The following is a 57,671-nucleotide window of genomic DNA, read 5'->3' as shown; positions in this document are numbered from 1 at the left end:
CGCCGCCCTGCTTTTTTCTCCCGCATGAGAAATTCTCAGAGGCTGTCTATAGCCTTTGGAAAAATAGTAACAAAAAAAGGGGTTGCATTTAAGGCGTGAATAGGAGAAAGCGCAGAAGTTTTCTTGATGGACGCTTAGGAATGCACGGGGATAAAATGGCCGAATAGAATAAGCGGACGGCGCCGATTCAAGGCGCCATCCGCGTCGATAGGATTTCGCAATTCTCTTATGCGTTATAGGGATAACGGGCTTCTTCGATCGATAATCCGCGCACGTCGATTTTCGAGAGGTCCGCCGTTCCCAAGCCCACACGTTCGGCGAGCAGGAGATGATTGTCGCATTTCTCGAACGGCGCCGTTCCACGTTCGGCTCTGGGATTCGCATAACCCATCACGGCCGTTCCTACAGCGTCGGTAGAGACGGGATTCAGACCCGCCATAACGATGCCGGGGGCGGTGGGTTTAATCTTGGCGTTCCAAAATCCCTCGCCGCCTTTCATGGATGTGATGCCGTCAATGACGGCTAGGTGAATCGGCCGGGCGGCGCAGATATCCACGACGATACGGGGAACGACGACGCCCGCAACGGCGTCTAATACTTTTTTTGCGCCGGGCAAGACGATATTCTTTTTGCCCCAGCCGCTGGTTCCGTGCATAGCGCCGCGCGCTTGGGTAGCGTCCTCGGAACCGGCGTCGTCGCCGTAAAGCGAGCAGGGAGTGATTCCGAACATATTTTTCATCGAGAGAGTAACGCCAGCGGTTTCATGATTTTTTAGTTTGTTTAGCGAGACGAAGATATCCGCGTCTTCATACGAGTGATTCAGTTGGAAGGAATTGAAGAGATAACCTTCACCGGGGACTTTTAATTCGCAATATTTTTTGCCCTGACCAAGATTGCGGGTGTTTTCCGCCTCCACGCCATTGATTTGCATAAGCGATTTTACGTCCCAACCGACCATTTCCATGGCTTCTTCCAAAGTTTTTTTATAATAGGCGCATTCGATAAAGCGAACCCTTTTCGCTCCTTCCGCCATTAATATGGAAGCGAGGGCGCAAGCCGTGGCGCCGTGAGTCAAGTAAGTCTCTCCCGGAGGTTTGCTGAACAGGGTCTGATAGGGGCTGCCAGTAAAGTTCACCTTCACTGCTACGGTTTTGCCTTTGACGAGAGAACCGACGCCGCCAAGAAGGTCGAAGCATTTCTTGATCGATTCTTCCACTTCTTTGCCGTATGTTCGGCAGCGGGCGATAGCGACTTTGGCATTGGCTAGATGAGCGGGGGAAATGGCGGCGGAGGGCGCCGTCTCTTGGGTTTGCGCATAAGCCAGCGCCGCCGGACCGGCGGCGGCCAATCCCAATCCTAACCGTAAAAAAGAACGGCGGCTGCAAAGATGAGACTCTTGTATTCTATCCTTCATCGTTATTCTCCTAATCGATCGAGGAATGGAGTTCGTATTGATTATTATTTTGGAATCTCATAATAATGCGTAATATCGGAAAAAGAAACAATCCTGTTCTACAAGGGGGTGGATTTGGGAAAATCGCTTTATGATAGGCGGTTGAATATTTCCCCCTTGGATTAAGCAAAAGATATAGGATAATAGGCTGCGCTTTGTTAAGCGACTACTAACAATAGGGAGGGCAATCGAATGATGCAAGGGAGAATCGAGAAGTTTTTTTCCCTTAGTAAAATCGTGCGGGCCATCGTTCTGGCAGCGACGGGATTCATGTGTTTCATCTTCACTGCAAATGGAGAAGAATTGGCGGGAAATCGCCTGGTCATACACGCCGATAAGGGCGGAGCCGAGATCGACCGGAATATCTATGGGCACTTTTCCGAGCACCTGGGAAACTGCATTTACGACGGCTTCTGGGTGGGCGAGGATAGTCCGATCCCCAACACCCGCGGCATTCGCAACGATCTTGTGGAGGCGATGAAGAAGATTCATACGCCGGTGCTGCGCTGGCCGGGGGGATGCTTCGCCGACGAGTATCACTGGAAAGATGGAATCGGGCCTCGCGATCAGCGGCGTCCGATGGTCAATACTCATTGGGGCATGGTGACGGAAGGAAACCAATTCGGAACGCACGAATTCATGGACCTGTGCGAGCAGATCGATTGCGAGCCGTACATCTGCGGCAACGTGGGCAGCGGTTCCGTGCAGGAAATGCAGGAATGGGTCGAATACATGACGTTCGACGGCAAAAGCCCAATGGCGGATTTACGGCGCCAGAACGGGCGGCAAGAGCCGTGGAAAGTGAAATACTGGGGCGTCGGCAACGAAAGCTGGGGCTGCGGCGGCAATATGACGCCGGATTATTACGCCGATCTCTACAAGCGTTTTCAGACTTATTTGCGCAATTTTTCCGGCAATCGGCTATATAAAATCGCCTGTGGCGCCAACGGTGGATGGGCGGACTGGACGGAAGTTCTTATGAAGCAAGCGGGTAGAAACATGAACGGCCTCAGCTTGCATTATTACTGCGGTTCGGGCAAGAGAAGCCGCTCGGCGACGAAATTCGACGAAGAGGATTGGTTCGATCAAATCGATCGCGCTTTGAAAATGGATGAGATTTTGGTGTTGCATGGATCGATCATGGATAAATACGATCCGCGAAAGAGAGTGGGGCTGATCGTGGACGAGTGGGGCGCATGGCATGAGGTCGAACCGGGAACCAATCCCGGCTTCTTGCGCCAGCAAAATTCGCTGCGCGACGCGCTGGTGGCGGGCCTCACGTTGAACATCTTCCATCAGCATTGCGACCGCGTGAAGATGACGAACATCGCACAGACCATTAACGTGCTGCAATCGATGGCGTTGACCGATGGGGAAAAAATGCTGCTGACGCCGACGTATCACGTCTTCGATCTCTACCAGGTTCATCAAGACGCCATTTCTCTACCCACGGATTTGCAATGCGGAGATTACGAATTCGGCGGTAAGAAGATTCCCTCATTGAACGTCTCCGCCTCGCGGGATCAAGCCGGTAAAATTCACATTTCTTTGTGCAATTTCGATCCCAAAAATGCGGCGGAATTGAACTGTGAGTTGAAAGGCATTCAAGCGAAAAGCGTCTCCGGACGGCTGCTGACCGCCGACGAGATTACAGCGCATAACACCTTCGACAAACCGGAAAACGTTAAACCGGTTACCTTCAATGGAGCCAAGATCGACGGCGGGAATTTAACGGCGAACTTGCCGCCAAAATCTGTCGTGGTTTTGGAAATCGAATAAGCGGCGAACATTTATATCTCATGTGACGCACGTAGGCTTTTTTCATGGAATTTGCCATCTTTACAATTCCTCTCCCAAGATTGGGAGAGGTTAGGTGAGGGTTGATTTGATAGAACTTACCACCCTCACCCTACCCCTCTCCCAAAGGGCGAGGGAATGAAAATGCGTATCATGAGCTAAATAATAAGACTCGATTTTCCTTTCGGCAAATCGAAACATAGTATCGTATTATTGCCATCAACCATCCAGCGTCCGCTATCCAGTTGCAACGGGCGCTGGATTTCTTTTAATGGGTTGGCTTCTTGCTCCATTCGAGGAGGCGCCGTAAGAATGCCGGGAATTCGGATTGTGTAATGAGGACATGCGAAAGGCGCGAGAAAATCGATGCGGCCGTTCGTTTTTTGGATGCGGGTTAATTCCTTGGCCGCCCAATAGCGGGCGATTTCGCTTAGTTTCATCCAAATAATATTGTCATGAGCCGAATGCAGGCGAAGAACGGCTTTTTGCAAAATTCGGAAGCCGATCTCGTCGCCGTTGAAATAAATCCCCGGCCAATGGCATACCATAATCGCCGGTTCGCCCCGCGCAATCACTTGGGGCAACCGTCCGCCCTGTCCATCTTCCGTTATCAATAGATCGGCGGAACCGGGAACCAGGCCATCCCATCCGCCAAACCAATCGCCGGTGCAGCCGATGATGGAGACGACGCATTCGGGATGGGGGCCGTCGATTCCAGCGGCGTATTGTACTAAAGGCGCAACGCTTTGTTCGTCGGTGAACAAGTCGCGGAAATAATGGGGAATCTCGGCGTTGAAAACATCGCGGCAGGATTGCAGCGTCGCCTGCGCCAACGCGGGACGGGAACGGCTCCCGAATCCGCCGGGCGTAGTGATCCCTTCGCATGAAAATCCGGCGTTTTTGAGAATGCGCAGCGCATAACTTAGGTATTCCGTCAATTCGTCCGCCGATTTGCCCACCGACCAGCCCCAATTTTCCATATAGTTTTCGCTGCGTTCAGGAAAAGGACGTCCCGTTTTCACGTCGATTACCCAAGTATGCGTAATCATTTCCGGATGGATGTCCCAGTTCGGCGCCATGAGGGTGCGAACCAGATTCAAACTCTCTTCCAATTCCCGTTTGGACCAGCCGGGAAGATCGCGGTCCAGCCAGCCGACGCAAGCGGGGCAGGGAACCTGGCTGTATTTGCCTTTGACGCCATGCTCGGCGCACCATTCCCCGAATTTTCGCACGAAAGAGTCGGGAATCTCGCGCGGCAGTTCGCGCCAAGGTTGCCGGTAGCGATCGGGGAATACTTCGTTGAATTGGGGAATGCCGAAGTGAGCCAAGTTAACCAGGCAAGTCGAATCGTCAATGATTAGGCTGACGGGGACGCGGTTTTGAGGATTGAGAACAACAATGTCCTGCGAAGATGGAGGGCGTTCTCCAAGATTTTGCGCTAGAACAGATCGAGTTTCCCACGCCAAAGCGGCTCCTGCGGCGTTCAGAGCGGAATTTCGTAAAAAACGGCGGCGCGTTTGCTGGTTCATTATTTTTCTCTTTTCCCGCGATTGAAATGGATCGAGACATGCCGTTTGCTTCTGTAATTTGATAAAATATCAAAAAATTCCAAGAAAGCGAGGTTTCGCACTATGAAACGCTACGGCATGGTTATTAAAGTGCGTCCGGAAAAATTGGAAGAATATAAAAGATTGCACGCCGCCGTCTGGCCGGACGTTTTGGATATGATTAAGCAATGCCATATCCGCAATTATTCCATATATTTCAAAGACGGCTTTCTCTTCAGCTATTTCGAGTATGTTGGAGCCGATTTCGCCGCCGACATGGCCAAGATGGCGGCCGATCCAACGACGCAGGATTGGTGGAGCCATTGCAAGCCTTGCCAGGAACCATTGGAAACGCGGGCGGAAGGTGAATGGTGGGCCAATATGGAAGAGGTTTTTCATGTGGATTGAGTAACTCATGTTACGCAGTCTGGGAGCGCGGGCATCCTGCCCGCAGGTTGGAGCAGCCGATCCAACGCAGCGTATGGATTTTATTTTTCGTTGCGCTATTGGAACACGAAACCACGAAAAGGCGCGAATTCCTCGAAATGTATTGAATCACGGATATCACGGATGCTTTAGGATTACACGGAAAAATCCTTTTTATGGCGCAATCCCTAATGTTAATTGAATTTAAGTTTTTTTCGTGTTTTCTTCATTCTTTCGAGTTTTCGTGATTCAATCGAAGATCCCAATATCACCTTAGTTTTTTCGCCGCGCGTAACATGATTGAGTAAGATTTTCGCCAGACCTCTGCAATAAAAAGGAAAAATTGATGCGCCGAAAAAATTCTTCGAAAAAGATGCGGATACTGATAGGTTCCAATCCCTACGCCAAGGAAGTGCAGGGGAAAGCCAACGAACCGATTTGCGTCGCCCGGCTGCTGGAACGGGCGGGGGATTATCTGAAAAATCCCGATGGCGCGACGTTGGAGGAAATATATGACCGGCTGGAAGAAAACGCGCCTCGCGTAGCCGTGATTACGGGTTCGCCCGATCAACCCGCGCATATTATGGATGAAGCGGCGATGTTGAAAGCGGTTGCCAGCCTTTGGAATCGCGGCGCCGTTCCCTTCGCCTTCGGCGTTCCCGTCATGTGCGATGGAACGGCGCAGAGCACGCAGGGGATGTGCTACTCCCTCGCCTCGCGCAACCTGGTCAGCGCCATAGTCGTCAACCAGATGGAAAGCCACTCCTACCACGGCGCTTTCGTCCTTCAAGGCTGCGACAAAACCCCCTTCGCCATTGTCAACGCCCTCGCTTCGCTGGACGTTACACGGCGGGCGAGGGGAGAAGCGCCCGTCTTCGGCGTCTTCGCTCCCGCTCATGTCTTGCGCGGCGGCGTTTTTCCTGACGATTTGCGAAGCGATCTGTTGCAAATCGCCGCTCGCGCCGATGAGAACGGCGCGCCGGATATCGGCGGCGATATACGCGAAACGCTGCGTTATCTATTGCAATGCACCACGAACCAGGCTTTTCAAGGCATTCTGAAGCGGGCGGAGCAAAAAGGGATCATTTCGATCAAACGGCATAAAGAATTGGAAAAACGCTTAGCCGTCCATACTTGCCACCGGCTGGGCGGCATTTGCGCTTTCAACGGAACCGGCAACAGCAGCCGCCATCTGGTTTGCGCTTTGGGATTGGCCCATCCAGCGTTGGATTTTTTAACCGAGCCGCCAACGTTCGGGCAAGTGGATGAAGCCGTGGTGGATATGCTTTCCGTATGCAACGATTCCGCTTTCGGCGTCTCAAATATCGTCATTCAAAATATCGAAAACGCTGTGCGCGTCCATAGCGCGATGGGGGGATCGACCAATTTGACGATGCATTTGGTTGCTTCCATGATTTACGCTGGACGCCGCTTCACATTGGCGGATTACGACCGCATCCGCCGCCAATTTCCTATTCCCGATCTCTTCGATTTTAGCTTGACGCTGGGGCGCGATATCTTCGCGCTGGCGCGGCAAAGCGAAGAGGGACGCATTCGCGGGGTGGATACGATGCTGTACGAACTGCGCCGCAACGGCGTTCCCATCGCCGAGAACGCGCCGACAATGACTGGTACGACCTGGAAGCAGCGGTTGAAAAACAAACAGCGTCTCGCCGCTGCGAACGTGAAGGACAATCCCATCATCCTTTCCCACCCTCGGCGGGCCGTCAGTGGAATCGATATCCTGCAAGGCAATTTTTTCGATTCCGCCATTGTGAAAATCAGCGGGATGCCCGATGTGCAGTTAGACGAATTCGACAATAAAATCGCCGTGGTTCTCTATTGCGAAAACGAGGAGGAGGCGACGTCGCGCTTGCTCGATGTTGATCTGCTGAATCGTTTTCAAGCGATGGCAAAACTAAATCGCCAGACGCTTCTTTGCATCCACCGGCATAATACCAGCGAGAACGATCCCTCCTTAGAGAAGATCAAGGGGACGCAGCGCCTTTTCCGGCGCTTGATCGAAGATTCGGCGCTGCGCATTGCGCTTATTATCGCTGGCGTTGGGCCGGAAGGGTATGGAATGCCGGAAATGTTTACGCCCATGCACCATATCAATTGCAATCAGTCGTTGAAGAAAATGGTTACGATCATCAGCGATGGGCGTTATTCCGGCGTAAGTTACGGCGCCGCCGTCGGTCACGTTACGCCGGAAGCCTACCGGCGCGGGGGCATTCTTTACCTTGCGACCGGCGATTTGCTGTTGCTGAGTCTACGGAAATGGCGCATCGATCTACTTGACCTAGAAGCGCTTCGTAACGGCGAGATTCGCCCTTATCGTGAAAAGTTGGAAGTCGAACGGAAAGCCTTGGGGGAAAAGCGATGGAAGCGCATGAATCGCCGCCTGGAAACTATCGATCCCAGCAACCAGATGAGAGATATCGCGGACGCATCGCAAGGCGTGGTTCCATTGCATGTATGGAAAAGAGCGGTCAACTCTTCATTTTAACTCATGAAGCGTCTTGAGATTTCGATACAAGCTGGTTGAGGAATCTTACTAGTAAAAGAATTGATTTTCTATACAACTTCTATATAATTGGATTTATCATAATTGGAGGCTCATGCAAAAAGGATTAAGTCTACGCTTTAATTCTCCCCCCAAGTTTGGGGGGAGTTAGAGGGGGGTTGATTTTATTAGGCTTAAGGCAACCCTCTCCTAACCTCCCCCACGCTTGGGGGAGGAATAATGGAGTTTTGCAAGAGGCTCATTGGATAATAATTTGATCTAGTCGTAATTTTTATATATACAATCCATATTTTGAAGAAAAGGAGATTCACGATGAAGAAATGGGCCTCTGTTTTATTCGTTGCGTTCTTGTTGGCGGGCTGCGGATCGGTTCCATACAAAAAGCCACTCGTGCTCAGTCCCGTCGGACCGGAGAAATGCGAGAAAGTGGCGATTAACCAAGCAGTGATTATCGTCGATTCTTCGCGTTCGATGAAAAGCGAGGAAAAAATCGCCCTCGCTAGATCGTTGGTGGAATCGTTCGTTTCGGCGATCCCGGACGGCGATTTTTCCACGAGTTTGATCGTATTCGGCGGCGATAAGTTGGAGGTAGGAACCCTGAAACCTTTCAATCGCTCCGAACTAGCCGCAGCGGCGAAAGATATCCCTTATTTGAGTGGGATTACGCCTATGGAAGGCGCTATTAAAGGCGCTGCTTCCGTTCTGCAAGGGAGGCAGGGGAAGACGGTGGTCATCCTCTTCAGCGATGGACTTCCCACGTTTGCTCCCGGTGCATTGAAAGCGATGAAGGAGTTAGTAAAGGCGGGACAGGGCGAAGTTTGCATTCACGCCATCCAAACCGAAGCTAGCCGGAAAGGGAAAGAATTTCTGAATAAACTCGTCGAATTAAGCCCATGCGGAGAATATCGCATGGGGACGGATCTCTATAACGAGTATACTATGGTGGATTTCGTTCGTAAGATATTCATCGTATCGATTCCCGACAGCGACGGAGACGACATATGCGACGACGCGGATCAATGTCCCGATACGCCCAAGGGGGCAAAAGTGGACGACCGGGGCTGCTGGACCGTTCCCGGCGTTACCTTCGAATACGATAAGTCGGTAATCCGGCCTCAATTCTTCCCCGAACTGGATGATATGGCGAACGTATTGAAGGAGAATCCGGGAATAAAGATTTATGTAGACGGTCACACCTGCGATATCGCCACCGAAGAATACAATCAGAAACTATCCGAACGCCGAGCCGATGCCGTACGCAGCTACTTTATCGAAAAGGGCGTTGAAGCTTCCCGCATGACGGCGCGCGGATTCGGCGAGACTAAGCCGATCAAGCCGAATACGTCGGACGAGAACCGGGCGTTAAACCGCCGCGTGGAATTGACGATTATGAAATAGATCGCCGTTCAAGATATTTCAATCAATGAACGAAGGACGGGCAGGCATTGCGCTTGCCCGTTTTTTATTGCCGTCTTTTCTTATCATTCCGCGATAAGGAAAGACGGCAAATATTTTTTTTAGAAATTTTTTTATGAATAACCTTGACGATGATTCTATTTATAATAGAATTGCAAACAGGTTTGCAAAGCAAACTCATTTGCGAATAACAAGCGTTTACGGAGGTCAATTACTATGATTTCTCAATTGGATTTTCAAGAAATTGAACGAAGGGCCAAGAGATCGCTCATGCAAGACGGTCTCCTAGAGATTTTTCTAGGATTGTATTTGACGATTTTGGGCGTTGTGATGATCGTTTGGATAAAGTGGATTTCCATTCCTACTTTCTTGTTGCCGTTTCTCTGTTATTTTTTTATAAAGTACGTCAAAAAGCGTTTAATTTATCCCCGCATGGGTTATGCCTCGTTAAATTCGGAGGAAGAATCCCATCCCTGGATAACCTTGTCGAAAAAACTTCCGGGAATAGTGGGAGTAACTTCCTTGTTTTTGTTGCTTGCTGCAGCGACTATCCCACTTTTCCAATGGTTTCTAGGGAAAAATTTAGGGTGGAATTTTTGGTCGCTGCGGTTTTTCCCCGCTATTTACGGAATTGTGTTGGCTATAGGACCAGTAACTTTGGCGTCCCAATATCAATCTCCACGTTGGCTGTCGTTGGGGATAATCTGCATAATCAGTGGAATCGTTATTCCCTTTTTTTATAGCCTATCTTTTTATGAAATTCTTGGAAGGCAGATTTTTCTAATTGGAATAATCTCAACCATCATGGGAGCGATCGTTTTCATCCGTTTTTTGCGAATGAATCCGTTTCCGCCGGAGGATATCGCTCATGAAATCTAAGGAATCCCATTCCGGCGATTTTCAATCTCTTCCCGAAATCGATCGTTTGGTGCATGAACCGGCGCGGCTTGCGATCATGGCGGTTTTATACGCCGTGGATTGCGCGGATTTCTTGTTCGTTATGCGTCAAACCAGCCTAACACGGGGAAATTTGTCTTCGCACATGAGCAAGCTGGAAGAAGCGGGATATCTCGAAATCAAGAAAGAATTCGTAGACAAAATTCCCCGAACGCTCCTTAGGATAACCCCCAAAGGACGCCAGGCGCTTAAAGCGTACCGGGAAAATATGAATGAAGTATTGCGCCAGTTGCCGGAATAGGCGATATCGATGAACGCGGCGGCGAAATCGTGGATTCAGGGAGGCCAAATAAACCATGAATATAAGGTTCGAATCTTATTCGAAAAGAAATTTTTCACCAAAGGTTTTTCACATCGGTTGACTTAAACCGGCGTCGAGATGTTGATATAATCGTAAAATTTCCTGGATTGGAAATATGTTTTGGAAAAGGGGCGATGCGGAACCATGTTTTCGCTTGCGTATAATATTCGATGAGTTTCTTCGATAAGATAAAAAAAATAAGCGAGTTGGCGGAGATTATCGAGAATCTGCATAAGGATCGGAAAAAGGCGATCCTGTGCCATGGTGTTTTCGATCTGCTTCATATCGGGCATATCCGGTACTTGCACAAGGCGAAAAAGTTGGGCGATGTTCTCATCACGACCGTTACGCCTGACCGCTTTGTGAACAAAGGGCCGCATCGTCCGGTATTTCCAGAAGGTTTGCGCGCGGAATCGCTGGCGGCGCTTGATTTTACGGATTATGTAGCGATCAACGAATGGCCGACGGCGGAAGAGACTATCGCGGCGTTGAAGCCGGACGTCTACGCCAAAGGCGCCGAATACCGCGACAAACGCACGCCGGAGATCATGCGGGAAGAGATCGCCATCGCCGCCGTCAACGGCGAAATCGCTTATATCGAGGATATTACATCCAGTTCGTCTTTCCTCATCAACAAACATTTCTCGCCGTTTCCGGAGTCCGTGGAACAATATCTGCATTCTTTGAGCGAGACCTATTCCGTGCAGGATATTTTGAAATACCTCCATTCGGCCAAGGAATTGAAGCCGTTGGTGATCGGCGAAACCATCATCGACCAATATTTTTATTGCAATGCGCTCAATATCTCCGCCCACGCTCCCATTTTGCCGATGAAGTACATATCCGACGAGGAGTTCGTCGGCGGCGCGGCGGCCATAGCCAACCATCTGGCGGGCTTTTGCGGCGAGGTGGGATTGTTGTCGATGCTGGGAAGCGAAGAGCCGCGCGAGGATTGGATTCGCCAACGGTTGAACAAAAACATCCATCCAACATTTTTACGAAAATCCAATTCGCCGACGATCGTCAAGCGCAGATATCGCGAACCATATTTCGAACTTCCTGTTTTCGAAGTGTATACGATGAACGACGAACCGCTCAACGAGCGGGACAGCCAAACGTTATGCTCTCGCCTGGAGGAAATGCTCAGCCGCTACAATTTGATTATCGTCGCCGATTATGGACATGGGATGATCGACCGGCCGGCGGCGCAAGCGCTGAGCAGCCGTTCGAATTTTCTCGCTTTGCTAACCCAGGCCAATGCGGGAAATATGGGCTACCATACGATTTCGAAATACGCGAAGGCCGATTTCGTTTGTTTGTCGGAAGAGGAGATGCGCTTGGAATGCCGCGACCGTTATAGCGGCTGTTATCCCCTTGTTCAACAAATCGCCAAGAAAATGCAAGCGGATCAAATCGCGATCACGCAAGGCAAGCGGGGATGCACCTGCTACCGCAAAGAAGAGGGGTATTTGGAGTCGCCCGCCTTGGCCATCCGCGTCGTGGACCGTGTTGGCGGCGGCGATGCTTTCTTCGCTCTTGCTTCGGTTTGCGCTTACCAGTCGGCGCCGTTGGATATATTGTCGTTTATGGGCAATGTGGCTGGCGCCGAAGCCGTAGCCGTGGTGGGCAACCGCGAACCCATTGATTCCCTATGCTTCACGCGCCATATTGAATCGTTGATGAAATAATAAGTCATGTAATGCGCCATGGGAAATTATAGGAATCTCTTACCATCGTCGTTTGAATCACGAAAACACGAAATGAAAAAGAAAAACACGAAAAAAGGAAAAGCGGTTGGCGCAAGGAATAGCGTTGCGAAAGAGATTTTCCGTGATATCCAATAGAATCCGAGATATCAGTGATTCAAATATTTCGTGAAATTCGAGCCTTTTCGTGATTTCGCGATTCAATAACGCTACATAAAGAAACCTTTACGCTTTTCTTGAATGATGGTTCCAATTGGTTGTGAAATACTTATCCCCTAGGCGAGAGAACAGCGACTTCGTAACATGAAATAATAATTCTGGATGGAAATGGAATATTTGCTAGGACAATATAGACGGGTTTTTCCTCAGCGCATCGTTCTTGGCGAATAGGAATATTTGGATATGACCCCTGCGCCCATTAAAGAGATGGAGAAGATCGCCCGGCGTATTCGCGGGCGGGTGGTGGAACTTTCCCACCTGACCAAAACGCAGCATCTCGGCTCTTCGCTCTCCTGCGTGGATATCTTGACAGCCTGTTATTGGAGCGTTCTGCGCATCGATCACCAGGCGCCCGGCGATCCTTGCCGGGATCGTTTTATATTAAGCAAGGGACACGCCGCCCCGGCGTTGTACGTTGCGCTGGCATACAAATCTTTCTTTCCCGAAGAGTTACTAACCACCTTCGCCCAGGACGGCAGCCATTTCGCCGAGCATCCATGTCCCAAGGGCATCCCCGGCGTCGAAGCGGCGACGGGATCGCTGGGACATGGCTTATCGTTGGGCATCGGCATGGCGCTGGCGGGCCGTATTTTGAGGCATACGTACCGCGTGTTTGCGCTGCTTAGCGACGGCGAATGCAACGAAGGCTCCGTCTGGGAAGCGGCGATGATGGCCCCTGCGCACGGCTTGGACAACATCGCCGTCATCGTGGATTACAACCGATGGCAGGCGACGGGACGCAGCGAAGAAGTGCTGGCGCTGAAGCCGTTGCGGGAAAAATGGGCGGCTTTCGGATGGGACGCTCATGAAATCGACGGCCACGATCTATCGGCTTTATGCGCGCTGCTCCATACCGTTCCCGACGGTTCCGGCAAGCCAAGAGCGATTATTGCCAAGACGGTCAAAGGCAAAGGCGTCTCTTTCATGGAGGACGACAATAACTGGCATTACCGCGTTCCTACGGAAGAAGAGGTGTTCGCGGCGAAGCGGGAGTTGGGATTGGTGGAATCATGAGAAACGCTTTCGCCGCTGTTGTAACGGAACTTACGCAGGAAGACCCCAGGCTGGTGTTATTAGCGGGGGATATCGGCAACCGTTTGTTCAATCAGTTTAAAGATTTCAGCCCCAACCGCTTTTACAATTGCGGCGTCGCCGAAGCCAATATGATCGGCGTCGCGGCGGGGATGGCCATGAGCGGATTGCGTCCCATCTGCTACACCATTACCCCTTTCATCACAGCGCGGTGTCTGGAGCAAATCCGGGTCGATCTCTGCTATCATAATGTCCCCGTAACCATCGTTGGCACCGGCTCCGGCCTTTCCTACGCCAGCCTGGGCGCTACGCATCATTCTTGCGAAGACATCGCCATGCTGCGCGTTCTTCCGGGGATGACGGTGATCTGTCCGGCGGATGCTGTGGAAGTGAAAGCGGCGGTGCGCGCCGCCTTGAAGCATGACGGACCGATTTATATCCGCATCGGCAAGAAAAACGAACCCGTCGTTCACGCCGCCCCGCCGGATTTCGTTATCGGCAAATCGATTTGCCTGCGTCCAGGAAACGACGTTTGCCTTCTGAGTACGGGAAATATGATCTCCGTTGTTTTGCAAGCGGCAGAAAAGCTGGAACAAGCGGGATATTCGGCGAGAGTGGAAAGTTTTCACACCGTGAAGCCATTGGATGAAGAATGCTTGAAAAAAGTGTTCAGCCATTGCCGCGTCGTGGCGACGATCGAGGAACATAGCCTGATCGGCGGCTTCGGCGCCGCCGTAGCGGAATGGCTTGCCGATCGTCCGCCCTTCCCGGCGAAATTAGCGCGGTTTGGTTCCGCCGACCGCTTTCTCTATGAGACCGGCTCTCAGAATTTCGCTCGAAGACAGTACGGTTTGGATGCGGATAGCATCGCAGAGAAAATTAAAAATCTTCTTTAATTCCATTCATTAATAGTAGAATACTCTATGCCTGGGATTCTCATCGGAATCGATTTCGACAATACAATTGTGTGTTACGACGGCCTCTTCCATCGCGCCGCTATGGAATTGGGATTGATCCCTCAAGACGTTCCTGATTCAAAAAACGAAGTACGGGATTACCTGCGCCGCCAGGGAAGGGAAGACGACTGGACGGAATTGCAAGGGCGCGTCTACGGTTTGCGCATGTTGGAAGCGCAGCCCTATCCTGGAGTCGCCGATTTTTTCCGCGATTGTTGCGCTTGGGGCGTTAAGCCTTGCATCGTCAGTTTTAAAACCCGCTATCCCGTCATCGGGCCGCGTTGCGATCTTCATCAAAGCGCGCAAGCTTGGCTGGAAGAGAATGGCTTTTACGAAAAAGACGGGATCGGATTATCGCGGGAGCAAGTATTTTTCGAATTAACGTTGGAAAAAAAACTGGAGCGCATCGCCGAGTTGGGATGTTCTTGGTTTATCGACGATCTTCCCGAATGTCTGCGCCATGCGCAGTTTCCATCTCAAGTGAAGAAGGTTTTATTCGATCCTCATTATCTATATTCTTCCGACGGCGATTATTCGATCTTTCATTCGTGGGAAGAGATAATTTCCTCATTGAGAAGCAGCTGGTTTCGAATCGATTAGGGATTACGAGCGTAGGATGAGTCATGCCGTTTGACCCATCCATTATTGAAAACCGATGGGTCAAAAAACGCGACTCATCCTACTTTTTAATTAATTAAAAGGCGTTGGCGTGATTACGGAATCCGAAATTCAAGCCGCTATTCCCTCCTTGTTGAAGTCCGCCGGTCTGAACGGCGATTTTTCGCTGCATCCCGTTCCTGGCGGCGGCAACAATCGCGGCTACCGCATCGAATTGGATCGATCCCGTTATTTTCTCAAAGCCTATTTTCGCCATGAAAACGATCCTCGCGACCGGCTCGATTCCGAATTTCGCTTTACGCAATTCGCCTGGAATCAAGGGCTGCGCGCTTTGCCTCAACCCTTGGCGCGGGATTCCGAGCATGGTATGGGACTGTATGAATTCGTCGAAGGGCGGCGGTTGCAGGCGAGTGAAATTACGGAAGAAAAAATTCGCATCGCCGTCGATTTTTTCCGGGAGGTAAATCGCCATAAAGAAGCGCCGGAAGCGCAAATGCTGCCCATCGGCTCGGAAGCGTGCTTCAGCCTGGCGAGCCATCTGCGTTGCGTCGACCGCCGTCTGCAAATGTTGGAAGCCGTGAAAGATGCATCACCCATAGACGGCGCGGCGAGAGATTTCATCCAGAATGAAATGAAAACAATATGGGCGCGAATCAAAGAAGCCGTCAACCGATCTGCTGGCGGTCCTGCCGCCATGGAAAGGGAGTTGACTCATGACGAACGCTGCCTTTCGCCATCGGATTTTGGTTTTCATAACGCCTTGTTGACGCCGGAAGGACGCATTCGCTTTCTCGATTTCGAATACGCCGGTTGGGACGACGCCGCTAAGATGGTCTGCGATTTCTTATGCCATGTGGGAACGCCCATCCCGCGATCATTGCATCCTTTTTTTATTGATATTATAGTTAATGATATTTCCAAGCCGGAAATCCTGTTGCGGCGCATTGCGCTTTTGCGGCCCGTCTATCAGGTCAAATGGTGCTGCATCCTTTTAAACGAATTTATCAAGGTCGGCGCCGACCGCCGCCGCTTCGCTTCTTCACCGGAAGTTTTCGACGCCGTCAAGGAGGCGCAACTCGCCAAGGCGCGCGCCATGTTCGGCCAAATCGATTTGAATGCCGCGCCGTTTGTGGAAATGAGGGTGACTAAATAACGCATGTTGCGCACGAAGACCATTTTATTATGATTTTGCTGTTTTCCCTATCCCTCTCCCAAGATTGGGAGAGGTTAGGTGAGGGCTGATAAGATTAAACTTAGCCCCCTCACCCTAACCCTCTCCCAAAGGGCGAGGGAATGGAAATGCGTAAAATGAGCGAATAATATTCAGAACTAGAAGGAGAAGGCTTATGGGCCGTTTGTTGAACATCGTTACTCCTCTGCACAAAAGAGCGAAACGGGCGTATATCGACCGCATGGTTGACGATAAAGTCCATTGCATGTTGAAAGCGAAGGAATACGAATACGACTATTGGGACGGCGACCGCCGTTATGGCTACGGCGGTTATAAATACGACGGGCGTTGGTCCGTCGTCGCTAAGCAGTTAATCGACATTTATAACTTGAAATCCAACGCCAAGATTTTGGACGTGGGCTGCGGCAAGGCGCATTTGCTTTACGAACTGAAGCAATTACTGCCCGAATCCGAAGTCGTCGGCTTCGACATCTCCCGCCACGGCCTCGCCGACGCGCCGGAAGGCATCCGCGATCATCTGATCCGCTATCGCGCGCAGGACGCCTATCCTTGGGGCGATAATTATTTCGACCTGGCGATTTCGCTGGGCTGCCTGCATAACCTGCGCATTTTCGAGCTAGAGACGGCGCTGCGGGAAATCGAGCGCGTGGGCGTTAACCGCTATGTGATGCTGGAAAGCTACCGCAACGAGCTGGAGCAATTCAACCTGCAATGCTGGGCGCTGACCTGCGAATCCTTCTTCGATACGGCGGAATGGATTTGGCTATACCGCCATTTCGGATATACAGGCGACTACGAATTTATCTATTTCGAGTAATTTCTATTTCTAAAATAATGGGCGCCAAGGGCAAGGTTTTTTCTGCCCTTGAGCAGGAACATAACAACCGGGAGAGACATCGAATGACATCCGTGAAAACCATGAAGGCGGCGATACTGGTGGAATCCAACCAGCCGTTGGCCATCGCTGAAATCGCTCTGCCTTCGCAACTCGATATCGGCCAGGTTTTGGTGCAGATTCATTACAGCGGCATCTGCGGCGCGCAGATTAACGAAATCCAGGCAGCCAAGGGACCGGATAAGTTCCTGCCCCATCTGCTGGGTCATGAAGGCGTGGGAACGGTGATCGAAACCGGCCCCGGCGTTACGGCGGCCAAACCCGGCGATCTTGTAGTGCTGCATTGGCGGAAAGGGAAGGGAATCCAAGCCAATCCCCCCGCTTACGATTGGAACGGCCAGCGCGTCAATTCCGGCTGGGTGACCACTTTTAGCGAATATTCCATCGTTTCGGAAAACCGCATTACGCCCATTCCCAAGGATTTCGACCAGCAGACCGCGCCCCTCTTCGGCTGCGCCGTTACGACGGCTATAGGCGTCATCAACAACAACGCTCAAGTAAAGATCGGCCAATCTGTCGTTATCTTCGGAGCGGGAGGCGTCGGCCTCAACATGGTCCAGGCGGCGGCGATGGTCTCCGCCTATCCCATTATCGCCATCGACCTTTTCGACGACAAGTTAAAGCTGGCTTCCAAATTGGGCGCAACCCACATTATCAATTCCAACAAAACGGATGCGAAAACAGAAATCCAGAAGATCGTGGAAAACGCAGGCGTGGATGTCGCCATCGATAACACTGGCCAACCGCGCATCATCGAACTGGCTTATGAATTGACCAAACCGCAAGGGAAAGTCGTATTGGTAGGCGTTCCCAAAAAAGGGAATAATATTACTATCTATTCTCTGCCGATTCACTTCAAGAAAATCATCACCGGCTCCGAAGGCGGCGAAACGTATCCCACGGAGGACATTCCCCGCTACATCAAATTATGCCAGGCGGGGAAATTGAACTTGAAAGAAGTGATTACGGACCATTTCCACCTAGACGACATTAACATCGCCATCGAGAAAATGACGAAGGGCGAGATTACGGGGCGGTGCTTAGTGAAATGCAAGCCGTAGTTTCTATTTGACTGGTTTAAAATACCCTTTTTATTAGATTAGAACTGAGAAAAAAATGAATCTTGGCGGGGAATACCTAACCGAAAACGAACTAAAAAATTACGGTTTTCGCCGACTGGGCAAGAATATAAAAATCCATAACCGCGCCAGCGTTTACGGCGTGGAGAATATATCGCTAGGCGATCATGTTCGCATTGACGACTTTACCATTATCATCGCTACGGGGCCGTTAGAGATTGGCCATTATGTAAGCATCCCCAATTTCTGTTTTATTGGTGCGAAGTACGGCCTTGTTATGGAAGATTTCGTCACCTTGGCGCCGGGGGTGAAAATATTTACTTCTAGCGATGACTATTCGGGAGAATTTCTTTCAGGGCCGATAGTTCCGCCGGAAATGACTGGGGGGAAGAAAGGGAAAGTCACTCTCGGAAAGCACGTCCTGATTGGAGCGGGAAGCGTCGTGCTTCCCGCTTGCGCGTTGGGTGAAGGCTGCTCGGTCGGCGCGCTTTCTCTCGTCAACAAAGACCTGGAACCGTGGGGCGTCTATGCGGGCGTTCCCGCCATTAGGCTCAAAGATCGCCGTCAAGATATGTTGGAATGGGAAAAGAAACTGAAAGAACAAGGCAATGGATATTGATATCGGGACCTACAACGCCGATCCGGAACAATATAAGAAATTGGTGCAGGAATTATACGCCCAGCATCCGCCGATCACCCTGCCGCCGGAATACGCCAGTTTTATTGAAAAGGATATGCTGCGGTTTCTGATCCGGTTAGCGCGATATAAATTCGTCGCCCGGTTAATCAAGAAAAGCGACTGTCTATTGGAGATCGGTTCGGGGTCTGGACTCGGCTGCATTTTTCTCAGTCAGCATTGCACCGAAGCCACGGGCGTCGAATTGAAATGCACGGAAATAGAAGAGGCGCGATCTATCAATCGGCGTTCGAATTGCAAGTTTATTCAAGGCGACTTGTTCGAATTGAATCTTCCAGAAAAATTCGACGTAGTTATTGCCCTGGACGTCATCGAACACTTGACCGTAGAGCAAGGGAATCGATTGATCGCCGCTATGGCTTCCCGATGCAAGCCACATGGAATGATCGTCATCGGCTCGCCAAGCATTTATTCCTATCCTTATCAAAGTCCGTTAAGCCAAGCATCCCATGTTCATTGTTATGAGCAAGAAGAGTTGATGACTTTGATCGATCAATATTACCATCGCACGATTGCGTTCACCATGAATGACGAACTGGTTCACACGGGATATTCCAAAATGGCGTGGTATTATTTCGCCATTGGTTTTTCTCCCAAATTAACGGAATAAAGACGAAGATCGATCTCAAACCGAGCATCTTCGATTTGGTGATGAATGATAATGGAAAGACGAGTACCTTTTTTAGATTTGCGCATCCTCGACGATCAATCTCGAAACGATTTGTTAGAAGCGATCAATAAGGTATTTCTTCATGGACGCTTCATTCTAGGTCCGGAAGTTCAGGAATTCGAAGAAGCCATCGCGTCTTATTGTGGAAGGAAATACGCCGTCGGCGTCAATTCCGGGACGGACGCTTTATACTTAGGTTTAAAAAGTCTTGATCTTGGACGTGGAGACGAAGTCATTACTACTTCTTTATCCTGGATCGCTTCTGCTAACGCTATAGCCATGACAGGCGCGACGCCGGTTTTCGCCGATATCCGCGACGATTTGAATATCGATCCGCTAAGCATCGAAAAACTCATTTCCCCCAAAACGAAAGCCATCGTTCCTGTGCACTATACTGGCAAGGTATGCCGCATGCCGGAAATCATGGAACTGGCGCAAAAGCATAATCTCATAGTGATCGAAGATGCCGCCCAAGCTTTTGGCGCGCGATTGAATGACCAAGTTGCAGGTTCTTATGGCCGCATCGCTTGTTTCAGCATGAATCCTATGAAAGTCTTCGCCGCTTGCGGGGAAGCGGGCGTTGTAGTGACGGATGAAAAGGAACTTTACGACCGGCTGATTTACCTGCGGTATAATGGCGTTGTCAACCGCGAGACGTGCTACGAAACCAGTCTCAATGGAAGGATGGATACGATCCAAGCCGCCGTTCTCCTGCAACGTTTGCGCGGATTGTCAGAGATTATCGAAACGCGAAGACGCTTCGCGGCGATTTATCAAATAGAATTGGCGGGAATCGTCGATTTGCCGTGCGAATCGGCGGGTGAATGGAATGTTTATTATACCTTCACCATACGCGCATCCCGACGAGACGAATTGAAAACTTTTCTCGAAGCCCAAGGTGTTGAGACCAAAATCCAACATCCTATATTGATGCCCGAACAACCGGCTTATCGGAACGGCGTAAAGGGAGAATATCCCAACGCGCAACGGCTGTTGAAGCGGATTCTGTGCGTTCCCTGCCATGAAAAGTTAACGGAAGACGACATCCATTACGTCATAAAGCAAATTAAAGAATTCTATCGGAGCGGCGTTTAATGGCGGAAGCGTTTTTTTGCGAACAGGACATTATCGAAGTCGATGAAGCCTGGTTGTCGAAACTCAAGCAGGAAGCGGAGGCTTCGCCGCGAAGGCGTTCGCGCCTTTGCCTTCATCGCAACCATAAAGACTTGGTGCAGGAAATGGTCATCGCATTTTGCCGGGATTCTTTGGTTCGTCCCCACCGGCATGTAGGCAAAAGCGAATCGTTTCATGTCATCGAGGGCGATTTGGCCGTCCTTCTTTTCGACGAGGAAGGAAAAGCGATTAACAAAATCGAAATGGGGCCGAGAGGAAGCGGAAAAACCTTCATATACCGCATCTCTTCTTCATTATGGCATTCCGTTGTTTTATTGTCCGATTTCGCCGTGATTCACGAAGCGGCGGCGGGTCCGTTCTATCCTGAAGAAAATAATTTTCCCGCTTGGGAGCCTAAAAGCGATGCAGATTTGCGATTATTCTTGCAGCAATCCCTAGAATCGCTTCGTTCGAAAGATTAGAAGTTTTTCATCGAGGAAAAGAGTTGCTCTGCGATGATTTCCATTTACATTCCCGCGTTGAACGAAGAAAAACATTTGAAAAATACGGCGCTGAAAATCATCGAAGCGGCGAATAGCCTCGGCGGCATTCCCCTCGATTTAATCATCGTCAACGACGGCAGCACGGATGGAACCGGCGAGGTTATCAAGGAACTCGAATCGAAATACAGCTTTATCCGCTCCATCCATCACCCGCGCAATCAAGGTCTCGGCCAAGGCTTGAAGGAAGCGATAGCGACCGCGAAATATCCTCGATTCAGCATTATTTCCGGCGACGATCCCGTATCCCTCGACAGCATCAAATTGCTTTTCCACCATCGCGATAAGGCGGACGTCATCTTTCTTTATATGATGAACAACGAAATTCGCGGGAGAAAGAGGTTGATTCTTTCCCGCATGTTCAGTCTGATTTATATCATTGTTTTCAATATTTACGTTCAATACATCAACGGTGGGTGCATGTATCCGACGGAAAGGCTTAGGACTTTCCATATTCAATCCAAGCGTTTCAGCTATATGGCGGAAATGGCCGTGAAATGCTTGCGGTCGGGTTGCTCTTACTATGAAATACCCTACTATGAAACGAGAGGCTTGGAAGGCAGCACCTCCTTTTCCTTCAAGAATTTCCGCGAAGTCGTAACGACGTTTTTTAAACTGTATTACGAAATCTATTTTTCCCATAAATCCTTATTCGATAAAACTCCCATTCGCGTCAAAGACGAATAGAAATTGGCGATCCGAACGATGGTCATGAAAGTATGTTATATGAATCCGCCATTGTCCCGTAAAATCCTGCAAATCGAATATCGCAATCCCCATTACTCCATCGAACGGACGAAGGTGGACTTCGGCGAATACGCTAAGGAGTATTTCGTCATCAAGCACGGGCCGCGTTCGGGATTGCTGATTCATCGGGACGATTCGATTCTTCTGGTTCAACAATACCGGCAGTTGATTAACGGCTTGTCGTGGGAAATTTCCGGCGGGAAGATCGACGAGGGGGAAAAGCCGGAAGAGGCCGCCATCCGAGAGGGACTCGAAGAGACGGGATTGCGCTGCCGGGAACTCTCACCGCTGATTTATTATCAGCCGGGAATGGACACGTTCGACAATCCCACGCATGTTTTTTCCAGTTCCCATTTTGAAGCGGTTCCTAATGCGGAGATTGACGAAAGAGAAGTGATTCAAATCGCCTGGTTTTCTTTATCCCAATGCTTGGAAATGATCCGGCGGGGGGAGATTCAGGACGTGATGTCGGTGATGGCGATTGCGGCGCATCAGTTGTCTCTTTTGGGAATCCGGCTGCATGAAAAACAGTGACATGCGACATGTGGTTAGAAAAGTAGGATGGGTCGCGTTTTTTGACCCATCAAGAATTTGGGATGGAGTAATTGATGGGTCGAAAAACATGACCCATCCTACGATTTCTATCATTTGATGGATAAAATAATAGGATCGTTTGTGAAAATTCAAAATGGAAAAACTCGCATAATCATCGGCTTCGCCCTAAGCCTTCTTCTATTGGGGATAATTCTTTACCGTTTAGAATGGAAGGAATTTTTCGGCGCCCTTGAGAAAATTCAATGGCGGTGGATTTTCCCCGCCGTCGCCGTCTGTATTACGGCGGGTTTCTTGCGCGCCTTGCGCTGGGCGTTATTGTCGGAATGGTCGTCGCAGCCCTGGCTCCACTATTGGCGGGCGCTGCAAATTGGCTATTTGTTCAACAACATCTTTCCCGCCCGCGCCGGAGAGATGGCGCGAATCGTCGTTATCAGCCGCCAGCGCGCCATTCCGTTTTTGAAAACGGCGGCAGCTTCCGTCATCGACCGGTTAATGGATATGTCGGCGCTGGCGTTAATCGCGCTATGGCTACTGACGTATTCGCTGCCGCAAAATCCCCTTTACGCATCCTTTCGTAAAGGCATTTTCATTGGCATCGCGGCTTTGATTTTAATGGCAGTTTTTCTTCTCAGCGGTTCGAAGATTAAAACAATGATCGGATGGTTGGAAAATCGGCTGGGCGATAAAAGCAAGCGATTTACGGATTGGGGAGAACAGATCATCGATGGATTGGAAAACGTTCGCAATCCCTTTCGGTTTTTGCTCGTCTTCGCCATCGCCGCCACATGTTTCGCTTTCGATCTGTCGGGCATCTATCTCATGCTATGGACGATGGGATGGAATTTGCCCTTTATCGCGGCGGTTACAACGGGCGTCTTCATGGCTCTGGGCGCATCCTTGCCCTCTTCTCCAGGGTATATCGGCGTTTACCAGGCGGCGTGCATTCTGGCTCTCGGTCTATTTGACATCGCCGAATCGGAAGCCGTGGCTTTTTCTCTCATCTGGCAATCGCTCAGTTTGTTATTGGCTATTTCTTTAGGGGGAGGATCGGCCATGTATTACGGATTGAATATTTCCCGAACGGCGGAAGAAGCGGCCCAGACGCCGTCATGGTGAAGGCGTTGACGATGAATTCAACTTGGTTATGCGATATACCCAATAACGGCCGCCGGAATCGCGAAAAATTTCTTCCACTTGCAGCCAATCTGGTTTTTGCGATGGATCGACGCTGGTTTTGAATTTAAATGTGTTCCGAGACCATAATTTGTCGATAATAAAATATTTTGCCCCGGTTTTATATAATTCATCCCATAACTTCTTTGAATCGTCCGACTCGGTAACGATACGGTTCCACTCATTGCCCGATACGATATCTTTAAGCAGATAACCATTGAATAAATAGGGAAATGAAAATGAAAGAGCAATGCGGTCGCCGGGCTGGGCGGCTTGATTGACGGCGTTGGCGGCTTGCCAGGCGGGATGAGAATAATGTTCGCTTCCGGCTAGGACGTAATGGACTGTCGATTTCAGATGCCAACTTTCCATGCCCAGCGTCTTCAATAAAACGCCGAATAAGGCAATGAGAATAACGATGTTGACGAATCGTTTTGGAATCAAGGCGAGCGACGCTTTTTCTGCGCCTTTGGCGGGCAGGAGCGTCAAGGTAAGCAATGGAGGGAGAAAGTGACGGGGAGCGGGAAATATATGAAATACCGCCCAAAACGCCACTCCCGCCAATGACGCCAAGGAAAGCATGAAAAGAAGGGATTGGCTTAACTTTTTTGGCTTTGGCAATAGAAAAGCCAATGGTAAAAACGCCAACGCCAGCGGCGAAAGGTGGCCGTATTGCGTGTCGCAACGTCCGAAGGTCAAGAAAAAAGGATAGAAGAGAACCGTGCGCCATTTTTCGGAGGGTGAAAAAATATCCACGGAGAGAACTTGTTGACTTGAATGATCCCCAAAAGTGATGAAGGGAGCTAGAGGTTCTTGGAAAAGTACGGTGGTTTTTGCCATTTGCAGAATCGCTGGCGGAGAAGCCCAAAGCGCAACGCTAAACAGCGTTACTGTCAGCATGCGCAGCCGAGAAGCGTTGGTGGGATTGGCGCAGAAGAGCGAACGCCATATAACTATCAGAAAAAGTGGCAGGCCGAGCGTAGCGATATAGGACAATTTCGCGACGGAGGCGAATCCACCAGCCAAGCCAACAATTCGAATCGCCAGCCGCGAGCCAGATCCCCTGATTTCCAAAGCCCAATAGAGGGAGGCGAGTCCCAAAGCCGCCGTGAACATATCCACTTTCCCGTCTCCTATAAAAAGCGTAAAGCCGCTGGACGAGAAAAGCATGCTCATGACCATCCATTGCCCCCGGCGTCTCAAACCGGCGCGAGAAGCCATCGCCCACAAGAGCGCCGCCGCCGCTAACGCGGTGGGCCAGGTCAACATCTTTGCGGCGTATTCCCCTCCAATGGACAATAGAGCTGCGTAGTGCATTTCTCCTTGATAGCCAAGCAATTCGTATATAGGGCCATCCCACGAACAAAGGCGATGCGTTGAGGCGATAAGTTTCGGTACAGCCATATATAAACTCATCGCGTCATGGGAAGGTGGATCAAGCGTCTTGGGCAGAAAAATCAATACGCATGCGGCGGCGAGCAGAATAACGATTTTCCAGGTTCTTTTTTCCTGTTGAAAATCGAAAAAAACAGTTCGAAGGCGTTGCGCCCCTTTCGCGAGAAAATAGAACGCTTCTCGATATCCGAGAATGCAACAGAGAACAAGAAGGGTGTAAATAAAGAAAGGCGTGAAGCCGTAAAGCATCGATAAAATCAGCCATACGGAGGCTAAGAGACCTTCTCCGAGGATAAACGCCGTTCCTATTCTCCCCGCCCAAGACAGCTCTTGCTGGTCCTGATCGCTAAAACCCAGCCGCCGCAACGCTGTCGAACCTAAAGAAAACGCCGCCGCCGAATAGAATACGACGAGGAATGCGGCGAATAGGACGCGAATGGATGCCTCGATCATTTATCGTTGGCTTCTTTCGGTTTTACGTATCGATTCCCGATCGAGAAAAAATCTTTAATGGAAGAACAAATAGCGTATTTTTTTACTAAAACGTCGCCTACGCGGTTGGGAATTACGATCCATGGCGCAGATAGGATTATGAAAACCCAGAGACCAAAGGCGATTTCTAAAAGGAAGACGATAACCGGATTTTTCTTTCTTTGAGAGACGGATGGCATGGCTTTTCCTCTTCGATAACAAGAAAAATTCAGTTTATTGCAATCCACCAAACTGGGAAGAGAAACGAATCGTCAGGCAAAGAATTAATGCGTAGGGTAGTATTTTTTTTACGCTCTATGCTTCACATTATAATTTCGAATATGATATGGATTAATTATCTTCGCCCATTTTTTGGGACAAGGGAAATCGAAATCTGGTTTTCCAACTCTTGAATGAGAAGGTTTGTTCACATGAAACGGAATTCCGCCTTCACGTTGATCGAGCTGCTGATCGTCGTCGCCATCATAGGAATCCTCGCCGCCATCGCCGTGCCCAATTTTCTCAACGCCCAAGTGCGGGCGAAAGTGGCGCGCAGCTACGCCGATATGAAGAACATCGGCACGGCCATCGAAATGCTGCGCATGGACAAGAGCGTCATGCTCGTCGATTTGTGGGACGACGACTACGAATGGGCGACGAAGCGGATTAAGGAGGTCTTCAATGGCGTGGGCTTCGTATCCAACCAATTGCAACGAACCAGCTCCGATGTGCTCGCTCCGTTGACGACGCCCATTTCCTATATGTCGTCCGTTCCCAACGATCCCTTTATCGAAAAGTACGGCGTCAATGTGCATGGCGGCAATAACGTCAATTTCAAGGCCTACATCTACGGCGATCTCGAAGTGCTCGACGCCGATATCGGCGGCTTCTATATTCCCGTCTACAATCCCAAACAGAACACGACGAATATGTTCGGCGTCCGGCCATTGCGCCCCTTCGAGTGGGTGTTGCTGGGTTTCGGCCCGGATGGCGACATGCCTAACACTACCTGGGGCGTTCCCTACAACGCCAGCAACGGCCTAACCTCGAATGGCGAACTCGTCGTCCGCTCCGGCGGCGGGATTGAGTGATCTTTGCTCATTGCGGTTCTTGATAGGGAACAACCTCGATGTCCCAGATGATGTCGAAGCCGGAGAAATAGAAATTCGGCGGCAAGCCGTTGAGTAAATCCATAGCGGGGTGATAAGGATTCGTGTATCGTCCCCCATAGCCATCGGTGACAACCGTCGTTTCATCGGGAAAACGGACGAAAGCCCGGATTTTAGGGTCCCAGAACCAAGGGATTAACAACGGCAGATCGTATCCTCCTCTTTGGCTTGAATAAATATATCCAAAACTATCCAACATCAGCCATCCGTTTCCGTTCGGGTCCGGTTCCAGGTCGCGAGCACTATCGATGCTCAGCCAAGGCAATCCACCGTAATCGAAATGCTTGTCCGTGGTATGGACGACGCCGTAGCCGTCCAGCAAGTAGAATTGCAATCCCTCCTCCATAAGCGCAATTTCCAGGTTGCGGGCGATGTCGAAACCGAAATAGGGCAATTCCGCCGGTTTGGGTAGATCGGGAGAAGATGTATGAATGCCTCCGAAACCATCCAGCATATACCAGCCCCGGCCCAGCGGATCCGGTTCAATATCTCGGACAATGTTAAAAGGGGCGAAATAAGGCAGGAGAGGAGGCTTCACGTTGGGATTCGTCGAGTGGATGCCGCCGTATCCGTCCAGAACGAACCAAGCGCGAATCGGAGTCGGCGTGGGAGTTGGTATGTAAAGTGTTGGAGTCGGCGTCATAGAAGGCGTAGACGTAAAAGTAGGCGTCGCGGTAGGGGTGCGAGTGAAGGTAGGCGTAAGTGTGGGGCCTTGGGGCAATGCCGTGGGGAAAGGATGCGCCTGCATCGCGTCGGGATCGATCGTCAATGCGGGGAAAGGGGATGTTAACGAGAGTTCTTTGATAAATTTTTTATTCCCGCCCTTCTGATCTTTATCGAAGATGTAAAGATATTCGCCGTCTATAGAAGATAGGGAAGTGTTGTAATGCCACGATGGTTCGTTATACCATTCCGACTCAAAGATTGTAATGGGGATGCCTTCCAATGGATGCACCCTGCGCAAACGCAATCTAACGTATGGATGATTAGCCAAGAAGAAATAAAAAGCGCCGTCCTTCGGCCAGAATGTCAAGCAGGCAGGAGACCCGAATTGAGGCGGCTCTTCATACACTTGCGTAAACGAAGCGTCCGCTTCTAAACGAAAGATAATAGGATATCTTTCAACTCCTTCAAAAAACAACGAGCTATCCGCATTCCCCCTTATGATAATATAAAGCCGCCGATCCGAGCCGATACAAAAGGATTCTGGATACCCGTCGTATATCTCATAAGAAGCAAGAACATTTGCGCGCATTTCTTCTCCTGCGATTTCAAGATCGATAATGTAGAACGTGTAAAGATTTTTTGTTACGTCGGATTCATTCGTTTCTCGAAAAAAAACTAAACCGATCAATCTTCCTGGTCGGGTTCCGGGGATAACGTCGCCTTCTTTCACAATATAAAGATCCTGAAACACGAAGAATTCCCGCCCATCCGGCAACTGAGGAGAAATAGATAGACTCGTAATGGAATTATTTTTAGAAATTAGGAAATTCGCCTCTAAACGATTGGTATATAGAAAAAGATCTCCCGTTGGCATCATGATCATGCCGCGAACGCTATAGGAGTTGGATGGAGATACCCGTGGCAATTCGGCGTAGATTGGAGCGCTTTGCGTATCGATAGGCGGATGACTAGGATCGATGGGTCCATAGATAAGATGTTTAATAGTGCTAACTTCTTCGTGAATAAACAATTCTCCCGTACAAGGATCGATGGCCATCCTCAGGCTAGATTCATTATTGCAAAACGTAATGAATTTTCCTTGGATATTGGGGACGAGGAATGAGGACGCGGGTACTGAAATGGGCGTAGAGAATGGCGTCGGCGTCTCCGTTGGCGTTTCTTTCGGCATTGGCGTTGATGTAGGCGTTTCCGACATAGGACGCAAAAGCGTTGAATTTGTTTGGGAATAGATATCTTGAACGGTTGCGCCGAAAATCGTTGCCCATAAAGCGAAGGATAGGACTCTACCCAAAAATCTATTGAAGCGTAATATGCTCATATCATTGCAGCCTTTCCGAATCGATGATTGTAATTAATACATAGTAAATCTTAAATTCAGATTTTCGTCAATAAATTAAATCTAATTAAAGTAAAAATGATAAAAATACAGTCATTTAATTGATTCAATAAAGAAAAAAAAGTACGGATAACAGATTTACGGATTGAACTAAGAAGGTCTTGAGGATTTGCTTGGAACTTGGTAGTATGGCGTTCGAGAAAGTTGCGAAACGTCCAGCATAAGGGAAAGGGGACTTTTTCTTTTTCTAGGAAGTTGGATTTGGGGGATGCAACGAAACCGGGTGAGCCAGAATGACGATTCGATTGAATCGAACTATGGAATGAATTGGGAATGGGGATATAATCGATTTTTGCGGCGAGGCATCTTATGTTTTATGTATCCGACAAAATTGGGGACTTGCAATTTCTGACGATTACGCCCAAACCTGGCGAGGCGTTTGACCGCTCCGTCGAACAGGCTTACGGCGAATTGGCCGATTATCTTCAAAGCCATCGATCCGTTCTTTTGCAGGAACGCGTATATGCTTCCCTAGCTGACGCCGAACGCATCCGTTCACTTCGCGCTTCCGTCATGGAGCCACTCGGCGAATCCGTTTTGTCCCCTGCAACCTTTGTGGAAGGGAAGCCCATTCCGCCGATGTTCTGGGCGGGGCTGCACGCCATCGCCGTTTCCCCAGCGGATGGCAATTCAACGCGCTTATTGCGGCGCGGCGATAAAATCTGCGGACGTTATTATCAAGGAAGCGAAGCGCAGCATATTTTTCTTTCCGATGTAGGACGTTTGATCGATGCGCTTCCCGCCGACCGTTCGGTAGAAACTTGCGAAACCATCCGTCTGACCAATGAAATTCTTAGGGAGTCGAATTGGTCGTTTACCGATGTGAAGCGCACTTGGTTTTATTTGGACGACATCTTGGGATGGTATAACGATTTCAATAAAGCCCGCAATACGATTTATCACAATATTGGATTGTTCAACGGCCAAGTTACCGGCATCATTCCCGCCAGCACCGGCATCGAAGGCAAAAATCCGCGCGGCGCGCGCTGTACGCTCGATTTATTGGCGATGAAGCCGTTGGAAAGACGTCCATTCCAAGTAAAACGGATGATTAATCCCAAGCAAAACGAAGCGCCTGATTATGGATCGGCTTTCTCGCGGGGATTGTCGGTTTCCTTAGCGGAATCGAAATGCCTCTTTGTATCCGGCACCGCTTCTATCGATGAAAGAGGGGTAAGCCTTTACGCCGGAGACGCCGAGCGCCAGGTCGTTCGCACAATGGAGAATGTGGAAGCGTTGCTCGCTTCCGCCGGGGCGGGTCTCGGCGATATTTGCCAAGCAACCGTTTTCGTGAAGCGGACGGAAGATATCGATGCGTTTTACCGCGTAGCCGAACGTATGGGCTATAAGGTGGAACAAGCCGTCTGCATGGCGGCTGACGTTTGCCGCGAGGAATTGTTGTTTGAAATCGATGCCAGCGCCGTACTCCCGGCGCGCTAGGGACATTTATGGGCGTTTGTAGAATGGTTGGTTATTTGTTGGGGTGGATGGTTTTCTTAATCATTGGGGAATGTACTGAAGGCGCGTTAGCAGCGCCGGGAATCGTTTTCGTTCAAATCCCCGCTTCCGCCGAACCGGCGGGGCGTCCTTATTTCGTTCCTTCCGACCGGTATGTCGATGGATGCCGCATCGCCGCGCTGCTTCCCGATCGATCCGATCTCGCGATTCTAACGCCGGAATTTGTTTCCGCCAAAGACCCTGCCGTTTCCTTCGACGGCGAGACGATTCTATTCGCCGGGAAAAAGAGTAAGGATGATTCTTGGAGCCTATGGCGCATGGATCGCGACGGCTCCAATAAACGCCTATTGCCCACAGGACTGCGCGATTGCGTCTCTCCCCTTTATGTAGGCGCTCTCTTCCACCTGAACGATCCGGCGCCCGCCGACCGCATCGTATTCGTCAGCGCCGATCACGGCTGGCGCAATGAAAACGGTTTGGGTTCCGCCTATTCGCTTTATGTTTGCGATATGGACGGCGGAAACGCTCAGCGCATTACTTTCAATTTAAATTCCGATTTCGACCCCGAAGTGCTGCCCAATGGCCGGGTGGCGTATACCAGCTGGAAAAATGACGGATCGCCCAATACGCCGTTGGGACGTTTGTCCTTATTGGAAATCAGCAACGACGGGACGGATCAACTTTTGTTTTATGGCGGCGGCGAACCGCCTTTATTCAAAGAAATGGCGCGCTTTTCCCCCAGCGGGCGCGTCTATTTCATCGAATCGAACCGCAACTCCTGGCTGGGCGGGGGCGATTTGGCTTGCGTCTCCCTGCGCCGTCCTTTGCATACTCATGAAGTTCTCGCCGCAGCGGGTGATGGATTCTATCATTCCCCTTGCCCTCTATCTGGCGATCATGGCGAACAATTATTGTATGTATCGCACCGAGCCAATTCGCTGGATTCCAGTTACGCTATCTATCGCTTTGGCGATCTGCTCCAACCCATAGCATCCGAGCCGGGTTGGCATTGCATCGATGCGCAATTCCTCGCGCCTCATGCGCGGGTAAAAGGGCGCGCTACCGTCGTCGACGAGAAGCGAACCGTGGGCGTTTTTTATTGTTTGAACGCCTACGCCAGCGACCGGCCCGAATTGCGGGATATCAAGCCAGGCGCAATCAAGCGTTTGCGGGTGATTGAAGGATTGCCGTTTGTTGAGGGACTGCCGGGATATCCCCTTTGCGATTTTTCGGAGAAAGACGCTGATGATTTTTCCATTCCTAGTTTAAGTCTGCAAAGAATTTTAGGGGATATTCCTATTGAAGCGGACGGTTCGTTTCATATTCAAGTTCCCGCCCGGACGCCTATCGCTTTCCAGGCGTTGGATGAGAACGGCATGGCGTTCATCTCTCAGCGCTCCTGGACGTGGGTAATGCCGCGAGAATCGCGGGGGTGCACGGGCTGTCACGAGGATCTCGAACTTTCCCCACCCAATCGCTTAGCGGATGCTGTAATTAAGCCAGCAGTGGAGTTGCTTCTTCCTCCTGCGCGGCGGCGGACGGTGGATTTTAAACATGACATCGCTCCAATCGTAGAAGCTAAATGCTCCACGGCGTCATGTCACTCGTCCGGCGGAGCGCCGCCGAATCTCGATGTTCGTCAACTTGTCGAACGCGGCGGCGATTCGTACAGCCAAGCTTATATTGCTCTTCTTTCCGCTATCGATGATCGTAAGGATGAATATTACGTGAAACCGGGTTCTGCCCGCGAAAGTCCCTTAATTTGGCATCTTTTCGGTAAACGCATGGAAACGAATTCGTCCGAAGCGATAAAATATTCCCCTCTTCCCAAACTGATGCCGACGGAGAAACCGCTTGAGGAGCTCGAACGCAGATTGTTTGTCGAATGGACTGATATGGGCGCTGCCTGGGACAGCCGGACGTATTCTCAGGAGTACGCCAAAACTCAGAACGAAAAACTTGAAGGGGGTGAAATGTGGTGAGAATCATCCTTCCTTGCCTGTTATTATTGATGGCGTTAGCCAATAGAAACGGCTTCAGCGAAGAAGCCGTTCCCCAACTTGCGGATGCGACCGAAAAGGCGGGAATTCATTTCGTTCACAGTATCGGCGACGATGAGATGAGCAATATCATCGAAGGCACCGGCGCCGGATGCGCTTTTTTCGATTACGATGGCGACGGCGATCTGGATATCTATCTGATGAATGGGGCTTATCTCAAAGGCGTCAGCCATGTGAAAGGGCGCATAATGGAGGGAAAACTATCCAACGCCCTTTACCGCAACAACGGCGATGGAACCTTTACCGACGCGACGGAAGAAGCGGGCATCGGCGATAAGAACTACGGCATGGCCTGCCTGACGGCCGATTACGACAACGACGGCGACGCCGATCTTATGGTTACCAATTATGGGCGCAACGTTTTTTACCGGAATAACGGCGATGGAACTTTCGTTGATTATACAAAGGAGGCGGGGCTTGAAAGCGATCAAAGCGACCTATGGGGAATCGGCTGCGTTTTTTTGGATTACGACAAGGACGGCTTTCTCGATCTTTATGTAGGCCATTACGTCGCCTACGATCCCGAATACAAATATTATTACCCCGCCGATGCGTTTCCCGGCCCTTTGGCTTATAAAGGCCAACCCGATACTCTTTACCACAACCGGGGAGACGGGACCTTTGAAGACGTAACGAAAAAAGCGGGCGTTTACAATCCGGAAGGGCGGGCGATGGGCGTCTCCGCCTGCGATATCGACAATGACGGAGACCAGGATATCTTCGTCGCCAACGACGCCATGGAGAATTATCTTTACCAGAATAACGGCGATGGAACCTTTACCGACATTGCGTTGATGACGGCGACGGGTTTCGGCCAAAACGGCGAGGCCACTTCCGCGATGGGGCCGGAATTTGGGGATATTAACCTAGATGGACTCATCGACCTTTTCGTTCCCGATATGAGTTTTTGTTGTCTATATATAAATACTGGCCAAGGTTTATTCGAGGATAAAAGCGCTCAATTGGGCATCGCGGCTGTTGTGGGACAATACACGAGCTGGTCGGGAAATTTTTTCGATTACGATAATGACGGTTATATCGACATCTTCATAAGCAACGGCGATAGCCACCATTTGGAACCGGAAGAGGATTTGTTGTTTAAAAATATCGAAGGGAAGCGGTTTCGAGATATATCCGCCCAATGCGGCAAGGATTTTCAGGACAAATTCGTCAGCCGGGGATCGGCGGTGGGCGATTACGACGACGACGGCGATCTGGATATATTGATCCTGAACTTGAATGCCCGGCCTCGCTTATTACACAACGACGGCGGCAACCGCGGCCATTGGTTGAAGATTCATACTGTAGGAACTCAGAGCAACCGCGACGGCATTGGGACGCGCATCCGTCTCACCGCGGGGGGCAAAACGCAGACGCGGGATATCGCCAGCAGTTCTGGCTATCTTTCGCAAAGCGATTACCGCGCCCATTTCGGCTTGGGAACGGTGGATCGCGCCGAGCGCATTGAATTGCGTTGGCCCAGCGGCGCCGTCCAAGTCTTGGAAAACATAGCCGCCGATCAAGTGTTGACTGTGAAGGAACCATCCGAATCCGGTTCGTAGAGGGGAGTTGCGCACGATGGGACGACTATTCGCCCTTATTCTACTCGCCGCGATCGTCTCCGCCGGGACGGCGAGCGTCGAGTCCGCCGAACCGCTGGAAAGGTACTATGTGGGAGAAACGGCTTGCCGCCAATGCCATAATAACATCATGGGCAAGCGCAACCAGTTCAATCCCTGGCGTCTCTCCGCTCATTCCCGCGCCTACGCCGCGCTGGCGATGCCCGAAGCCAAAGAAATCGCCAAGCTTTCCGGAATCGCCGTCGATCCATTCGATAGCCCCATCTGTCTCGGCTGTCACGCTACGGCTTCCCAGACGGAGGCATGGCAGCGCGACGAAAAATTTTATATTGAAGACGGCGTACAATGCGAGATGTGCCACGGCCCCGGCAGCGCCTATTCGGAAGAAAACGTCATGGCGAATAAAGAGCAAGCTATGAAAGCCGGATTGCGAATGCCGGACGATAACGCCAGTAATGAAACCACCTGTTTAGTATGCCATAAGGAAAAAGGCTCCCACACCGCCGTCATTAAGGTTAAGAAATTCGATTTCAAGCAAGCGCTTTGCGAAATCGATCATTCCGGCAGAGGCGGCGAGATCAAAATAAAGACTCCTTCCATCGAACCTTTGCCCGGACCAACATACGTCGGCGTCATGGTTTGCGCCAAATGCCATCGTGGAGAAGAGAAAGGGTATCCCTTCAGCAAATGGCGCCTCTCTTCCCATGCCAACGCCTACGCGATTCTGGGAACTACGAAGGCGGAAGAGATTGCCAGAAACAAGGGAATCGAAAGCAATCCCCAGGAAGCGGCGGAATGTCTGAAATGCCATTCCACCGGCGGCGGCGAACCGGCGGGAAGATTTATGGAGTCTTTCGATATAGGCCAGGGAGTCCAGTGCGAAAGCTGCCACGGCCCCGGCAGCGAGTATATTCCCGAAGCGGTGATGAACGATCCCATCGCCGCTCGTCAGGCCGGATTGCAGAAAGCCGATCGCGAGACCTGCTTGAAATGCCATCCCAAAGAAATCGATGGAAAGCCGTTCGACTTCGACGCTATGTGGAAGAAGATCGAACACGGCAAACCGCCGGAAAGAAAGGCGGCGTTTATTGGAAAATATAAAACTCCTTTCAACTTGGAATTCAGCCGCGACGGCAAACGGTTATACGTCGCTTGCGAAGCCTCCGACAGCGTCATCGTCTTGGATCCGGAAACGAGCGAGATCGTCTCCGAATTTGAAGTCCAGGATCAGCCGCACGATATCGCTCTTTCTCGGGACGAAAAATTTCTTTACGTCAGCAATCGCGGTTCGGATACGGTTTCCGTCATTGACGCCGCCACTTTGGGGGTGTTATTCCACATTTCCGTCGGCGACGAACCCCATGAGCTGATGACCGATGGGGATGGCCATTATCTCTACGTCGCTAACGCCGGGTCCTATGACGTTTCCGTTGTGGATTTGCGCCGGGGCGCGGAAGCGAAGCGCCTCTCCGCCGGGCGGGGCGCTTGGGGAATCGCCCGCTCGCCGGATGGAAAGCGGTTTTACTTAACCAACAATCTGTCCCATTTCATTCCTTTCCGCACACCCTGTCGCTCTGAGGTTACTGTCATCAATTCCGGTACGGGCTTCGTTGAAAACCGGATTGTGATTCCCGAAGCCAACATGGTTCAGGGCGTCGACGTATCGCCGGATGGGGAATTTGCGCTCGTTACCTTGATACGCACCAAGAATCTCGTTCCGATGACCCGCGTTATTCAAGGATGGGTGATGAATAACGGCTTCGGCGTTCTCTGGAAGGACGGGCGGGTCGATCAGTTGTTATTGGACGAAATCGACGGTTATTTCGCCGATCCCACCGACGTCGTATTCGCGCCGGATGGGAAATACGCTTATGTAACCGGGGGCGGCATCAACGCCGTGGCTGTAATCGACATCGAAAAGATGAAAGCGCTTCTCGACGGCGCCGATCCCGAATACCGGCGAACCAAACTTCCCAACAATCTTGGCGTAAGCGTCGAATACGTCTTGAAAAGAATTTCCGTAGGCCGCAGTCCTCGAGGCATGGCGGTTTCTCCCGATGGAAAATTCGTCTATGTAGCGGATGGATTGGACGACGCTGTGTCCGTTATTGATATTGCGAAACAGGAACGCGTCAAAACGATATCTCTTGGCGGACCGCAGGAAATCACTATCGAACGCGAAGGAGAACGAATATTCCATAGCGCAGAAATTACGCTCAATCGGCAGTTTTCCTGCCATTCCTGCCATCCCGACGGCGGCATCGACGGCATCACTTACGACATCGAACCGGACGGCGTCGGCTTCAATCCCGTCGATAACCGCACTTTGCGCGGCATTCTGGATACCGCGCCTTTCAAGTGGGAAGGAACCAATCCCAGCTTGCGGCGCCAATGCGGCCCCCGGTTGGCCGTATTTTTTACGCGCAGCGATCCCTTTACGTTGGAACAAGCCAATGCGCTCGATCGTTATATCTGCACGATTCCTCTTCCCCCAAACCGTTACCGCGCCGGTTCGGAATTAACCCCGGCGCAATGGAACGGAAAACTTCTTTTCGAACGCGATCGCACAAACGGCGGCGAGGAAATTCCCGTCAAGAAACGTTGCGTAACCTGCCATCCCGCTCCCTTTTTTACGAATCGCAACGTGGAAGTCGTTGGATCGAAATCATGGTTGGATACGAACGATAAGTTCGATGTGCCCCAGTTGAATAATATCTACGAATCGGCGCCTTTCCTGCACGATGGACGGGCGGAAACGTTGGAAGAAATTTGGACTCGATTCAATCCCTACGACGAGCATGGCGTGACCAACGATATGACCAAGGATCAGTTGAAGGATTTAATCGAATATTTAAAAACATTGTAATATGGAGAATAACGATGAAGCGTATGGCATGGATCTTTATCGCATTGTCCATCGGTTTCTCGCTGGGATGGAGCGAAGAGAAGAAAGCCGAACTTCCCCAATTGGCGGGCGAACCATTTATCTATAAAGAGTGGGAAACTTTCTACGCGGAAGAAAATGGCTTGCCCAACGACCATATCTTTTCGCTCAAAGCCGATGGCGATCGCCTTTGGGTGGGTACGGAAAACGGACTTGCCCTATATGAAAAAGGAATTTGGAAGCGCTGGACGGAAAAAGACGGCCTGCCTTGGAGAGTCATCACCGGCATTACCGTAAGCAAAAAGACGGGCGACGTATGGCTGGCCTTGTTCGGCGGCGGCGTAGCTCGCTTCAGCGGCGGACGCTTCGATCATTTCCACCAGCTGAACAGCGGCCTCGTCAACGATGTCGTTTACGGCGTATCGATGGAAAACGACAACCTCTGGGCGGCGACGACGGCGGGGATGAGCTGCTACAACACCGTCACCGGCGAATGGGAAATCTTCACGGAAAAAAATGCGCCGATGGATGAAATCTGGTGTTACAACGTCGACGCCCATGAGGATAAAGTCTACTGCGCCGTCTGGGGCGGAGGCATTCTGGAATGGGACGTCAAGACGAAAAAATGGGACGCCCATCACGATCCCGACCGGGAGATGGAGATCGATCTCTACCGCGACGACGGCTTGATCCACATTATTACCACCGCCGCCTCTTACATCGACAACGTCCTTTGGGTTTCTACCTATTTTGGAATGAGCCGCTACGATGGACGCCATTGGCGGGGGTATACTGAAATCGACAGCGGACTAGCCAGCAGTTTCATCAATTTCATAAAGGGACGCAGCGGAACGTCGGCTTACAGCTGCACCGATTTGGGATTGGCGACGATTGCGGATTTCGATTCCGATACGTGGGTAACCTATCGGCGCGACCGTGAAGACGCGGAAACCTGGACGGCGCATGTTCTCGTTGGCAACCAGGAAATCCGCGCCGAAACTACGAATCTATCTTTACCCAATCATTTTATGATTTGCGTCGAGTTTCAGGGAGACGACGTATGGATTGGTACGGGTCATGGCCTAGCGCGGGGAATTGGAAAAGGTTATTGGCCTGGTTTGAAGAATAATCAATCCTCGCCGAACGAATCGTCGAAATCCAAATAAAGGAGGAATGGCGATGAAACGGTTTTTTGCGATTTTTGCTATTGCGGCGTTCCTTATGTTTTTTTCTCTGGCGAAAGGCGAAGAGAACCTTCAACGGGTGATGGATACAACGGCATTGCCGCCCCAAGTCGACGAATCGAAGGACGATTACGGCAAGACGCCGCAAGAATTCGTTCCTTATGGCAAATTTACTAAACCTTACCGGCGGTTTTTTCTTCAACCTCTGCAATATCGCGGCTATGGTCGCCATCTTCCCGAACCGGAGCATGTGAAATCCGTGAAGATTGGCTTTATCGGTCCTATCATGAAAACTGTTTCCGTCGCCACAGGCGGCGCGTCTCATGAAGAACCGATGGGAATCAAAATGCTCGAAGGCGCGCGGCTGGCCATCGAACAAGCCAACGCCAAAGGCGGCTATCGCGGCAAGACGCCATACGAATTGGTAGTCAAAAACGATAACGGACTTTGGGGCGCTTCCGGCAATGAGATCATCAATCTGGCCTATCAAGATAACGTTTGGGCCATCCTCGGCACCATCGACGGCGCCAACAGCCATATCGCCATTCGCGTCGCGCTGAAGATCGAAATTCCCATGATGAATACTGGCGATACCGATCCCACTTTTATCGAAACGAATATTCCCTGGGTTTTTCGCTGCCTCACGGACGACCGGCAAATGTGCTACCTGCTCGCCGATTACGCTTTCAAGAAACTGGGCGTAACCCGCATCGCTGCCTTGCGCGCCAACAACCGTTATGGACGCATCAGCATCGACGAGTTCCGAGACGGCGCTACGCGTTTGGGATTTCCCTTCTTGGCCGAACTGAATTATAAAGTAGGAGATAAGGATTTCGCGCCGCAACTCGAACGAATCAAAGCGCTCAAACCAGAAGCTGTGATTACCTATGGCGACGCCGTTGAATCGGCGATGATCCTCAAGCAGATGCGGTCGATGGGGATGGATCAATGGTTCCTGGGCAGCGACCGCCTGGTGACGAAAGAGTTTATCGATATCGTCGGCAAAGAGGAGAATAAAGTTGTCGCGGGTTATCCCTACAATCCCGCAAGCGAAGATTCTCTTCATATACAATTCCAAAAGGATTTCAAGGAGCGGTATGGAGACAATCCCGAAACCTACGCCGCTCACGGTTATGACGGCATGAACATGACGATCCAGGCTATCGAAAAAGGCGGTCTTAACCGGGCGTTGATACGCGACGAGTTGGCTGAGATGACGACGTTCGACGGCGTGACAGGGAAAAAAGAGATCGATCCGATCTTTTCCAACCGCTCTCCCGCCTACTTGGCGATTTTGAAAAACGGAGTATTTACGTTTCATTCGCGGCAAGAACTGTTTGGCGAAGGATGATGGAGGCGTTGCTCATAATAGTACGTTGGTTGGCCGTCGCTCCAAATCGGGGTTTATTTTATGAGAAAGAAATCCCGAAACCGGTTTATATAGTTTTCTTCCAATATTTATGGTTAATGGCCCTGCGATGCGGGGCTGTTTTTCTCTTTATGGGCGGCGTTGTTTTATGGGCGGCGGAAAACGATCCGATTCCCCATAAAAGAATGCTGGACGATCCATTGCAATTCACTGGCGTCGACAGCCAGAAAGACAATCCAGCCAAGCTGGATGAAATCCGTTTTGGTTTTTTCGCGCCGACGCAAGACGGTTCCATTGGCGAATCGTTGTGGAAGGGCGCGGCGCTGGCGTTGGAACAGGCCAATCGGCGGGGAGGTTATGGGGGCGTTCCCTTTCGCTTGATCCCGCGCTGGTCGGACAATCCCTGGAGCGCCGGTTCCAAAGAGATGATCCGCTTCTTGATCGAAGATAACGTCTGGGCCGTCATCGGCTCCATAGACGGAGATTCAACTCACATAGCGGAACAGATTGTAACCAAATTAAAAGCGCCGTTGATCGCGCCTATCTCTTCCGATCCCACTTTGACCTATATCCGCATCCCTTGGATTTTCCGTTTGCCGCCGAATGATTCCCGTCAGGCGGAAATATTGGTTAAAGATGGAATCAAGAGAGATAAAATCGAAAGGATCGGCATGATTACATCCACTCGCCATGACGGACGCATCGCCGCCGAGGCGCTATCGGCAGCTTTGCAAAGAGAAGCTGCGCCTCCAATCTTCCATTTACAATTGACTCCCAACGGCGATAGTTTGGAAATCGCCATGCGTGCGAAGGAGTTCTCGCCGGGCGGGATTGTCATGCGTCTGACGCCGGATCGCCTCGCGCCGATGCTATGCGCTTTGAAAAATGAAAACGTCGTATGTCCTGTTTATTTAATGTGGATGCCTGGTCTTAACGAGGAAAATCTGCTTGAGGCGTATTCTGGGCAGATTAAGCTTGTTCATCCTTTCGACGATCAAAATCCAACGGAGGAATATCTCCGCTTTTACGATTCTTATCGGGAAAAATACGGCGCATCGCCCGACGCTTGCGCCGACTATGGCTTCGATGCCGCGAATCTCTTAATGGTATGTTTTCAAAAATCGGGACCAAGCCGGGCGGGACTGCGCGACGCCGTCGCCGCTATGAACGGATACCGGGGCGCCGCTGGCGTTATCGCATGGGACAACGGAGGGGGCGCCGCCGGACGGCCGGTATTGAAGTCGCTCTTGGAAGTTTCTATGTTGAGAAACTAATCGCTCGCCATTCTTCACTCCTGAGAAAACCAAGCGTAGAAGAGGCTTCCAGCCTCTTGAATAGAGTAAAAAAAAAAGAGCCAGGATGGCTCTTCTACTTTTCTCCCAGCTATCGCCGAAAACTTCGGTTAGGCGGCTCATCGCTGTTTTTATGACCATTCATGGTTTGACCGTGAATTTTTCGGCTATTTTCTTGAACGTTTCGATCTGACGTTGTTGCCGGGATTCGTCAAATCCTAACTCCGCCGCCAGCAGGCGGGCTACGACGGGAGCCATCGCTAAGGCGGCTTGGACATTGAGAAAAAGGGCGCGGGTGCGCCGGGCGAGAACGTCGTCGACCGTACGCGCCATTTCAAAGCGCGCCGCCCATACTACATGAACGCCGCAAATGAACAGGGACTCGCATAACGGTTGGGCCAATTCCGGCTGTTCCTCCAATATCTGTTCAATTTGTACGGCGTCCGAGCCGTAGCAGGCGAACGCGCCGATTTTATCCGCTTGCTGGCAATAGCCATGTATGCGCAATTCACGGGTAATGCAGGGACGCTCTTCGAGACGCGCCAAAACGATCGCATGATCCACAACATCTTCGGCCATTTTGCGGTAGGTCGTCCACTTGCCGCCTGCGATAGTCAAGAGACCGGATTGCGAGATATGGATGCTATGATCGCGGGATAACGACGCCGTAGATGAAGCGTCGCCGCTTTTGACTAAGGGACGGATGCCGGTAAATACGCTGAGAATATCGGCGCGCGTTGGCCGTTTGGCGAGATAATTGCCCGCCGTTTCGAGAATGAAATCCACTTCATGGGGAAGGGGCGCCGGTTCCAGACAAACTTCGGATATCGGCGTATCGGTGGTTCCCACGACGGTATAGCCATGCCACGGTATAGCGAACATTACGCGGCCGTCTCGCGTGTGCGGAACCATGATGGCCGCATCTCCGGGAAGAAAGGATCGGTCGAGAACAATGTGCACGCCTTGGCTTGGAACCATTAGGTTGACGGCGCAAGGATCGTCAAGCCGCCGCACTTCGTCGCCAAAAGGACCGGCGGCGTTAACGATGCAACGGGCGTTCAGCGTATGACTCAATCCCGTCTCTTCATCCTGAAATTCGAGACCGTCGGCGTAACCGTCGGAGTCTTTTACGATTCGTAAAACCCGCGCGTAATTCATCAGGCAGGCGCCTTGTTCGGCGGCGGTTTGGATAAGGTTGACAAGCAGGCGGCTGTCGTCGAACTGGCCGTCGTGATACAGCACTCCGCCGCGCAAGCCAACCTGTTCCAACGTCGGAATGCGAGTCAGAACCTCCTCCCGCGTTAATAAAGAAGAATGGCCGAAGCCATACTTTCCGGCGAGCGCGTCATAAACCTTGAGGCCGATCCCGTAGAATGGCGCTTCCCACCAATGATAGTTGGGCACGACGAATTGCATGTCGCGCACCAGGTGGGGCGCGTTCTGCAGTAAGATGCCGCGCTCTTTTAGGGCTTCCATGACGAGGGACATATTGCCTTGCTGAAGATAGCGCACTCCGCCGTGCACGAGTTTCGTAGATCGGCTCGACGTTCCCTTGCCGAAATCGCTCTGTTCCAACAAAACAACGTCATAGCCGCGCGAGGCGGCGTCCACGGCAATGCCTGCGCCTGTCGCCCCGCCGCCTATAATGGCGATGTCCCAAGGTTCCGAATGTTCGAGAATCCGTTTCAAAAAATGGCTGCGTTTCATGTCGTCCCTATACAGTGGTCAGCGGTTAGAAATGCATTTCACTAATCTTTTAATGGCTAAGAGTATCATATATTTTTTTTATTGCGATTTTTCCACGAAGATAACATCTTCTCTTCGGAGGAACCATTCGACTATCTTATATCGCTTTTCCTTTTCTCTCTTCGAGGTAAAAATAGATAGAATATTCCAAATCGAAAAGAATAACGCTAATCCTGGTTGGAAAGGGAAATGGCGCGATGGCGACGATTCTGGTGGCGGACGATGAAGCCAAGATGAGAAAAATCCTCTCCCTGGCATTGATGGAAGATGGGCATGAGATTCTGGAAGCGAAAGACGCCGTCGAAGCGGCCGAGATCATTGGGAAGACATCTCTCAGTTTAGTGATAACCGATTTGCGAATGCCGGGCGGTGGGGGCATGGCCGTATTGCAGGCGGTGAAAAACGTCAGCCATTATATTCCCGTCATTATTTTGACCGCTTACGGAACCATCGAAAACGCCGTGGAAACTCTGAAGAACGGCGCTCACGATTACCTCCTCAAACCCTGCGATCTGGAAGAGATCAAACTGACGGTGCGCAAAGCTATCCAGGTGCAGCATCTGGAATTGGAAAATCTTTACCTGCGCCGGGAATTGTACGGGCGTTTCGGCGAAGGCGATCTTGTGGGGCGCGATCCGAACATGCTGCGCGTTTTCGATCTGGTGCAGCGCCTGTCGCTTACCGATAGCGTCGTTCTCGTCAAAGGCGAGAGCGGAACCGGCAAGGAAACCATCGCCCGGGCGATTCATCGCAAAAGTTCCCGCCGGGAACATTCCTTTATCGCCATCCAATGCGGCGGAACGCCCGCCGATCTTCTCGAAATCGACTTGTTCGGACGCATCCGGGGCATGAAGACGAACGCCTCCCTGCCCGCCACGGGAAAATTCGAACTGGCGGAAGGAGGAACACTCTTTTTCGATGAGATCGGGGATATTCCGCCCCGCTTGCAAGGCAAAATCCTGCGGGTCATCGAAGAGCGCCTCATCGAGCCGGTGGGGAGCGCCCAATGCAAAAAAGTGGATGTCCGCATCATCGCCGCCACCAATTACGATCTTGAGGAGATGGTCCATAAGGAGCAATTCCGTTCCGATCTTTTCTTCCGCTTGAGCGTCGTGCCCATCGTTCTGCCTCCCCTGCGGGATCGCAAGGAAGACATGCCGCTTCTCGTGGAGCATTTTCTGCGCGTTAAAGGGCGGGGCCGGGCGCCCATCGCTTTTTCGGGCGAGGATATCGAAGCCATGATGCGCTACCATTGGCCCGGCAACCTGCGGGAATTGGAAAACGTCGTCGAGAGAGCGATCGTGCTTGGCGATACGGATATTAAGGCGCTGCTTCCTTCGCTGCATACATCCCTCGTTCCTTCGTCTCAATTGGGCGTCTATCATAAAGAACTTCTCAATCGCGACTACAAAGACGCTAAGCGCTTCATCCTCGACGAATTCGAAATCCAATATTTCACGAATCTCCTCAAACGGGCTAATGGCAATATCTCCAGAGCGGCGCAAATGGCCAACGTCCATCGCAAGAATCTGCACGTCAAATTGGGGGAACTCGGCATCGATCCCCGGCAGTTCGCCAAACCGGAAGCGGCGGGCGAAGAACCATCCGAATCCATCCCATAAAGCCGCCGCTGTTTTCTTAATGATAACCAACGCCATGAATGCGGCGCGAACCGTCTTCTTCAACATATAATTTACGCCTCGGATATCTGTTATTGGGCATAGCGCCCGACCTTCTTGTAAAGCAGAGTATGACTCGATATAGTATCGATAAGACTGTTCAAATTAATCCCAAAGGAGAAATAGGAATTTATGAGAGTGAAAAGTATTTGTTTGTTTTCCGTCATGATTGCGTCATTCGTTGGAATTACGGCATGGGCGGATCCCATCGACATCGTCTGGACGGATGACGCCGCGCATAATCCCGTCATCGTCAATCCCGGCGTTACCGACGCCAATCGCGCTTATTACGCCTGCGTGATTTTCGATTCTTACGCCAATAAGTGGCGGACATGGTTCGACGCCAGCAGCGGCGCGGATGTTACGTATGGCGAATCTTCCGACGCCGACGGCATTCAATGGGGTGGTTACGCTCTCTGCAAAGGCTTTGGCACTTCAAAGCAAAGCAAGCCGTTCGTGATTCAGCTGGCGAAAGATTCCTTCCGTATGTGGTATTGCGCCGATTCTCGCGGAGGCGGCTACATAATTAATACCTGCGTTTCCAAAGACGGCGTCAATTGGACGAACGACGAATGGATCAATGGAATCGCCGAACCCAATCCCGTGGATTTCGGCCCAGTAGAACGATTTGCGGGCGTTCGTTTGCAAGATGGATCTTTCGTCGCCTATGTTTGCTGCCAGGAGCCGGAAATCGCCGACGCGCCGCAAGACGGCAAATTCCTTAACCGTTATACTTCGCCGGATGGCATTAACTGGATGTGGACGAATTATACGGGAGTGAACGATGGCGAAGGCATGGGCGGAATGGAGTTTTCCTCCGTCGTAAAGCATCCTGACAAAGCGGGCGTTTGGTACGCTTGGGGAAATCCCTCCAATTCGTCTGGGCCGTTTGCGTCCTTTGTTTCGACGGACGATGGTCTTACCTTTTTACTCGATGAGAACATCGTGCTTGACATCGGCGAGGTAGGAACGCAAACCTATAATAATGACCGTAATTTTCACCCCAGCGCTACATACTTGGGGAATGGCAAATGGGTAATGTTCCGCTCCGTCGCCGAACCTAAAGCCACGGCGAGAGCGACGGGAGTGGAAGATATTGGCTCTCCCGTTGGATCGTGGGAACTTTATTAATAGCCTTGAAACGCCCCGTTCTAAGAGCGGGGCGTTTTTCTTATATCGCGCGAATTGCGTCAATTGGAATATCGGGGGAGAAAAATGAAAACGAAAAAAACGTCGACATTCTTAATGATTCTATTATCATGCGCCCTGGCGGGAGGCGTGGAGCCTTCGACGGAAAAAATCCAACGCACGAACTGGTTTCAAAAAGCGGGTTGGGGCGTTTTCGTTCATTACCTTTCAGATGTCGTCGCCCAAGGCGAGAAGACATCGCCGGAGGAGTGGAACCGAATCGTCGGCGCGATGGACGTTAAGGGACTCGCCAATCAATTGGCTTCCGTGGGCGCGGGCTATTGCGTTATTACGTTAGGTCAGAATTCCGGGCATTACTGCTCGCCCAACGCCGCTTATGACAAGATCGTAGGCATTGCGCCCAGCAAGTGCTCCACGCGCGATTTGGTCGGCGATCTATCGGACGCTATCAAGCCCAAAGGCATTCGGCTCATGGCCTATCTTCCCGCCGGGGCGCCCGACCGAGATCCCGCCGCCATGAAAGCGTTGGAATGGCGCAATGGCCGCTATCCGCTTTGGCAATATCCCAACGGCGGCCCCGACGGCGGCGATCTGCGGCTGGAGAATTTTCAACGCAAATGGGAATCCATCATTAGCGAATGGTCGCTGCGCTGGAAGGATAAAGTCTCCGGCTGGTGGTTCGACGGCTGCTATTTTCCCGTGGCCATGTACCAGCATCCCGATCCTCCCAATTTCGCCAGTTTCGCCGCCGCGGCCCGCGCGGGCAATCCCAACAGCATCGTCGCCTTCAATCCCGGCGTGCGTTATCCCATCGTCTCCTTAACGCCGGAAGAGGATTATACGGCGGGCGAAGCCAACGAACCGGATAAAGTAAAATGCCAAGGCCGATGGGCGGAAGGAGCGCAATTCCAAATGCTATGCTATCTGGGAGAAAATTGGGGACATGGAAGCCCGCGCTTTACGAACGAGCAGATCATCAATTGGACGCGGGATATCCTCTCCCATCAAGGCGTCGTAACTTGGGAAGTTCCCATCCAAGCAAGCGGCTTGATTCCCCAGCCCTTCATCGATCAATTAAGCGCGATACATGCCGCTTTGAAGAAAAATGAAAATAATCGCTAAACAAAAACTTTGTTATTCGACATCCTTGGGTAAAGCAGGCGTCCCGCCTGCCCTTTTAATGCAGGCATCCCGCCTGCCCTTTTAATGCAGGCATCCCGCCTGCTTTACCCGATCTATTACTCGTTGGAATCCCAAACCATGTCAGATGGGATTTGTTATTATTAATATTTTTGTAATAGGAAAAAAGGAAATAATGATGAAAATCCCTAAAGCCTTTACCCTCATCGAACTCTTGATCGTTGTGGCTATTATCGGAGTCCTAGCTGCCATCGCCGTTCCCAATTTTCTCAACGCGCAGATTCGCGCCAAGATCGGCCGCGTGCAATCGGAGTTCAAGACGATCAGCACCGCTTTCGAGATGTACCGTTTGGATGGCGGCGGACGCTTGCCTGATGCCTGGACTATCGGAGGCTGGTATAAGGCTTGGAGTTGCTTCACGACGCCTGTGGCTTACCTCTCCACCGTTCCCATCGATATTTTCCAACCGAAAGAAAAATCCAATTTCGTCAACCAGCATAATTATTACGAATTCGTGGAATCCTACAAAGACGATCCCAAGAAAGCGAAGGATTACGCCATCGCCAGCTTGGGGCCGGACCGAGAAGACGATACGCTCAATTTGGCGGCTTATCCCAATTCATCCAAGTTCGTTCCTTATTCTACTTCCAATGGATTGGTGAGCGATGGGGATGTTCTCTATGAAACGAAGCCGGGCTTGAATCCAATGCGATGGTGAATTATACCAGCCTGCGTTAGGATTGTTGTTTATAAATTCCCTCGCCCTCTGGGAGAGGGTTAGGGAATAATAAGTCTAATAATATCAACCCTCACCTAACCTCTCCCAATCTTGGGAGAGGAATAAAAAAAGCAACAATCTCATTGCGGGTTGGTATTACTGATCTTTACTCACAAGTAGCGGGGATTCGTCAAGGGCAGAAAATTTCGTCCTTGCCGCACTCTCACGCCCTCGCTTTTTCTCGGATGAACTCTACTCCATCCAAATTGTCCACTTTCTCCGAAGCGTTCAATATCTCCAATCCTAATACCTTCCCCTCTTCATTGAAATCGAAAATCATCCCATCCATCTCTTCCTCGCTCGATTCGATCTCTCCTTCCTTAAAAACAATTTGCAAAGCATCAACTTCTGGATCGTACATTACTTTCATTGGTCTTTTCTCCAATATCTATCAATTTTTTCGGCTCGATACACTGTCACCACTTTCAAATAATCCTTCTGGCAATCGACTACCAATCGCACCAAGAAAACTTTTCCATTTTCCCATACCTTTTTCGATTGGAACACCATTAAATGACCATCTCCATCCACGATTTGCTGAGGAGATTCTAAAACATCCTCCAACATCTGAATCGAAACGCCTCGTTTTCGTATATTTATCCTAGCTTGTTCCGTCAAGATGTATTTCATCATGTCTTCTCTCTTATTCTACTTTCTACCTTTCGTTTTTCAATCGTAGATTTTTCAATGGATTGAGTATTGAGTACTTGATGATTAACAACTCGTCATCAACTTTACGACGGAAGTCTTCCCCGCCGGAAGTTGATAACGCGAACAGCCGGCTGGATTCTTGCCCGATATTCGCGGCAAGGCGATTTTTTCATCTTCCAATACGACCAATTCTCCTTCGCAATTTGGCGGCAGCGCAATAGCGATCTCTCTGTTGCCTATCTTGCCTTTGGATTGCAAGCGAATGGGGCCTTGGATCGTTTGCGCCGTCAGATCGAGGCTCTCCAAGTCCGCCAATTGCGGGCGGATTTCACAGCGCGTATATCCCGGCGTTAACGGGCGGATGCCCGCCAGGCTCATGGTAAGAACGTATAACGGGACGACGGGGCAATGGCTCCACTGCGAACCGGAATCGGGGCGGGCGTGCCAATCCTCTTGCAATGAATTGTTGAGGGCGACCGATTCCATCTCCAGCCAGCGCCCGCGTAAATCTTTCAGGACAATGTCCGGACGTCCGCCTTTGGCCAAAGCCCACAAGCGCCAACCAGCGTTGGCGGGGTAGGAGAAACCCATATCCGGCGGGCATTCCGCCAGCGCCTTCAAACTGGCTTGCGCGTCTTCTTGCGGGCATTGATCGAAGAGAATCGCCGTGGCGAGAGAGCGGTCGCATAGGCGGATCTCCTTCTCCTCTTGCCGCCAAGGGAGATTGTTGACGAAAATCTTTCGTTCTCCATCCCAGAAATGTTGAATAGCGGCCAGCAGCAATTCCCGCCCGAAGAGTATGGCCTCTTGTTCTCGCGTCTCTTCGCCGAAGACTTTGCATATCGGCGCCAGGGCGTGTTCAAGCATGGCGGCGGCGTAGAGGTTGAAGGCGCATTGTTTGTGCCGTTGGCGCTTATAAGCGATATGATCGATCCAAACGCAGGGCGAGCCAATGTTCTCCACGGGCAACAAATTATCCTTGCCTTGGATGCTTTTTAGATAATCGGCGAAGCGCAGCAGCCGGGGATACGGCTCTTCTAACGTTTTTTTGTCGCCGGTATAGAGATAGTAGTAATAGCAATCGAAATTAAAACCCACGCCATGATCGAGAATCGATCCCCAGCCAGAAAGATAAAGTTGCCGCTCCATCAGCCGCGCCAACCGGTCGTAGGCGGGCCAGGAATCGAGGAAATAGCCGTCCAGCGTGATACCCTGGCTGTAGGTGGTAATGTAGCGGGCCAACTGCTTCGTCTCGCCGAAGGCGGAATAAATGGCGTGGATCTGGTGACCGCAATCGCCGCTGTATTGCTGGCGCTCGCGGCCCATTCCGTCTACCAATGTTTCCTGGGCGCAATTGTTGAGCGTGTTGACGGTGGCGCCGATCAACTTTTGCAGGCCGGAATCGGTGCAGGCGATTTGCGGTTGATGCGGCCAGGGGTATATTCGCCGGCGCGCGCCAACGTTTTTTACCTTAATTTCACCGCGCGCATTGCGGATATGGAGCTGAAGCCAGCGCAAGCTTTCGTAATCGAAAGTTTCGAAGCGGTTCTCCCCTTCGCGGCAGATAAAACGGCTCCAGGAATGATGATGGGTATTGAGCAGCGCCAGGCCGCCGGGCTGGTGGGCTTCGTGCGGCATCAGCTCGATGATGGTTCCTTCCGGCGCTTCGATAGTGAAATAAGGCCAGCCGACGATTTGTTCCTCCAACTCGAAGGTCAACGCGGCGGCGCGGTCCGAATTCATTGGGACGATCCAAGCGCCGTCCGCCGTTATGGAAGCCGAAGCCGTCCGATCCGAATCGAAAGCATCAGGGATTAAAAAATCGAAATAATCCTGCGCCGGACGCTTCCATTCGATCCAGCATGATTCGGTCAATTGTTTGACTGGAACCAAAAATTCCTTCATCGGCGGTATAGTACGAGCGCGCAGTTGCGATTGCTGGGGATCGCCCCTCATGTCGAGCATGTATTCCGTATATGTCGAACAGATCGGCGGCTTATCCGCGGAACAATCTAGAATCATGGCTTCCAGCCAATCCGGCCCTGCGGCGAATCCCTTTTCCGTCCAGCCGTAAGGATAAAGGCGGGCGTCGAATTCTTCCTGCAAGCAGCGCAGATACCAGCGTTTGTATTGGCCCGGCTTCCAAGCCCGCGCCAGGAAAGAACGCCAAGAAGCGTCGGAGACGATGATCTCTATATGGCCGTTGGCGTCTTCAATTTCTAGGTAAAAAAGGAAGCCTGGCTTGCCTGTAGGCCAGGTTCCCTCGCCTTGCCCGTAAAACAAAACTTGCGCGCCGATGACGTTTTCTCCCGCTTGCAGACTGTTGGTCAAATCGATGGGATCGGCTTCCAGAAAGCGCGGATCGCACGGCGCCGGACCCCAGTGGATGCGCTGACCGTTGACGTTCAGTAAATAACGGCTGTCGGCGGATATCCAGCCCGTTGCGCGTTTGGGCTTGGCGGCGAGGGAAAGCGTCCGGCGAAAGAGAATGAATGTATTTTGCAAACAGCGCCCGGAGGGGTGCCAAAGCCACTTGGCGGGCGAGAGATCGGGCAGGGGCAAAGGAGGGGAGGGAATCGTTGGCGAGCCGGCGGGCGTAAAACGAAAGCCGTCTGCGTTGTCCGCTTCGGCTTGCGTTGCATTTAGCGCCCAAACGCCGCTGACGGCGGCGGAGTTTTTGATAAAATTTCTGCGAGTGATCGGCGATGATGGATTTTGTATAATTTTGTTTCGCATATTAAAACTTTCCCTTCGAGCGTTTCTCTATCGGGCAATAACGGCGTAGTGCTGCGCTTCGTTTGAGTCCAACCTAAAACTTTAAGACATTAACATAGAGGAAACTGGGGGATTGGAACCCAGTCACCAAGTCACCCAGTCTCCAAGTCTCCCTGTCGCTGTTACTTCGCTCCGCCAAGAAATAGATTCGTATAAGCGTTGATGAAATCGGCTTCGTTGAAAAGATTCATATAGGCTAGCGCTTTGCTGCCGTCGTAGTAATCTTTGGCGTCGCCTGCGCAATAATACATGACGGCGATTTTTCCGTTCGGCGTCAACACGGCGCTGGGATAGCCGAAATCGCCGCGCACGGGGCGGGAGAGAATGATGTCGTTATTGATGTCCCAGGAGCGCCCTTCATCTCGCGTAATGACGCCATGAATCATTTTCGCTTCGACGCTGCGGTCGCCGTACGCCAACAAAATCCAGCCGTTGGAGAGGCGCAGCAAATCCGCTGGATGTTGGCTCTGACCCGTGATGCGCAACGGCGAACTCCAAACGCGGCCTCCATCTTCGCTCATGCAAACGTCGACGCGCTGCATTCCCGTCGAGCGGGCCGCCGCTAGAATTCGTCTGCTGGAGAGAGGCAATAGGGTGGTCTCGTTGTGGCCTTCCGTAATGAGGGAGGGATCGCCCCAAGTTGCGCCATTGTCTTGGGAGCGGATGAGATAGGCGTAATCTTCGCGGTCCTGCCGGATTTTTGCCATTCCCGGAATTTTGTCAGTAAACGGGCCGTAAATATTCATCAGTAAAACTCCGTCGGTTCCCGATACGACGCGGCCGTAAGGCGAGCCGCTTTCCAGGCCGGGAACGCCGAAAGGTTTAGGCTGATTCCAGGTAGCGCCGTCGTCGTCCGACCATGTATACATTCCGCGCGCGCGTTTGAGCGAGGGATCCCATTTTCCTTCTTCGTTGTAACTCGCTTGTTCGTGATAGCCGAGGACAATCCGTTTAGTTGGCGTAATTCCTACGGCGGGATTGCGGTCGTCATAGATGGAACTGACGATCGGCGTAGGGGGAAACCATTGCAAGCCATTCTCGTCCGACCACGCGCCTACGAGATCGCCGCCTATATTGATGTGGCCTCCTCCCGCGCGGAAAATAGCGAAGAGGCGTCCTCCCGCTTGGTTCAATACGGGAAAATAACCCTGTCCCTCGGCCACTACCGTATGGTTGGCGGAAGGAAGATCGAAAATATCCAAAGAGATATTCTCCGCTATAACGGACATTCCGCCCGTGGAAGCAAGAGTCAACGTTGTTGCAAAATAGATTGCGATACGAATGGATTTCTTCATCATGATTCATCGTCCTCCGGAGATTTGGATACGCCGTATTCGTGCAACTTACGGATTAAGGTTCTGCGTCCAATGCCGAGGGATTCCGCCGTCTTAGTACGGTTTCCCGCATATTTCTCCAATGTTTGTAGAATGACTTTTTTTTCGATTTCGGCCAGGGTGGCTTCTCCAGCGAGAATCGGCGGCGCTTCCGGCTCTGCCAGGCGCCTTATCTCAAAAGGAGCATTTTCGCCTCTTAATCGATCCCCCTTAGCGAGGATGACCATGCTTTCGATAACGCCCTGCAACTCGCGCACATTGCCCGGCCAGGAATATTGCTGGAAAAGGGCAATCAAATCGTTATCGATAAGGAACGGTTTCTTGCCGTTTTCTTTGGCGAATCGGTCGACGAAGGCGGTCGAAAGCAGAGGGATGTCGTCCGGACGCTCGCGCAAGGGCGGAAGATCGAGCGTAATGACTTTCAATCGGTAATATAGGTCTTCGCGGAATTTTCCTTCATTGACCAATTTTTGCAAATCGGAGTTGGTGGCGGCGAGAATGCGGATATCGACGGTAATCGTTTCCATGCCCCCGACGCGTTCGATCTCTTTTTCCTGAAGCACCCGCAGCAGTTTGACTTGAATGCTCTCGCTGATTTCGCTGATCTCGTCGAGAAAAATCGTTCCCCGGTCGGCCAACTCGAAGCGGCCCTTGCGCTGTTTGATCGCGCCGGTGAAGGCGCCGCGCTCATGGCCGAAGAGTTCGCTTTCCAACAAATTTTCCGAAAGCGCGGCGCAATGGATGGGCACGAAAAGGCGATCCTTGCGCGGGCTAAGGGCGTGGATAGCGCGAGCCGCCAGTTCCTTGCCGGTTCCCGTCTCTCCCGTAATCAGGACATTCGCTTTGGATGGAGCGATTTGCCGAATCTGTTCCATCAATTGCCGCATGGGCGCGCTTTTGCCAATGATGCCTTCGACGCCCTCGGCGGGTTGGACGCTTTCGCGGTGATATTCGTTCTCCAACTCGATGCGCCGCTTTTCCAGCGTCTGTTCGACCAAAATTTCCAACTCGTCGAGATTAACCGGCTTGGTAAGATAATTGTACGCCCCCAATTTCATGGCTTTGACGGCCATCTCGATGCTGCCATAAGCGGTGAGGACGATGACGCTCACGGAAGGGTCTTCTTCCTTCACCTTTTTCAATAGTTCCATGCCGTTCATCTCCGGCATTCGGATGTCAGTGATGAGGACGTCGCAACCCTGTTTTTTGAACTTGACGTAGGCTTCGGCGCCATCGGCGGCGGTTTCGACTTTCCGCTCGCTGGATTCCAAGGCTTTGCGCAATCCATCGCGGCTGTTGACCTCGTCGTCGGCGATTAAAATAAAATAACGCATATCGGTTTCCCAATTTTCCTGAGCGAGAATGAAGAGAAATATAACGATCGGAATTCTCGCAACGATTGTATGACGATTCTTTCCATAAATGTATGGCGGATCGCTCGGGTTTCAAGCGCCGTATCGGATTTCATGGAGAATGAAAATCGCCGAACGAACGCTATAGACGAACCAATGGAAGATTATTTGGATGGAATCCGCGGTTTGCGTAAGGGTGAATGCGGCGGAACAAGATAAAATAACGAGAGCAAAAAAACGCCGACGGCGATATAAAATATCGTACATTGCCAAGGCTCGAAATCGTAATAGAGCAGAGTTGAAATCCAATGGGTCATAAAATCGTGATAATAACTGCTTTCACCGCCTAATTGCCGGTAATGATCTTCCCATACGGTTAATGGACAGGGATATCCCAAAACAGACAGCGCGATCACGATTCCGATGAGCGAGAAATGAACCAACCGGAACCAAAAATTACGCACGTAATTCCACTTCCTGAAAGCGCCGATAAGTATCAATAGGATCGGAACGGCTACGCAAAGAACGTAGAAAAAATGCAAGCACATTATGAGGTTGGCGATGATTTTCATGATTATTTTTCTGACGTTGGCGGAAGAATTTGCCGATTCTATAACGCGTCCGCTGTAGGTTTCTCCATTAATAAACCGACTGTTTTTTCAATCGGGTAAAATGATTTTAGTTGTTTGCTTTTTTAGTATTTTACGCTTTGGCATTGCCAATTCAACATATGTATTTCGATCAAATGCTTTTGAGATGAGCAAGTTTCTCGCAAGAGTCCAAACGCATCGCTTGACATCGCGTTGAAGCGAAGCATAATTTTCAAATTGTATTATGCGGGAGTAGCTCAATTTGGCCAGAGCATCAGCCTTCCAAGCTGAGGGTTGCGGGTTCGAGACCCGTCTCCCGCTTACCTTAAATTTCCCTAAGTTTCCCTAAAATAACCACTTAACCAAACCTACTCTTCTTTCCATTTCTCGATATTCCCTTGCATTTCGCTAAATTATTGTGTACAATTCTAGGTACGCACTGTTTTTTCTTTCATTTTCAACCATTTTTTTCCCGCCAAGTAGTAAACAAAAAATCGGGTGTACATGCAAAAATTCCGTGTGTACGAAAGGAAATAGCAATCATGGCGAGCCTGATACAGAGACCCGGCAGCAATATTTGGTACGTTCAATACAAGAACGGGGGGAGGTGGAAACGATTATCCACCAAAACCGAATCGAAAAAAATCGCTCAGGAGGTTCTTGCTCGGTTCAAGGTGGAAGAGGCGCGAGAGTTTAACGACCTGCCGACTCAACGGGCGCGGCATACTTTGGGCGAGTTGCTCCAAAAATATCTTGAGCATTCCGATTCCACCCAATCTCCCCGTTGGGCGAAAAACAAGCGTCTTTTATTTGAAAATTTTATCCTTCCGTTCTTCGGCGCGGATACTCCTATCAAAGAAATCACGGTTTCTCGAATCGAAGCCTATCAGCGGGAACGGTTGAAATCGGTGAAACCCAGGACCGTCAATATCGAAACCCATCATTGCTTGCTGCCCATGCTGCGAAAAGGAGCGGTTTGGAAGATGCTTCCTGTTTCCAGCATTCCCGTTATTTCCAAACTTCAAGAACAGGGTGGTCGTTTGCGTTTTCTGAGCAAAGAAGAGGCTTTCGTTTTGCGGGAGACGGCTTCTCAACTGTCCAAAGAACTGGAAATCTTCGTTATGTTGGGTTTATTTGGCGGAATGCGGGCGGGAGAAATCATAGCCTTGCGTTGGGCGGATGTTGACCTGAATTTACGAACCATTACCGTTGCCCCCCGCCAGGATTGGACGCCCAAGACCCGGCGGGCGCGGGTTATCCCCATCAATGATGAATTGGACTCGTTTTTGTCTCAACGGCGGGCGGAAGGCCAACCTGACGGCTTGATTTTATCCGTCAGTTATGAGGGTATGAAGAAACGGTTTCATCGTTTGGTGAGACTGGCCGGGCTTCCCATCACGGGAGACCAGAAGGTAACGGCGCATACGTTGCGGCATACCTTCGCTTCCCACCTGGTTATGGCCGGAACTCCCCTTTATACAGTGGCGGCTCTCTTGGGACATTCCAACACGGAAACGACGCGGTTGTATTCTCACCTCGCCCCCAGCCACTTGCAACAAGCCGTCAACGGGTTGAATTACGAAAGGGAAAAACGACATGAAAACTCAACAGATAATCGGCAAGATGATTGAACGAATCAAATCGGTAAAGAATAAACCGCAACGTTTAACTTGGCAAAACGAACCGTCATGGAAAACGTTTAGGAAACAGTTGGATGCGCTTCCATCCGTTCAGGATAAAATTCAATCTGCGGAAAACTTTCAACGCGAATTCGAGCACTCATGCTTATTGAATGCTATCAATCTTGTAGAACGTGAAGCATTTACGGGATACGGCTGTTGGCTCACCGGCGCCGGAGAACTTAACGATCTGCTAAAGAAAGAATTGGACTATTTGGATGAGCGTCTCCCCAAAAAGATCGAATCTCCAACCTCATCTGAAGTCCAAAAATAAGAGAACGAACCCTCCGATGCCGAGTCCCAAAAAACGCAGCCATCAAGTAAATTTGAAAAGATAGTATGGTTAGGAACTGAAGATCAGTTAGTTTATTTATTCGAGGAACTCATAGCAAAGAAATTCATTCCCGACTCTATAAATATCCATGCGTTTGTGGAGTCCAGTTTTTTAAATAAAAGTGGAAAGCCGTTCAACCGTAAGCAATTGGCGACAGTAAAACAACGAGTGTTGAATAGTGGCAAACCTAAAAAAGGTAATATCCTCGATAATACCCTCAATAATGTCCTCTCTCGCGCCCCTCAAAAAAAATAACCATCGCAACATGAACTAATTTTAAAAAGTTCACCGATATTCACCGAAGTAAAGCCTTTATTTCGGTGAATATTATTTTTATTTCCCCCTGCTAAATTACAAAAAGAACTTAAAAGCAACACAAAAATGTAATCGGAAAGGCAAAAAAAAAACATGAATCCGACTTATCGTAATTGGTTGACGATCTCAGAAGCGGGGGATTATTTACAAAAGTCAAAAAAATCGATTTACAATTTGGTCCACCTGAAACGAATTCCTTATTCAAAGCTCGGCGCAAGCTTAAGATTTTCTCAAGAAGATTTAGATAGTTTTTTGGTAAAAAACACCGTGCAGCCACTCAAACGAGAAAATATAAGTTTGCAAGATCGGAGAGAAAAATGACTGCGACTCCCCATAACCAGGATACAGAAAAACATGTTATCGGAGCGAAGTTTATGGATATTGAGGCGTTTCATTGGGTGTGGGCTGAATTGGCGTCCAGGGCAAGCCAATGACAGCCCCATCGTTCGACAGGGCAATCATTGCGCTTTTTTTTGCCCTGGCATATTACGCAGCCTATTATTTTGGACAGAGACGGACGCGACGGCGTTGTTGTCCGTTGCCGGGTGGATGATAAAAAGAAAACGCCCGTCTTACTGGCTGGCAGGCGCGGGCGGAAATGGAGAGTCATTTATGCCCTACATTATACCGGAAATGCGCATCATTTCAAGCATGAAAACCGACTCTCCATTTCTTGAATGGAGATGATGGAATGGCCGATGGATATGGCAAAGGGACATTTTTTGAAACCCGATATTTACTCAGTCCTGCATTCATTAGCCTGGGAGTCTCAGGAACGTCGGCGATTGTTTCGAGTTGCTCCACCGTCATGCTGTTGATGTTTCTGTGTAAAAGACAATTCAAAAGATGTCCGGGAAAAAAGGGCATCAAAGAGATGATGCGCGTTGACGAAAATAAACTTTCACTCACGTATAAAGAATTGGCTAGGTACGGCATTTCAAAGACGCGCGCGGCGCGTGGGTTTTCCGAACTGCTGGCAAAGGGATTCATCAAGGTTGAACATCAGGGCGGAGCATTCGAAAAAGACAAAAGTCTCTATTCACTGTCCACTGACTTTATCCGATGGCGTCCGGGCGATGCGCCTATTCAATGCCGTTCAAGCGATGTCCGACGCGGTTTTTTGGGTAAAGGTAAAGGCATCGTCTCTGTCCCTAAAAAACAATTATCGCACATGCCGACGATACCCACCCACGCACACGCCGACGATACCCACCCTGGCAAAAGACGCACACGCACGTGATACCCACCCTGAAACGGGAGAAAAAAGGACTTTCGCTATGATTGCATTGGTTTTAAAGAGATTGAAGCGAAAAACCTACCTGGGTATTGTCGGCGTGTGCGTATACATGATAACCATGCAATATGCTGTTTGTTCCTTGAAACGCCTATTCATTCACATCCAACCACCGGCGGAGCCGGGAACGGGCATTCAATAGGGCGTCTGATCAGCGACAATTAAAATTCCCTCCTGACGACAATTAAAATTCCCGGTTTGAAGAGACGAGATAAAGTGATCCCAATCTCGAAGAAGGAGGTTGGAATGGTCACGGATGAACAGGTGAGGTTAC

Annotated in this window: 49 protein-coding genes and 1 tRNA gene; 38 read left to right on the top strand and 12 right to left on the bottom strand. The window is 50.7% G+C overall.

Annotated features, from left to right (window positions below; genetic code table 11):
- Positions 1–226 precede the first annotated feature (226 nt).
- A complete protein-coding gene (locus AB1656_18410; GenBank protein MEW6237359.1) occupies positions 227–1,414 on the bottom strand; it encodes a DUF362 domain-containing protein in 1,188 nt (395 codons plus the stop codon).
- 309 nt (positions 1,415–1,723) lie between these two features.
- Here AB1656_18410 and AB1656_18405 point away from each other — a divergent pair, with 309 nt between their 5' ends.
- Positions 1,724–3,232, top strand: a complete 1,509-nt coding sequence (locus tag AB1656_18405) for an alpha-N-arabinofuranosidase (protein ID MEW6237358.1) — start codon at positions 1,724–1,726, stop codon at positions 3,230–3,232.
- 176 nt (positions 3,233–3,408) lie between these two features.
- On the opposite strand, the gene AB1656_18400 is transcribed toward AB1656_18405, so the two are convergent.
- Positions 3,409–4,779 (bottom strand): hypothetical protein, encoded by a 1,371-nt coding sequence (locus tag AB1656_18400; GenBank protein MEW6237357.1) that lies wholly within the window; start codon positions 4,777–4,779, stop codon positions 3,409–3,411.
- 102 nt (positions 4,780–4,881) lie between these two features.
- Between AB1656_18400 and AB1656_18395 the strand changes: the two genes are divergently transcribed.
- The 19 genes from AB1656_18395 to AB1656_18305 all read left to right on the top strand — a co-directional run bounded on the left by AB1656_18395 (position 4,882) and on the right by AB1656_18305 (position 23,579).
- Positions 4,882–5,205: an L-rhamnose mutarotase gene (locus tag AB1656_18395; GenBank protein ID MEW6237356.1), complete on the top strand. Its 324-nt coding sequence runs from the start codon at positions 4,882–4,884 to the stop codon at positions 5,203–5,205.
- Positions 5,206–5,569: 364 nt separating this feature from the next.
- Positions 5,570–7,732 (top strand): dihydroxy-acid dehydratase, encoded by a 2,163-nt coding sequence (locus tag AB1656_18390; GenBank protein ID MEW6237355.1) that lies wholly within the window; start codon positions 5,570–5,572, stop codon positions 7,730–7,732.
- A gap of 330 nt (positions 7,733–8,062) precedes the next feature.
- Positions 8,063–9,148 (top strand): OmpA family protein, encoded by a 1,086-nt coding sequence (locus tag AB1656_18385; GenBank protein MEW6237354.1) that lies wholly within the window; start codon positions 8,063–8,065, stop codon positions 9,146–9,148.
- 288 nt (positions 9,149–9,436) lie between these two features.
- Positions 9,437–10,045, top strand: coding sequence for a hypothetical protein (locus tag AB1656_18380; protein ID MEW6237353.1), 609 nt, complete (start codon positions 9,437–9,439; stop codon positions 10,043–10,045).
- A complete protein-coding gene (locus AB1656_18375) occupies positions 10,035–10,364 on the top strand; it encodes a transcriptional regulator (GenBank protein MEW6237352.1) in 330 nt (109 codons plus the stop codon). Before AB1656_18380 ends, AB1656_18375 begins: the two co-directional genes overlap by 11 nt.
- A 230-nt stretch (positions 10,365–10,594) precedes the next feature.
- On the top strand, positions 10,595–12,112 hold the full coding sequence (locus AB1656_18370) for a PfkB family carbohydrate kinase (protein ID MEW6237351.1): 1,518 nt from the start codon (positions 10,595–10,597) through the stop codon (positions 12,110–12,112).
- A 420-nt stretch (positions 12,113–12,532) separates the two neighbouring features.
- Positions 12,533–13,363 (top strand): transketolase, encoded by an 831-nt coding sequence (locus AB1656_18365; GenBank protein MEW6237350.1) that lies wholly within the window; start codon positions 12,533–12,535, stop codon positions 13,361–13,363.
- Positions 13,360–14,277, top strand: a complete 918-nt coding sequence (locus AB1656_18360; GenBank protein ID MEW6237349.1) for a transketolase C-terminal domain-containing protein — start codon at positions 13,360–13,362, stop codon at positions 14,275–14,277. The genes AB1656_18365 and AB1656_18360 overlap by 4 nt, the downstream gene beginning before the upstream one ends.
- A 27-nt stretch (positions 14,278–14,304) precedes the next feature.
- A complete protein-coding gene (locus AB1656_18355) occupies positions 14,305–14,937 on the top strand; it encodes a hypothetical protein (GenBank protein ID MEW6237348.1) in 633 nt (210 codons plus the stop codon).
- Positions 14,938–15,046: 109 nt separating this feature from the next.
- On the top strand, positions 15,047–16,108 hold the full coding sequence (locus AB1656_18350) for an aminoglycoside phosphotransferase family protein (GenBank protein MEW6237347.1): 1,062 nt from the start codon (positions 15,047–15,049) through the stop codon (positions 16,106–16,108).
- 193 nt (positions 16,109–16,301) lie between these two features.
- Positions 16,302–16,964, top strand: a complete 663-nt coding sequence (locus AB1656_18345; protein ID MEW6237346.1) for a class I SAM-dependent methyltransferase — start codon at positions 16,302–16,304, stop codon at positions 16,962–16,964.
- 83 nt (positions 16,965–17,047) lie between these two features.
- Positions 17,048–18,103, top strand: a complete 1,056-nt coding sequence (locus tag AB1656_18340; GenBank protein ID MEW6237345.1) for a zinc-binding dehydrogenase — start codon at positions 17,048–17,050, stop codon at positions 18,101–18,103.
- A 55-nt stretch (positions 18,104–18,158) separates the two neighbouring features.
- On the top strand, positions 18,159–18,740 hold the full coding sequence (locus AB1656_18335; GenBank protein MEW6237344.1) for an acyltransferase: 582 nt from the start codon (positions 18,159–18,161) through the stop codon (positions 18,738–18,740).
- Positions 18,730–19,428 carry a class I SAM-dependent methyltransferase gene (locus AB1656_18330; GenBank protein ID MEW6237343.1) on the top strand — a complete coding sequence of 233 codons (699 nt, stop codon included), beginning with the start codon at positions 18,730–18,732 and terminating at the stop codon, positions 19,426–19,428. The genes AB1656_18335 and AB1656_18330 overlap by 11 nt, the downstream gene beginning before the upstream one ends.
- Positions 19,429–19,479: 51 nt before the next feature.
- Positions 19,480–20,583 carry a DegT/DnrJ/EryC1/StrS family aminotransferase gene (locus tag AB1656_18325; GenBank protein MEW6237342.1) on the top strand — a complete coding sequence of 368 codons (1,104 nt, stop codon included), beginning with the start codon at positions 19,480–19,482 and terminating at the stop codon, positions 20,581–20,583.
- On the top strand, positions 20,583–21,083 hold the full coding sequence (locus AB1656_18320; protein ID MEW6237341.1) for a WbuC family cupin fold metalloprotein: 501 nt from the start codon (positions 20,583–20,585) through the stop codon (positions 21,081–21,083). Before AB1656_18325 ends, AB1656_18320 begins: the two co-directional genes overlap by 1 nt.
- A 33-nt stretch (positions 21,084–21,116) precedes the next feature.
- Positions 21,117–21,848, top strand: a complete 732-nt coding sequence (locus AB1656_18315; GenBank protein ID MEW6237340.1) for a glycosyltransferase family 2 protein — start codon at positions 21,117–21,119, stop codon at positions 21,846–21,848.
- Positions 21,849–21,872: 24 nt separating this feature from the next.
- On the top strand, positions 21,873–22,442 hold the full coding sequence (locus tag AB1656_18310) for an NUDIX hydrolase (protein ID MEW6237339.1): 570 nt from the start codon (positions 21,873–21,875) through the stop codon (positions 22,440–22,442).
- A gap of 141 nt (positions 22,443–22,583) precedes the next feature.
- Positions 22,584–23,579, top strand: coding sequence for a lysylphosphatidylglycerol synthase transmembrane domain-containing protein (locus tag AB1656_18305; GenBank protein MEW6237338.1), 996 nt, complete (start codon positions 22,584–22,586; stop codon positions 23,577–23,579).
- Here the strand turns inward: AB1656_18305 and AB1656_18300 are convergent.
- Together AB1656_18300 and AB1656_18295 are read right to left on the bottom strand one after the other, a co-directional pair.
- Entirely contained in the window at positions 23,571–25,484 is a 1,914-nt protein-coding gene (locus AB1656_18300; protein MEW6237337.1) for a hypothetical protein, read from the bottom strand. The genes AB1656_18305 and AB1656_18300 overlap by 9 nt on opposite strands.
- Positions 25,481–25,702: a hypothetical protein gene (locus AB1656_18295; GenBank protein ID MEW6237336.1), complete on the bottom strand. Its 222-nt coding sequence runs from the start codon at positions 25,700–25,702 to the stop codon at positions 25,481–25,483. The genes AB1656_18300 and AB1656_18295 overlap by 4 nt, the downstream gene beginning before the upstream one ends.
- 231 nt (positions 25,703–25,933) lie before the next feature.
- Here AB1656_18295 and AB1656_18290 point away from each other — a divergent pair, with 231 nt between their 5' ends.
- Entirely contained in the window at positions 25,934–26,593 is a 660-nt protein-coding gene (locus AB1656_18290; GenBank protein MEW6237335.1) for a prepilin-type N-terminal cleavage/methylation domain-containing protein, read from the top strand.
- A gap of 7 nt (positions 26,594–26,600) precedes the next feature.
- Here AB1656_18290 and AB1656_18285 read toward each other — a convergent pair whose 3' ends face one another.
- Positions 26,601–28,676: a hypothetical protein gene (locus tag AB1656_18285; protein ID MEW6237334.1), complete on the bottom strand. Its 2,076-nt coding sequence runs from the start codon at positions 28,674–28,676 to the stop codon at positions 26,601–26,603.
- Positions 28,677–29,063: 387 nt separating this feature from the next.
- Between AB1656_18285 and AB1656_18280 the strand changes: the two genes are divergently transcribed.
- The 7 genes from AB1656_18280 to AB1656_18250 all read left to right on the top strand — a co-directional run bounded on the left by AB1656_18280 (position 29,064) and on the right by AB1656_18250 (position 40,563).
- Positions 29,064–30,194, top strand: a complete 1,131-nt coding sequence (locus AB1656_18280; GenBank protein ID MEW6237333.1) for a Rid family hydrolase — start codon at positions 29,064–29,066, stop codon at positions 30,192–30,194.
- 23 nt (positions 30,195–30,217) lie between these two features.
- Positions 30,218–32,194, top strand: a complete 1,977-nt coding sequence (locus tag AB1656_18275) for a hypothetical protein (protein MEW6237332.1) — start codon at positions 30,218–30,220, stop codon at positions 32,192–32,194.
- A complete protein-coding gene (locus AB1656_18270) occupies positions 32,188–33,834 on the top strand; it encodes a CRTAC1 family protein (GenBank protein MEW6237331.1) in 1,647 nt (548 codons plus the stop codon). Before AB1656_18275 ends, AB1656_18270 begins: the two co-directional genes overlap by 7 nt.
- A 16-nt stretch (positions 33,835–33,850) precedes the next feature.
- On the top strand, positions 33,851–36,718 hold the full coding sequence (locus AB1656_18265; GenBank protein ID MEW6237330.1) for a multiheme c-type cytochrome: 2,868 nt from the start codon (positions 33,851–33,853) through the stop codon (positions 36,716–36,718).
- Between the two features lie 14 nt (positions 36,719–36,732).
- On the top strand, positions 36,733–37,902 hold the full coding sequence (locus tag AB1656_18260) for a two-component regulator propeller domain-containing protein (GenBank protein MEW6237329.1): 1,170 nt from the start codon (positions 36,733–36,735) through the stop codon (positions 37,900–37,902).
- A gap of 13 nt (positions 37,903–37,915) precedes the next feature.
- Complete coding sequence (locus AB1656_18255) at positions 37,916–39,271, top strand: ABC transporter substrate-binding protein (protein MEW6237328.1); 1,356 nt, start codon at positions 37,916–37,918, stop codon at positions 39,269–39,271.
- A gap of 116 nt (positions 39,272–39,387) precedes the next feature.
- Complete coding sequence (locus tag AB1656_18250) at positions 39,388–40,563, top strand: ABC transporter substrate-binding protein (GenBank protein ID MEW6237327.1); 1,176 nt, start codon at positions 39,388–39,390, stop codon at positions 40,561–40,563.
- Positions 40,564–40,722: 159 nt separating this feature from the next.
- Here AB1656_18250 and AB1656_18245 read toward each other — a convergent pair whose 3' ends face one another.
- Complete coding sequence (locus tag AB1656_18245) at positions 40,723–42,288, bottom strand: glycerol-3-phosphate dehydrogenase/oxidase (GenBank protein ID MEW6237326.1); 1,566 nt, start codon at positions 42,286–42,288, stop codon at positions 40,723–40,725.
- A 236-nt stretch (positions 42,289–42,524) separates the two neighbouring features.
- Between AB1656_18245 and AB1656_18240 the strand changes: the two genes are divergently transcribed.
- The 4 genes from AB1656_18240 to AB1656_18225 all read left to right on the top strand — a co-directional run bounded on the left by AB1656_18240 (position 42,525) and on the right by AB1656_18225 (position 47,013).
- A complete protein-coding gene (locus tag AB1656_18240; protein MEW6237325.1) occupies positions 42,525–43,949 on the top strand; it encodes a sigma-54 dependent transcriptional regulator in 1,425 nt (474 codons plus the stop codon).
- Positions 43,950–44,138: 189 nt separating this feature from the next.
- Complete coding sequence (locus tag AB1656_18235; protein MEW6237324.1) at positions 44,139–45,137, top strand: hypothetical protein; 999 nt, start codon at positions 44,139–44,141, stop codon at positions 45,135–45,137.
- 84 nt (positions 45,138–45,221) lie between these two features.
- Complete coding sequence (locus AB1656_18230) at positions 45,222–46,277, top strand: alpha-L-fucosidase (GenBank protein MEW6237323.1); 1,056 nt, start codon at positions 45,222–45,224, stop codon at positions 46,275–46,277.
- Between the two features lie 193 nt (positions 46,278–46,470).
- Entirely contained in the window at positions 46,471–47,013 is a 543-nt protein-coding gene (locus AB1656_18225; protein ID MEW6237322.1) for a prepilin-type N-terminal cleavage/methylation domain-containing protein, read from the top strand.
- A gap of 223 nt (positions 47,014–47,236) precedes the next feature.
- Here the strand turns inward: AB1656_18225 and AB1656_18220 are convergent, their stop codons facing one another.
- The 6 genes from AB1656_18220 to AB1656_18195 form a co-directional block, all read right to left on the bottom strand.
- Positions 47,237–47,443 carry a DUF2283 domain-containing protein gene (locus tag AB1656_18220; protein ID MEW6237321.1) on the bottom strand — a complete coding sequence of 69 codons (207 nt, stop codon included), beginning with the start codon at positions 47,441–47,443 and terminating at the stop codon, positions 47,237–47,239.
- Positions 47,440–47,706 (bottom strand): DUF4258 domain-containing protein, encoded by a 267-nt coding sequence (locus tag AB1656_18215; protein ID MEW6237320.1) that lies wholly within the window; start codon positions 47,704–47,706, stop codon positions 47,440–47,442. The genes AB1656_18220 and AB1656_18215 overlap by 4 nt, the downstream gene beginning before the upstream one ends.
- Before the next feature lie 81 nt (positions 47,707–47,787).
- Positions 47,788–50,460: an alpha-L-rhamnosidase N-terminal domain-containing protein gene (locus AB1656_18210; protein ID MEW6237319.1), complete on the bottom strand. Its 2,673-nt coding sequence runs from the start codon at positions 50,458–50,460 to the stop codon at positions 47,788–47,790.
- 161 nt (positions 50,461–50,621) lie between these two features.
- Positions 50,622–51,797, bottom strand: coding sequence for a sialidase family protein (locus AB1656_18205; protein MEW6237318.1), 1,176 nt, complete (start codon positions 51,795–51,797; stop codon positions 50,622–50,624).
- Positions 51,794–53,167 (bottom strand): sigma-54 dependent transcriptional regulator, encoded by a 1,374-nt coding sequence (locus tag AB1656_18200; GenBank protein MEW6237317.1) that lies wholly within the window; start codon positions 53,165–53,167, stop codon positions 51,794–51,796. Before AB1656_18200 ends, AB1656_18205 begins: the two co-directional genes overlap by 4 nt.
- Positions 53,168–53,349: 182 nt before the next feature.
- The gene (locus AB1656_18195) at positions 53,350–53,757 is read right to left on the bottom strand and encodes a DUF2784 domain-containing protein (GenBank protein ID MEW6237316.1); all 408 of its coding nucleotides are present in this window, start codon (positions 53,755–53,757) and stop codon (positions 53,350–53,352) included.
- Between the two features lie 264 nt (positions 53,758–54,021).
- Between AB1656_18195 and AB1656_18190 the strand changes: the two genes are divergently transcribed.
- The 6 genes from AB1656_18190 (at position 54,022) to AB1656_18165 (ending at position 57,539) form a co-directional block, all read left to right on the top strand.
- Positions 54,022–54,096, top strand: a tRNA-Gly gene (locus tag AB1656_18190).
- A 221-nt stretch (positions 54,097–54,317) separates the two neighbouring features.
- Entirely contained in the window at positions 54,318–55,406 is a 1,089-nt protein-coding gene (locus AB1656_18185) for a tyrosine-type recombinase/integrase (protein ID MEW6237315.1), read from the top strand.
- Entirely contained in the window at positions 55,372–55,728 is a 357-nt protein-coding gene (locus AB1656_18180; protein MEW6237314.1) for a hypothetical protein, read from the top strand. Before AB1656_18185 ends, AB1656_18180 begins: the two co-directional genes overlap by 35 nt.
- Before the next feature lie 468 nt (positions 55,729–56,196).
- Positions 56,197–56,424: a helix-turn-helix domain-containing protein gene (locus AB1656_18175; GenBank protein ID MEW6237313.1), complete on the top strand. Its 228-nt coding sequence runs from the start codon at positions 56,197–56,199 to the stop codon at positions 56,422–56,424.
- A gap of 370 nt (positions 56,425–56,794) precedes the next feature.
- A complete protein-coding gene (locus AB1656_18170; GenBank protein MEW6237312.1) occupies positions 56,795–57,343 on the top strand; it encodes a hypothetical protein in 549 nt (182 codons plus the stop codon).
- 37 nt (positions 57,344–57,380) lie between these two features.
- Positions 57,381–57,539 carry a hypothetical protein gene (locus AB1656_18165; protein MEW6237311.1) on the top strand — a complete coding sequence of 53 codons (159 nt, stop codon included), beginning with the start codon at positions 57,381–57,383 and terminating at the stop codon, positions 57,537–57,539.
- Positions 57,540–57,671 lie beyond the last annotated feature (132 nt).

Source organism: Candidatus Omnitrophota bacterium (assembly GCA_040755155.1).
Lineage (GTDB): Bacteria > Hinthialibacterota > Hinthialibacteria > Hinthialibacterales > Hinthialibacteraceae > JBFMBP01.
The sequence above is the reverse complement of the archived record's forward strand: the minus strand, read 5'-3'. Positions and strand labels throughout refer to the sequence as shown.

Coding starts and splice junctions, on each gene's coding strand:
- AB1656_18290 (MEW6237335.1), top strand. CDS start 25,934: ATGAAACGGAATTCCGCCTTCACGTTGATCGAGCTGCTGATCGTCGTC.
- AB1656_18225 (MEW6237322.1), top strand. CDS start 46,471: ATGATGAAAATCCCTAAAGCCTTTACCCTCATCGAACTCTTGATCGTT.
- AB1656_18405 (MEW6237358.1), top strand. CDS start 1,724: ATGTGTTTCATCTTCACTGCAAATGGAGAAGAATTGGCGGGAAATCGC.
- AB1656_18165 (MEW6237311.1), top strand. CDS start 57,381: ATGATTGCATTGGTTTTAAAGAGATTGAAGCGAAAAACCTACCTGGGT.
- AB1656_18280 (MEW6237333.1), top strand. CDS start 29,064: ATGTTTTATGTATCCGACAAAATTGGGGACTTGCAATTTCTGACGATT.
- AB1656_18385 (MEW6237354.1), top strand. CDS start 8,063: ATGAAGAAATGGGCCTCTGTTTTATTCGTTGCGTTCTTGTTGGCGGGC.
- AB1656_18355 (MEW6237348.1), top strand. CDS start 14,305: ATGCCTGGGATTCTCATCGGAATCGATTTCGACAATACAATTGTGTGT.
- AB1656_18345 (MEW6237346.1), top strand. CDS start 16,302: ATGGGCCGTTTGTTGAACATCGTTACTCCTCTGCACAAAAGAGCGAAA.
- AB1656_18295 (MEW6237336.1), bottom strand. CDS start 25,702: ATGCCATCCGTCTCTCAAAGAAAGAAAAATCCGGTTATCGTCTTCCTT.
- AB1656_18200 (MEW6237317.1), bottom strand. CDS start 53,167: ATGCGTTATTTTATTTTAATCGCCGACGACGAGGTCAACAGCCGCGAT.
- AB1656_18180 (MEW6237314.1), top strand. CDS start 55,372: ATGAAAACTCAACAGATAATCGGCAAGATGATTGAACGAATCAAATCG.
- AB1656_18315 (MEW6237340.1), top strand. CDS start 21,117: ATGATTTCCATTTACATTCCCGCGTTGAACGAAGAAAAACATTTGAAA.
- AB1656_18245 (MEW6237326.1), bottom strand. CDS start 42,288: ATGAAACGCAGCCATTTTTTGAAACGGATTCTCGAACATTCGGAACCT.
- AB1656_18210 (MEW6237319.1), bottom strand. CDS start 50,460: ATGCGAAACAAAATTATACAAAATCCATCATCGCCGATCACTCGCAGA.
- AB1656_18320 (MEW6237341.1), top strand. CDS start 20,583: ATGGCGGAAGCGTTTTTTTGCGAACAGGACATTATCGAAGTCGATGAA.
- AB1656_18335 (MEW6237344.1), top strand. CDS start 18,159: ATGAATCTTGGCGGGGAATACCTAACCGAAAACGAACTAAAAAATTAC.
- AB1656_18285 (MEW6237334.1), bottom strand. CDS start 28,676: ATGAGCATATTACGCTTCAATAGATTTTTGGGTAGAGTCCTATCCTTC.
- AB1656_18240 (MEW6237325.1), top strand. CDS start 42,525: ATGGCGACGATTCTGGTGGCGGACGATGAAGCCAAGATGAGAAAAATC.
- AB1656_18365 (MEW6237350.1), top strand. CDS start 12,533: ATGACCCCTGCGCCCATTAAAGAGATGGAGAAGATCGCCCGGCGTATT.
- AB1656_18265 (MEW6237330.1), top strand. CDS start 33,851: ATGGGACGACTATTCGCCCTTATTCTACTCGCCGCGATCGTCTCCGCC.
- AB1656_18380 (MEW6237353.1), top strand. CDS start 9,437: ATGCAAGACGGTCTCCTAGAGATTTTTCTAGGATTGTATTTGACGATT.
- AB1656_18275 (MEW6237332.1), top strand. CDS start 30,218: ATGGTTGGTTATTTGTTGGGGTGGATGGTTTTCTTAATCATTGGGGAA.
- AB1656_18325 (MEW6237342.1), top strand. CDS start 19,480: ATGGAAAGACGAGTACCTTTTTTAGATTTGCGCATCCTCGACGATCAA.
- AB1656_18330 (MEW6237343.1), top strand. CDS start 18,730: ATGGATATTGATATCGGGACCTACAACGCCGATCCGGAACAATATAAG.
- AB1656_18400 (MEW6237357.1), bottom strand. CDS start 4,779: ATGAACCAGCAAACGCGCCGCCGTTTTTTACGAAATTCCGCTCTGAAC.
- AB1656_18215 (MEW6237320.1), bottom strand. CDS start 47,706: ATGATGAAATACATCTTGACGGAACAAGCTAGGATAAATATACGAAAA.
- AB1656_18310 (MEW6237339.1), top strand. CDS start 21,873: ATGAAAGTATGTTATATGAATCCGCCATTGTCCCGTAAAATCCTGCAA.
- AB1656_18260 (MEW6237329.1), top strand. CDS start 36,733: ATGAAGCGTATGGCATGGATCTTTATCGCATTGTCCATCGGTTTCTCG.
- AB1656_18195 (MEW6237316.1), bottom strand. CDS start 53,757: ATGAAAATCATCGCCAACCTCATAATGTGCTTGCATTTTTTCTACGTT.
- AB1656_18230 (MEW6237323.1), top strand. CDS start 45,222: ATGAAAACGAAAAAAACGTCGACATTCTTAATGATTCTATTATCATGC.
- AB1656_18205 (MEW6237318.1), bottom strand. CDS start 51,797: ATGATGAAGAAATCCATTCGTATCGCAATCTATTTTGCAACAACGTTG.
- AB1656_18255 (MEW6237328.1), top strand. CDS start 37,916: ATGAAACGGTTTTTTGCGATTTTTGCTATTGCGGCGTTCCTTATGTTT.
- AB1656_18300 (MEW6237337.1), bottom strand. CDS start 25,484: ATGATCGAGGCATCCATTCGCGTCCTATTCGCCGCATTCCTCGTCGTA.
- AB1656_18235 (MEW6237324.1), top strand. CDS start 44,139: ATGAGAGTGAAAAGTATTTGTTTGTTTTCCGTCATGATTGCGTCATTC.
- AB1656_18220 (MEW6237321.1), bottom strand. CDS start 47,443: ATGAAAGTAATGTACGATCCAGAAGTTGATGCTTTGCAAATTGTTTTT.
- AB1656_18175 (MEW6237313.1), top strand. CDS start 56,197: ATGAATCCGACTTATCGTAATTGGTTGACGATCTCAGAAGCGGGGGAT.
- AB1656_18390 (MEW6237355.1), top strand. CDS start 5,570: ATGCGCCGAAAAAATTCTTCGAAAAAGATGCGGATACTGATAGGTTCC.
- AB1656_18395 (MEW6237356.1), top strand. CDS start 4,882: ATGAAACGCTACGGCATGGTTATTAAAGTGCGTCCGGAAAAATTGGAA.
- AB1656_18185 (MEW6237315.1), top strand. CDS start 54,318: ATGGCGAGCCTGATACAGAGACCCGGCAGCAATATTTGGTACGTTCAA.
- AB1656_18410 (MEW6237359.1), bottom strand. CDS start 1,414: ATGAAGGATAGAATACAAGAGTCTCATCTTTGCAGCCGCCGTTCTTTT.
- AB1656_18370 (MEW6237351.1), top strand. CDS start 10,595: ATGAGTTTCTTCGATAAGATAAAAAAAATAAGCGAGTTGGCGGAGATT.
- AB1656_18375 (MEW6237352.1), top strand. CDS start 10,035: ATGAAATCTAAGGAATCCCATTCCGGCGATTTTCAATCTCTTCCCGAA.
- AB1656_18250 (MEW6237327.1), top strand. CDS start 39,388: ATGGCCCTGCGATGCGGGGCTGTTTTTCTCTTTATGGGCGGCGTTGTT.
- AB1656_18360 (MEW6237349.1), top strand. CDS start 13,360: ATGAGAAACGCTTTCGCCGCTGTTGTAACGGAACTTACGCAGGAAGAC.
- AB1656_18170 (MEW6237312.1), top strand. CDS start 56,795: ATGGCCGATGGATATGGCAAAGGGACATTTTTTGAAACCCGATATTTA.
- AB1656_18340 (MEW6237345.1), top strand. CDS start 17,048: ATGACATCCGTGAAAACCATGAAGGCGGCGATACTGGTGGAATCCAAC.